We start from the raw sequence: 57,671 nt of genomic DNA, 5'->3' as shown, positions 1-57,671 counted from the left end.
TTACCATCATGTATGGCCTTTATGAAGTAAATCTATGGTATGCACTGACGATAGGAACATCGTTATTCCTGGGAGCATTGTTCATGCTGCGAATGTTTCAACGTGTGATGTTGGGAGAACCTTCTGAAACTAAGTTCAGGGATTTATCCAAAACTGAAATTTTCGTATTCAGCCTGATCGTCGCTGTATTATTATTCTTCGGAGTGTATGTAAAACCAGTGACAGACCTTGTATCTTCGAGCTTAGAAGAGATTGTAATGTATATTAACAGATAAAAATTTAGTCAGATATATAATGAGTACATTGATAGCCATCTCAGGATTAGGAATTATTTGCCTGTTATTAGAGATTCTCAATTTAAGAAAGATCCTTATACCTGTCACCCTTATCGGATTGATAGCGGCATTGGGATTGACTGTTACGGAATTTTATCTGGGAGAGTCATTCCTTGGCACGGATAAATACAACATGGTAGTAACAAGCGGGTTTTCGCAAGGGTTTTCCATCTTATTCATCGTCCTTGCCATTCTCATCATAACGATGAGTCCCAAATTCTATCAGGACAAGATGGTAAAAATTGCAGACTATGTAGCCCTGAAAGTATTTATGCTCGCGGGTGCCGTAGCAATGGTTTCGTTCGGCAATTTCGCCATGTTCTTCATCGGCCTCGAAGTGCTTTCCATTGCAGCCTATGTATTGGCGGCAAGCGAACCGAAAAACCTGAAAAGCAACGAAGCGGGTATGAAATATTTCATCATGGGAGCATTTGCCTCCAGTTTCATCCTTTTTGGTATCGCTTTGGTGTACGGTGCAACAGGCTCATTCGATATAAACGAAATAGCAGTGAACTCGATGCTATCGGGAATGCCTTTATGGTTCAATATCGGTTTTATTATGGTATCGGTGGGTATGCTCTTTAAGGCATCTATCGTTCCGTTTCATTTCTGGGCACCCGATGTATATGAAGGCTCCCCTACCCTTGTTACAGCGATGATGAGTACTCTGGTAAAGGTGGCTGCGATAGGTGCTCTATACAAAATAGTAAGCATCCTTGCCGCGGGTATAACCCCGGCCTATCAGATAGCCCTGATCGTACTTTCCATACTGACAATGACCGTAGGTAACATCACTGCAATGAAACAGTCCAATATCAAGCGTATGATGGCTTATTCGGGTATCTCGCATGCAGGATTTATGATGATGACATTACTGGCTATCGGTAGTTCCGCCAATACAGTATTATATTATGCTGCAGCTTACAGTCTTGCCGGAGTAGCGGCATTTGCTGTTATACTGGGTGTATGCAGAGGTAAGGACAACGAAGATGTTTCCAACTTCTTCGGACTGATAAAACGGCAACCTGCGATGACAGCAGTAATGATATGTGCTTTCCTTTCACTGAGCGGTATCCCTGTCTTTGCCGGATTCTTTGCCAAGTTTTTTGTATTCGGGCAAATGTTGCAAACAAACCATCTGATATTGGTTATATTCGGTATCATCAACTCCGTAATAGCTGTATCATATTATCTGGGTATTGCTAATGTAATGATTACAAAAGAGCCGGAAACCACCGAACGGCTGAGAGTACCTTTCGAATATAAGGTGGTTGCTGTCGCAGCTATTGCGCTGAACTTACTATTAGGCATCTTTCCCAATCTGATTATGGGGTTGACTTTGTAAAGAACAAATAAAAAATATAAGAAAAGAGCAGGCTTGGCAGTCTGCTCTTTTTTAATAAATATTCCTATCAACGCTTCAACTTTATTCCGAAACTTTATCTATATAAAGAAGTTACAGACCTGATACTCTTTGATATATTTTGATAAAAAGAATAAAAAAGTGACAATAGAAAAACAGTATTAAATGTGTTACTTTTGTTACCTTTTATACTTTAGGAAAACAGGTAGAAAATATTCAATTATTCTTAACAAATATGTGTCGGTTATTAATTGTTATAGCTGTTACTTTTGTTACTTTTTATTTTAACCGGTAAAAAGAGCCTTATAATAAATATCTTTAATAATGCATATATTATGAATATATTGAGGCTTATAGTCTGTAATTAGCTAAATAATAATTTGTAACTTTGAGAATCTTAATTAAACGAAAAATCTAAAAAAACAAATGAAAAAAGTAAGTGTGAGCTTATTGCTCTTCTTTGTATTTTCGATAACTGTCTTTGCCCAGCAGCAGTATCGGAGACCTGTAAAACCGACAAAGAATGTCATAGTTATGATACCGGATGGAACATCTATCGGAGTTGTTTCTGCTGCACGCTGGTATCAGATTTATAATAAGCTGGGCGGTGAAAATCTTGCTATTGACCCTTATATGTGCGGAACAGTGAAAACCTTCTCGTCAAATGCTCCGATTGGAGATTCCGCCCCGACCACATCGTGCTATATGACAGGAATGCCGCAACGTACAGGCAATGTTGCGATATATCCGGTTGCCGACCCGGAAAACGATCTGATACCTGTAGATCCGGCTATGGCCTACCAACCGTTGCCTACTGTATTAGAAGCGGCTAAATATCAACAAAATAAAGCTACAGGCCTGGTGGTGACAGTGGAATTTCCGCATGCTACACCTGCTGATTGCTCGGCACATTATTATGCACGTGGCAAATATGAATATATAGCGTCCCAAATGGCATATCAGAATCTGGATGTGATGTTTGGAGGAGGAAATTCTATACTAACAGACGATATCAAACAGCATTTCAAAAATACAGGTACCACGCTGATTCAGGATGATGTCAAAGCTTTCAGGTCTTTTAATGGAAAAGAGAAAGTCTGGGCATTATTTAACGAAAGAGAACTGCCGTACGATCTGGACCGGGACCCTGAAGTAATCCCATCGTTACAGGAGATGACTCAAAAAGCATTAGACAGGCTGTCTCAGAACGAAAACGGGTTCTTCCTGATGGTAGAGGGCAGTAAAGTAGACTGGTCGGCACATGGCAATGATGCCGTGGGATGCATTACAGAGTACCTGGCCTTTGACAAAGCAGTAGCTACAGTAATGGACTTTGCAAAGAAAAACGGTGAAACAACAGTTATAGTACTTCCTGACCATGGAAACAGCGGATTCACGATCGGGCGCAGGGATCTGAAAAGTTATGATAAAGCAACCCTTGATGACTTGTTTAAGAATGTATCGAAATTCAAGAAAACAGGCGAAGGACTGGAAAGAATCTTGTTGAAATCTAAGCCGGAAGAGTTTAAAGCGATATTTAAAGAATACACCGATATCGACCTGAACGACGAAGAATTAAATCTGCTGTTGAGTTCAAAGAATTATAAAGAAGCAGATTATATGAAGGTTAGCAACAGTGTAAATATGGGTTCCAGTATTATTAATATTATGGATTCACATACTTACTTTGGCTTTACCACCGGAGGCCATACCGGAGAGGAAGTATTCCTTGCAGCCTATCATCCCAATGGGGATATACCTGTAGGTATGAATACAAATGTGGAGATCAATCAGTATCTGTGTGCTGCACTTGGGCTGAAAACATCTTTACCTGAAATGAGACAGGAAATATTTGCAAAGCATACTGATGTGTTTAAGGGTATGGACTATACAATTGATAAGTCTACTGATTTTCCTGTGCTGAAAGTAAAGAAAGGGAATGTGACTCTATCTGTTCCCGCCTTCAAATCGGTAGTGTACCTAAATAATCAGCCTATTGCACTGCCTTCAGTTGTAGTCTATATAGATAAGAATGATACATTTTATCTGCCGAAGAGTCTGGCCGCTAAGTTATAATGATATGATGGAAAAGCAAAAGGACTGAGATATTCAGTCCTTTTATTTTATCTTCCCAAACTTGCTATGTTTACAGAATTTAAGACGGTTGCCATTTTACCTTTGTGAAGATAATACCAGACTGGATTTTTACTTACAGGTTTCACTGTAGCATCCGGTTTGTAGAATGTTCTTTCTATATCGTTATCGCAGGTAAAATATTCAGCCAGATCAATAGGCTCATTACCTTTGGATGTTACAATGAACATTCTCCCACCGATAACAAAATAGCCATACGGGTTTTCGTCAGCACGGAACATATTGCACCATGAATTGTCTATCGCTGTGACGTCGAAGTAGAGTTGCCCGTCTTTCCTGGAGAATGCTATTTTTGTAGCCGGCCATAAAAACCCTTTGTTCTTCCGGAGAATCATACTATGTATATCGGAAGCTGCAAATTCAATGGCTTCGTCTTTTACTTCTATATAGGTTAGGGTAACCTTGTCTTTCTCTATTTTTGTACGGGGTGGAGTAGCGAATGTTTGTAATGAACAAAATGTAATAAGGATGAATAGTAGTTTTATCTTAGTCATAAGTAATATAAGTATATAATTAGTTCAGGTGCAAAAGTATAAAACTTTATTAGTTTTATCTATACTAAAATCAAAATGCTATAAATAGTTAATGTTTTTTTTCAAGTCAAACTATTATTTTACATTTGCGACAAGGAAATCAAATAATCATAACTTATTAAAAGTATGCGTAATATAATACAAAATATAAAAAAAATAACGCTATTCCTTTTCGGTGTCATTCTCATTATATGGGGTTATAAGGTAAATGCGGCGAATAATACCGCCAAAGCTGAAGAAGAGAAAGATAAAGCTGCCAAGGAGGTAGAGGTTCTGCCTGTCGCTGCAACTGAAAAAGAAGACGAGAAGCCCCAAACGGAACAGCCGGCAGAAGCGCAACCTAAAGAGGTGAAGAAGGAACTCCTGTGAATACTCCGGCAAAACCGAAAGCTGTATCTACTGTACCCGCTGTAAAAAAAGAAGCGGAGAAGAAAGTAGAAGTAGAGCCGAAGAAAGTAGAAGAACCAAAACAAACAGTAATAGAAAAAGCGACTCCGGAAGAAGCTTCGGGAACCGAGTAATTAATAATGGAGTTATTATACAAGGCACAGACGCGTTTCCTGTTTCATGCTCATATAAAGATTAAAATATCAGCTTTTTATGAAGACGATATTTTCGATGAGTTATATGCTGTTTTGGAGGATATAGACAAGAAGTATAACTCCTATCAGCCGGATTCATATATTGACCGGATAAATAAACATGCAGGACACTTTGTTGAGGTTGACGATGAAACGGTTAAGATATTAGAGCGGATTATTGGCTTTTCCGCTTATTTCGATGGTACATACGATATTACTATCATGCCGCTGCTTCGTCTATGGGGTTTCTACAAGGATAGACAACAAGGAATACCCTCTTCTGAGGAACTCATGGCGGCAAAGAAACGAATTGACTACCGCAGAATTGAAATAGAAGGAAACCGGGTCAGGATAGGAAGAGGCCAGGAAATTATTACAGGTTCGTTTATCAAAGCTTTTGCAGTTGATAAACTTGTGGAAAAGATGGCCAATATTGGTATTACGGATGCTATTATCAATGCAGGAGGAAGTACTATCCGGGCAATCAATAACGAATCGCATCCGGCGTGGCAGGTAATAGCAAGAAACCCGGATGATGAGCAAGAGCTTTTTAACTTGGATATCAGTAACCAGTGTTACTCAACTTCGTCTCAAGCCAAGACTTTTGTGAATATAGAAGGAAAAAAGTACGGACACATATTGAATCCTAAAACAGGATTTCCATCTACCACTAAGCAGATTGGTATAGTAAGCGATAATTGTATGCTTGGAGATATACTCTCTACTGCATTGTTTAATGAAACGGCGGAAGGATTTCTGCAAAAAGCAGATATACTGGCTCCCGATTTTAAATTCGAAGGCTTCATGATAGATGAGGATAACAGAATAACCTGTACCAAGGGTTTCGATGCCTTAACTCATCATTTATAATTCATAACTTATAATCAATATTCTGCTTATGATGCATATTTTTTCAATGAAGAGTAAGACTAAGAAGCTGAAGATTCGACCTCTCGATGATGCCCCGGTTCTTTATATTCCTTTGCTCAAATCTTACGGTAGTATGCCTGAGCCTATTGTGAATGTAGGGGACAAGGTAAAGAAATACCAATTGATAGCACAGAGCATAAATAATATGCCCGCTAATATGCATTCCCCGGTTTCGGGAATAGTGACCGATATAAAAGAAGCTTTACAGGCAGACGGCTTCATGGCGACTACCATAGTTATAAATAATGATTTTCAGGAGACAGAAACCGAACTACCGAAAGATGATACTTATTCTTACACTTCCGAACAACTAATAGAACTGATAGAAGCAGCCGGAATAGTTGGAGAAGGGGGAGCTCAATTTCCTACATCACTAAAATATAGGCTTGGGGGCCAGAAGATAAATACCTTTATTATCAACGGAACAGAATGCGAACCATACCTTACTGCCGATTATGCTTTGATGGCGGAACATACAGAAGAACTATTCAAGGGAATTGGTATAGCAAACAGAATACTTCAGGCAGATGATATTGTCATCACTATCGAAGAACAGAATAAGGAACTTCAGAAGATATTCAATCCATTACTTCAAAAAGCCGAATATAAGAACTACCGTATTGTAGTTCTCCCGAATGAATACCCTCAAGGTGGCGAACTCCAGCTTATCAGGTCGGTAACGGGTATCGAAATGCCCCGCTCTCAACGTCCCCGTGATATAGGGGTTATCGTTAGTAATGTAGGAACTATTTGTGCCATATATGACGCAGTGGTAAACCGCCATCCGGTAATTAGCCGGACAATAACCATATCGGGAGAGGAATCACGCAACGAGGGTAATTTTGAAGTTAAGATAGGTACGCCTGTCGGTCATTTTATAAGACTGTTTGGCTTGTCTGTTACAAATAAGACAGTTGTATTGGGAGGCCCTATGATGGGACGGGGTATTACCGATTGGAATGTACCAGTATCGAAAGGTTCGTCCGGAGTACTGTTCTTCCGTAAAGAGAAAATCAAGCGCAGTAATTGCATATCCTGCGGCTATTGTGTAGATGTATGCCCGATGTATCTGATGCCGATGAAGTTCGAAGAAAATTTCCGTAGGGGAAAATACTTCAATCTCGAAAAATACAGTATCAGCAGCTGTATAGAATGCGCTGCTTGCGAATATATTTGCCCGAGCAATGTACCCCTGATAGAGAGTATTAAGGAAGGGAAGATCAAATTAAAACAACTGGCAGATGCAATACGATAAAATGATATATGCTCCTTTTGTAAGGAAAGATGTAAGTACCGGCAAAATAATGACCGATGTCATTATTTCTTTACTTCCCTGTATAGCCATATCATATCTGGCTTTCGGCTTTGTCCCTTTAATGGTGATACTTGTAGCAGTAGGTAGTGCTCTGGTAACCGAATTTATCTTTTCCGCTATCTTTTTCAAACAGACAGATTCTGTAGCCGATGGCTCGGCCATTATAACGGGCATTCTGTTATCGTTTACCATCGCGCCTTTTACGCCTCTGTATATCGTCGCGTTCGGCGGAGCCATGGCGGTACTGTTCGGAAAACTTCTCTGGGGCGGGATGGGGCGCAATATATTCAATCCGGCTTTGGTCGGACGCGAATTTATGGCAATATTCTTTCCGGTGGTAATGACTTCCCGTACCATATGGTATGATAAAACAGCCGTGAATATGCCCGAACTCAATCTTATCGGAGATAAATTCTTCGATCAGCTGATATATAAAGCTTCGGGAGCCATAGGAGAATATTCTGTTCTGTTGTTAATCGCAGGAGGAATATTTCTTTTGGTACGTCGCCGGATTTCGTGGCATATACCTACAGCCTTACTGGTAGCATTCACCGTTCTACTATTGATATTCTCAGCATTCACTCCATATAGCATACAGTTTTCGTTAGGAGGTTTGTTATTGGGGGCTATCTTTATGGCTACCGATATGCCCTCCAGTGCCTCTACTAAATGTGGGAAACTCTATTATGGCGCAATGATAGGCGTTGTAGCCATTATTTGTATTCTCAATGACGTAAAATACGAATACATGTCATACTCAATTCTTCTGCTCAATGCTTTTGTCCGTCCTGTCAACTGGGTATTCCGCCCGAAGGTATGGGGTGAGAAGCTGGATGTATATACCCGTCTGTGGCAGGCATTATCCGTCACGGCTGCTATTCTGATTGCTACATTTGCTGTAATATACTTACATCATTTAGGAGCCATTATGTATTTGGTATTTATTTTTATCCTGTATTGTATCGTGCGGTTTATAGCCAAGGATATGGGGCGAAATACGATTAATAGTTAACAGCCGCAACTCCAAAAAGGGTAGGTTCCGTATTATGTACAGAATACTTAAAATATATATCTGCATTCTACGCTCAGACCAGATAAAGCAAATGTACTGCAAGAGATTTAAAAAATATTGACGTATCTTTGTTTCTTAACAAAACACTGAAAAATATAAACTCAAAATAATGGATAATAAGAAGCCCCTGATACTGATAACAAACGACGACGGGCATCAGGCAAAAGGCATAAATGAATTGATAGAAAGCGTAAAAGGATTAGGTGAAATAGTCGTAGTGGCTCCGGACGGACCCCGTTCGGGAATGTCGAGCGCAATAACTTCGTTGCAACCATTGCGGGCACATTTAATAAAGGATGAGACGGATCTGAAAATATACAGTTGTACAGGAACCCCGGTCGATTGTGTAAAGTTGGGGATAACCGAACTGGCCAAACGTAAGCCCGATATTGTCCTTTCAGGGATTAATCATGGGTCGAATGCAGCTGTTGCAGTCCTATACTCCGGTACAATGGGTGCAGCTATGGAGGGAGCCGTATTCAAGATACCTTCTGTCGGTTTTTCACTACTCGATCACGATTACCAGGCAGACTTCTCTGCCTGCCATAAATATACACGCATGCTTACAAGCCAGGTATTAAAAGATGGATTACCTTCGGGAACCTGTCTTAATGTAAATATACCAAAAGGCCATGATATAAAAGGTCTGAAAATATGCCGTCAGACGTCCGGAAAATGGACAAATGAATTTGTACTGTCGAAAGATGGTGCCAACAAACAGATATATTGGCTCACCGGAGAATTTACCAATGATGAGCCTCACGATGAAAATACTGATGAGTGGGCATTAGCTCACAATTATGTTTCGGTTGTTCCCGTAAAAGTGGATATGACAAATCACGATTATCTGGAACCGATAAGGGCTTGGGAAAACTTAGTATAAATAAGCTTTTAGCTATTAGCTTATAGCCGTTAGCTTGTCTAACTTTATTCTATAAGCTAATAGCTAAAAGCTAAAAGCTAACTTATGAAATATTTTCTTGTAGCGGGAGAAGCCTCCGGCGACCTGCACGGGTCGAATCTGATGGCGGCATTGAAAGAGCAGGACGCAAATGCAGAGTTCTGCTTTCTGGGAGGTGATCTTATGCAAGCACAGGGAGGCCGGCTGGTAAAGCATTACAGAGAAATGGCCTTTATGGGTTTTATTCCTGTATTGCTTAACCTCAGGACTATTCTGCGCAACATGAAAATGTGCAATGAGGAAATTATCAGGTTTCAGCCCGATGTACTTATACTTATAGATTATCCGGGCTTTAACCTTAAAGTAGCCAAATATATAAAGACACATACAGAGATACCTGTCTATTATTACATCTCGCCGAAAGTATGGGCATGGAAAGAATACAGGGTAAAATCGTTCAAAAAGTATGTGGATGAAATGTTGTCGATCCTTCCATTCGAAGTAAACTTCTATAAAAAGCATAACTACCGAATCCACTATGTAGGTAACCCTGTAGTGGACGCGGTGGCAAATTTCAGAGAAGTGAATAAGGATGATACCCACGATAAATTCATATCAGAGAATAAGCTGGATAATAAACCTATTATTGCGCTGTTAGCCGGAAGCCGTCAGCAGGAAATAAAAGATAACCTGCCTGCGATGCTCGAATCGATAGAAAAATTTACCGGTTACCAGCCTGTCATAGCCGGAGCACCTGCTATAGAAGCCGGTTATTATAAAAAATACATAGGGGATAAGCCCTGTAAGATAGTTTTTGGGCAAACTTACCGCTTACTTGAATACGCTGAGGCCGCGCTGGTTACATCAGGTACAGCAACATTGGAAACGGCGCTGTTCCGCGTTCCGCAGGTTGTCTGTTACGAAACTCCGATACCTCATGTAGTATATTGGGTATTTAAGAACCTGCTTCATACAAAATATATTTCGCTTGTCAATCTGATTGCGGATAAGGCAGTAGTGCAGGAGTTATTCGCCAAATTCTTTTCCATCGGGGCCATAAGGAATGAAACAGACAGATTATTAAATGACAACTCCTACCGCAATAAGATGTTATCGGAATATGATGAAATAATAAACATACTGGGTAAACCGGGAGCATCCGGACACGCAGCGAAGATTATTATAGAGAAATTGAAAAAGGGGAAATAAATTCCCCTTCTTTTCTACTCCCTATCTATTTATATTCAAGGTAACGGCGTTAATGTCACGTTCCTGAACTCGACATCTTTACCTTCGCTCTGTAAACCGATATAACCTTCTTTGATTTTATTTGTACCCTTATTCTGGAAAACGCCGTTAATATATACCGAGATTACTCCGTAGTGACAATATACATCAGCACAATTCCATTCCCCTGCAACTTTTTCCGTTGATGCCTTAGTCTTCGCGATCACAGGAAATTTAGGGCGTCCGCTTTCAGGATTCTTATATTCAGCCAGATCGGAACCGTTGAGCAATACAAAATCACCTGCGCTTCCGGCCTTTAACTGACACTCTATACCGTTTGGGAAAGGTGTCTCCGGTCTTTCTATCAATAAGAAAATCCCGCTATTTGATTCTATCCCCTGAGGCCAACGCCATTCTGCATGCAAATGATAATTGCCGTACTTCTGTTTGGTATACATATATCCAAGCGGCTCACCTGCTATATGGATCAAGCCATCCTCTACATAAAACACTTTTTCTGCCGGCACGTTATTTTTATCCAGTACAAAATTCCAGTTAGATAAATCTGTTCCGTTAAACAGCTTTTCCACTTCCTGAGCTTTCGCCTGTCCGGAGAACGACGTTAGAAACAAAAGGATCAACACTGCTACATTAAAAATCTTATTCATCGGTATTTATTTTAAAAAATCACTTATTTTATCGAAAGTTAAACGGAATTGCTTATCCACCTCATCCGCAATCTTCGGAAGCGCAGGAAACGGGTCTTCATGGATATATTTATACGGATAATCCAATGTCTCTATTCTGATCGGAATATCCCTGTCCGAACCCTGTAATGTATTAATAACCTCATATGCAGGTACAACCTCATCTTTAGCCAATGTAATAGCATAGAATTGATGACTCATTTCCCTGAAGCGATCTTCTCTGGCTATCGTTTGTGACCGATAGTTAAGCATACTTCTGAAATTATTTCCCTCGGGATGGGTATGCATATAATGGCGGAGTACTTCGTCACGTTTCATATGGCTTTCCAAATGTTCCACCACATAAGAATATAAACTTACATTGGCTTCACTGTCGAGAATAAACTTTGACACGGGTGATAGCCTGTTGAATACTGCACCTCCGCAGAATGTAGCATATTTTGAATGCGTAAAATGCCCGTCCTTATTGCTCATCATCAGTATCTCGCCAAGGAATGTACCAATAGAGTAAGAGAAGAAATCGATTGAAGCGTCTTTTTCTATTGCCGGGTGTAAGCCTTCTTTAAAGGCTTCGACAAAATCAATTACATCATAATAAGTCTGTAGGCCTGACCAAAGAAACCGTTGCGGCTTGTTATGAAGACGGGTACTGATAGCAACATTAGACAAACTGGAACAGATAACATCAGGATGCCGCTGCTTTCGCTGTTCGCTCACATGATACATCTCCCGCGAGTTGCTCCAAGTCGCAGGCGCACGGTTCATATGGAAAGCTATAGGAAACATCACTATCGATTTGCCTGTTTTCTCCGCTATATATTTTGCCCAAGGCAGGTATTTATTCCAGTATTTTTCATTAAAGCCATGAAACATAAAAATAATCCCCTTGGCCTTCTGCTCCTTCTTTGGCATTATCATATGGTAGCGGAATTTTATATTTTCCATAATCTCCGCATCCTTCTTATTCAGCATTTGCTGAATGACGTCAGGTTCATAATCTTCAGGTATACTTGGAATATACTCATAGTCGTCATTATTACCAAGTCCTCCGGGAAGGATAAAACGATAATTAGACTCGAAAGTAAAATTACGCATAACAAGATGACTATCAATTTCAATCTCGCTATCAGTATAATTCTCTATTTTTTTGAGATGATTAAAAAGATCTATATATTTCATTTTAGTTATAGGTTAATTGATTTGCCAACTGTTGACGGATTACTGTTAACTGGTTAATAGTTGATGCCCTACTCTACAAAATAAACATTTCCTGAGTTCGCAATACTCACGCTTCAATTGAATCATTGCTTGCGAATCGGCAGCATTATTTAATGGCATTTTGAGTTTCTCGAAACGTTTCGTTATTAAATTTCTCTCCGGCTTTAATATCTCAAGAAAATGAAGTGCCCGCTCACGATGTATTTCACTATCAACAGTCCTCCCATAAATAAAAAGAATCGGAGCTACCGTATTTATAAGTATAATGTCGAGAGAAGCATCTCCCAGATATTTAGTCTTTCGTTCGGATGAAACTCCGAATGCATAATGCGTCTGCCAATATTCAGAAGTATTTACATGAAACATCAACCTGATGCGTCCCACATCATCGCAGGCTGTAATTTTAGAAAATAATCCATGAGAACTCTGTAATAAAGCAGCTAACTGAGCTATCCGAATCTGAGGGAAAGCAGTCGGCCGCGTTCTTAAACTTTTGAATACATATGATTCTAACGGGTTCAGTTCGTATTTATTTTTCAGGAAAGCATATTCTTTTTGTAGTAATGAATAATAATCGTCATTTACTTTAAGATTGTCCAGCATGCCTGACTGCCCGAACAACAAGGCTTCTATCTGAATAAGGTTATCACCCTGCTTCCGGATATATTTCAAAGGCAGACTCAGCGCTAATCTTTCGAAAGAATCGGAATTTAACCCAAATCCGAAATTACGCGACAGAATTATATAAAATACATCTTCCCAAGAGTTATTATATCGCTCAAGTAGCTCCTGTATATGCTTCGACTTTCGTTCCAAACGCTCTATCAGCAAGGTATTCATCCACGAATTGAGATGGAAAGAGGGTATAGATCCTATATAATTACAACAAGGAATATCAGTATTGGAATGAATGAGAAAATCATAATTCTCCATTATATGTTTCGGATAAGTAATTTCACATTGCATTACAAGTTGCCCGGATTCATTATATACCTCACAATTAGCTTTTTCTACAATGTGGAGTATAACAGAGTTATAATTCTTATCTACATCATGTTTATGCTTTATCCATTGATCCGATGATTTATGAATTTCCACATTACCAGCCCAAATCTTATCTCCTATCTTAATCTTCGCATTAAAGAAATCGGGGCCTTCATTTGTGTTAGGCAAACCAACGTCAATCACTTCTATAGGCTGGCCTGTAGTCGTTTTCAGTTCTTTCTGAAAAAGCCTGAATTTCCATATGTAATGTAGAATATCTTCCATAATATATTAGTTAAGCCCCCTAAATCCCCCTTAGGGTACTTTAGCAAAGCCATAAATTAATATTCAATCAACTCCTCCCCCTTTCGGGGACGATGGGAGGGGCATCAAAGCCCTGTTATTCCCATTTTTTTCATCAGAAAACTTGCATTCATATTCTGGGCCACACCTTCCCTTATTTTGTATGTAAAGGACAACTGCTCATCCTTTATATCAGCCTCAAATCTGTAATTCTTTATCGCATCCGGGAATTCTTGTTCCAGATTACCCAATACGAGATCATGCGTGGCAATTATCCCGTTTCCATCGAGCGAAACCAATTGTTTCATCAGAGCAATAGAACCTTTTTGTTTATCTTCCGAATTGGTTCCTTTCAGTATTTCATCCAGAATAATAAACAATTGCTCACCCGATTGCAGACGGTCGATAATCATCTTCAGCCGTTTGAGTTCGGCAAAGAAGTAAGATTCGTTATCTGTAAGCGAATCGGAAGTCCGCAAATTTGTAACCAATTTATAAGGATAAAACTTTAGCGATGTCGCACATACAGGCGCACCCGCACATGCCAGGATTAAATTTATACCGACTGTACGCAGATAAGTACTCTTGCCGGCCATATTCGCCCCCGTCACAACTAGAAAATAAGGATGCCGGCTTATCGTCACATCGTTGCGGACACAAACGCATCTGTTAAGCATCGGGTGGCCTATATCTTTTCCTTCCAGCATAAAAGTATCTGCAACTTGCGGATATGCGTAACCAGGGTTATTATAGGCAAAGATCCCAAGAGAAACAAGGCTGTCAAACTTTGCCAGAATTTTCAGCCAGGTGATAATATTATCCTTATGATGGGTAATCCATTTCTCTATTTTTATGGAATAGATAACATTCCAGAAAAAGAAGGGATTGAGGAAAAGGAGTCCCAGAACATTCGACGATTGGTCGAGATTATTACTATACGCCTTCAACTGGTGTATAGCCAGAGACGCCGATTCTCCACTGTTTATCTTGTCCTGTATCTTATTTAATAAGAAAGATTCAAATTTTTCATTCTCTATTATTCTGAATAGTTTCGAATATGTACCGAGCGTCTCTATTTTTTTTTCAAACAGGTTCTTCTTCGCATTAATATCCTTTAGGGGAGCAAGACTCAACAAGAAGAACATTGTCCAGACCAGACCTAATACAGCATATGGAAGCTGGCCGGCAATACATAGAATAAGAACCGTAACGGAAACAACAGGAGCAATATACATAAAATACCGCCAGAAACTCTTGGATAAAAGCTTTGTCTGCATAAACTGCTGTGAAAAGAAATGGATATTCAAATCTTCTGCACCTGTCATTTGCCCTACTGCCCTGAAATGGTCTAGTAATTCGGTCTTCCCTCTCAACTCTTTCAATGCTTCTTGCTGAGCCACGATTTCGTCTTTCTTCTCGAAGGGGTAAAGCAATGTATCCGCCAGCCTGTCTTTTCCGAAAGATGTCACAGTCCGATTGACTGATTGAAAAAGAGAATGATTACCAAACAAATCCAGATCTACACTGTAACTATGGTTTGCATCTGCTTTTTCGGGAGCGCCGTCGAATGCAGAAAAGTCATAATCAATCCCTTTCAGTTCGTTTTCTGCATTTTGAACAAGTAATTCGCAATACTTCTTTTGAAGAAACAGCCGGTTATGATATTTCATTAAAAAGAGATAGATCACTAAACATACTCCTATTACAGTCAGCACCACTGGTGTATCACTCCACAAAATATAACAGGTAACAATACAAACCAAGACTATGACCAACCGGAAAGTCCCTACCTGAAATATGACCCTCTTTAGTTGGGATAACGTCGCTTTCTCTTTATCGATACGATTTTTATACGAATTCTTTACTTCTTCCAATGTCATAAATGTTAGTTACATATTACAAGCTACGAATATATGAAATTCCATTTTGATATTTAGAAACCCTATCAAAACAATTCATGCAATACATCCAATGATTTCAAACCGGGAAAATCGTAAAGATGTAAGCGATAATACTCCAGCACCTTATTTATTATATTTATCCTGTCTTGGCGCGAAAAGACAAAATGGTGCATATTTTCATATGAGATACGGGCTAATAACGAAAGTGATTTACTATCCGTCCTGTTCAGAAAGTGTTTATGCAAAGGCTGATAGAGAACAAATTCGCCATTCATCATATCAAACAAGCCATTCTCTCTGTACTCTTCCAAATTAGGGTAAAAGCCTAAAAAGTGGGTGAGTTTAAGCATGAATACCAAATGAAAGTTAGAAATACTCTTATCTGTCATTTCCAAAATCTGTACCGATTGTTCCAGAAAACTAAAAAGCAGCCGGCTATCGTTCGTATCCTTCAATACCCGGGTAAGAAATTCGGAAAGGAAAAAAGCCATGGATGTCTTGCTCAAATCACCGGATATATCATACAAATACATATCGGCGCGGGCTTCACGTATCCGTTGTATATCGCGGGAAGCCTGATGCTCTACTTCCATATCGAGGATAGCAAGCGGCGAAAATAGAGATTTGGGTACTTTCGAACTCTTACCTCTGGCTTTCGACACCATATAAGTTACCCGCCCGAATGATTCTGTAAAAACCTGGGCAAGAACATATTTATCGTTATAATTGATGGTATTGAGTACCAAACCCCTTGTTTTATAAAGCACTCTGAAACAATTTTAAGGTCTCTGACATATTTATTATCTTATTCAGATTACAACAAGTAGTCAGACTCCAATAAATATAATATATCATTAAATACTTTCTTCTACTTAATGTTAACAAAAATACAAATACAAAATTGAAAATAACGGCTCTTAAAGAATAAATAACTAACTTCGTGCTATTATAGAGCAAAATCTAATTTTACAATTTTATGAGCAAAAACATTAAGAACATCCTCTTCGACTTTGGTGGTGTGATAGTAAGCCTGCACAAACAAACCGCATTAGATCGTTTTACAGCACTGGGATTCCCTAATATCAACGAATATTTGGGAGAATTCCGTCAGAAAGGGATTTTCCTCGAATACGAAGAAGGCAAAATAAACCGTGAAGATTTTGTTACTGAATTCCGCAAATTGTCGAATAATCCGAATGTCACAGCAGAACAAATAGACCATGCATGGTTAGGTTTTTTAGTCGATATACCTGATTATAAATATCAGTTGCTGAAAGACCTCCGTAAAAAATATAAAGTTTATTTACTTAGTAATACCAATCCCTCAGTAATGGGATGGGCCATGACACATGAGTTTTCGCCTGAAGGATTACCCATTAATGCTTATTTCGATAAATGTTATTTATCATATGAAATAGGATGCGCTAAACCAGACCGGGAAATTTTCGATTTCATTATAGCCGACTCCAAAATGGACCCTGCCGAAACGCTTTTCTTCGATGACGGAAAAGCAAATGTAGAGATCGGAGAAAAACTGGGATTCCAAACTTATCTGACCGATCAGGATGAAGACCTGCGAAAAGTATTTACAGATAGGGGATTATTATAAACAATAGCCACATATGTTGCTTATAGACAGAGAACATAAACTACAACACGCGCCGTTAGTAGCTACAATAGGCTTTTTCGACGGTGTACATACCGGTCACCGCTTCCTGATAAACCAGGTGAAAGAGGAGGCGGCCAAACGTGAATTACCCTCTGCCGTTATTACTTTTCCGGTACATCCACGAAAGGTTTTACAAAAAGATTATCAACCGGCATTGCTTTGCGGATTTGATGAAAAAACAGAGCGTCTGGCTTCCACCGGAATCGATTATTGTGTCTGTCTTGATTTTACAACGGAGATTTCCCAACTCTCAGCCGGAGAGTTTATGAAAGATATACTAAAAGATAAACTTTCAGTAAACACTTTAGTTATCGGATACGATCACCGCTTCGGGCATAACAGGGAAGATGGTTTTGCCGACTATAAACGCTACGGCGGTGAAATAGGGATCAACGTTATCGAAGCCCGGGAACTTCCCGGAGAAGAACATGTGAGTTCATCCCGTATCCGCAAATTACTCGCCGAAGGATATATCCGTAAGGCCGCTAAATTGCTCTCGTATAACTATACTATCTCGGGAAAGATAGTGGAAGGTTTCAAAGTGGGACGGACAATAGGCTTTCCTACGGCAAACATCCAGGTATGGGAAACATATAAAGTAATCCCGGCGTTTGGAGTATATGCAGTATATGTGCATGTAGAGGGACAAAGATATGATGGTATGCTATATATAGGCAAGCGCCCCACCCTCCACAATGGAGATAATATAAGCATAGAGGTAAATCTGTTCAACTTCGACGGAGATCTATATAATAAGGAATTAACGGCCGAATTCATTGATTTTGTACGTCCTGACGAGAAATTTATCGACATCGATACGTTAAAGAAACAAATCGGAAATGATAAGGACACGGTGATCAGTGTCATTGAAAATTATAAAAGGTTCAATTCCTGACATTTTCAGTCATAATCATACAATAAAATATAAAAAAGCAAGGCGTAACAAAAAAATAATTGGTTAAAATGCTAAATAACTGATTTTTATTTTTACATTTGCTATCGCATAAGAGTTCTTAAGTGTAGTTTAAATTTTTCTTTTCAAGTCATTTCCCTTCTTTGGTAACCTTTCTTGTCTAGTTTCTTTTAGCTTTCCTATTTATTTACATCTTCTGCATAGAGTATTTATTATTTAATTTTATTTTTTTACAATGAACATTTTTATCGCAGGGTTGAGCTACAGCATCAACGACAATGATTTGAAGGATCTATTCAGTGAATACGGAGAAATCACTTCAGCAAAAGTTATTATGGACAAAGCTACTGGCCGTTCTAAAGGTTACGGTTTTGTTGAATTAGCTGACAATGCAGCTGGCCAAAAAGCTATTGAAGAACTGAATGGTGCTGAATATGACGGAAGAACTATTTCCGTTTCTGAAGCTCGTCCTCGCACAGAAGGTGATCGTCCTCGCAGAAGTTATGACAATAACAGAGGTGGAGGCAATAATGGTGGATACAGAAGACGTGAATATTAATAGTCTCTGACAAAATACATGAGGAGCCATACTGGATAGTATGGCTCTCTTGTTTTTTACAAGAGATTCTTTTCCAGCATTACCATATCCACACAACGCTCGCCATCGTCGAATACAGGTTCCGGATAGTTGTCAACGAAGAAATTCTTTTTAACACCTGAGATCTTAAATCCATTTTTCTGATACAGGCTAAGAGGAGACAAGCTAACATCTGCGGTACCAATAATAAGTTTACTATATCCTGAATCTCTGGATATACCGGCAGCATGAACCAATAAGGCAGTACCGACACCCTGATTCCGACAGTCTTCAGCTACTGCTATATTCTTTATTTCGATTATATCAGCTTCAACCGGATATAATATATATACAGCTACTATCCTGCCCTCCTTTTCCGCAACATAGGTATAATTCCGATCCAGATATTTCCCGATGACCTCTATCGAAGGATCAGCCGAAAGAAGTAAATCGTACGGAATTTGCTCTCCGGGGTTCAGCAATCTGATTTTCATATTAATTTTTTTAGTATAAATATATGGAAATATCCTTTTAAATTTATCTATACATACAAAAAACCATCAGCCTACAATTGATGATTCACAATTATTGAAAAGAATGAAAAGAAAAAAAAGCATCTATGAGAAATTCAATGCATAAGTGTCACTTTTGTAAAGTTTTTATATAAAAAACAGTTAACAGTTTTATATAATAAAGAACAATAGGGAGAAATTCCCTTATTCCGGCCCCAAAGGCGTATAAAATACCAGAAATATGCTTTACGACATACTTTCGGCAAATTAATATTCATAAACATTTTTATACATTTACTCTAATTTAATTAACCTAATATTATGAAAAAGATTGCCCTCTTTATTCTGTTTATTTTCGTATTTCTGAATGGTTATAATTGCTATTCACAATCAAAGTACGGTAACGCCACAGTTGATGAATTGTCGATGACCTCATATCCTCAGGATACGACTGCCGCCGCCGTTATGTTATTGAAAAAAGGTGATACACGCTTCGTCTACAACAACCTATATGGCTTTCAGTTTGAATACACACTTCAGGTGAAGATAAAAATACTTAAAACCGAAGGCCTTGAGTGGTGTGACCAGGAAATCCCATATTATCAGGCGAGCAGTTCATCAAAAGAAGATATCAGAGGGTTATCCGGAACAACTTACAATCTGGAAGGAGGTAAAGTAGTGAAGACAAAATTATCCAAAGATTTCATTTTTGAAGAAGATACCGACAATAAATGGAAAGTAAGGAAATTTACAATGCCTGCTGCAAAAGTAGGATCTGTTATAGAATACAAATACACAATCGTATCTGATTTCTTTTACGATCTCCGCGATTTCAATTTTCAGTCATCTATACCGATTCTCTACACCTCATTTGACGTCATATTACCTGAGTACTTCCGGTACAACTTAAATACTCAGGGATACATCGCATTAAGGCCTAAGAAAGAGCCTGTAAATGAGACGTTCCATATCCAGTATAAAGATGACAACGGACGATCGCAAGCAACTCAGGTACGATGTTCTGCCGATCGTTATACATTTGAGGCAACCGATGTTCCCGCTATTAAGAATGAATCGTATCTATGGACAATAAACGATTATATATCGAAAGTTTCTTTTGAACTTAAAAGCATACAAATGCCATATTCCACAGTGAAAAACTATTCTTCATCGTGGAGCAATATCGATAAAGAAATTATGGAATCCAGTCTGTTCGGAGGTAATCTGAAGAAAGCGGATTTATTCAAAGACGAAATAACCAAAGGGAATGTAACCTTTGACAGAGCAAAAGAAATACAGGATATGGTCAAATACAAAGTGAAATGGAATGACCACAACGCTTTCTATCCAAAAAATCTGAAAGATGCCTTAAAGAACGGAATTGGTACAAGCGCGGACGTAAACTTCCTGTTAATAAACGCACTCCAGGCCGGAGGATTCAATGCATTCCCCGTAATATTGAGTACCAGAAGTAATGGACGCATGCCTATATCGCATCCTAGTATATCAGCATTTAACTATGTAATTACAGGCGTCAAAATAGATACTACAATGTACTTTACCGATGCCGCAGCCAAATACGGAGACTGGAACTTGCTTCCCGAAAAATGCATGGTACCACAAGCACGTATCCTGAGAACAGACTATTCCGACTGGGTGGACCTTACTGGAGTTTCGACCGGTTCAATATTAAAAACAATAAATATAACTATTAACGATTCTAAACTTGTCGGCAAATCAACCGACACACGCAAAGGTGCTGCCGCATACAATACCAAGGTCAGCTACTACAACCATAAAGATCAAAATGACTATATAGAATCGATAAGTAAGAGACTTTCCTGTGAAATAGACAGTTTCTCTATATCTAATCTGGATAACACCAGTGAGGCCTTGAAAATGAATTATATACAATCCTCGGATATTGACACGGCTGATGAATTTTTATATATCACTCCACTTACAGATAAACCATATTCCGAGAATCCATTTAAGAAAGAAACACGTGAGTATCCAATCGAATTCGACTATCTCCTCAATTTTGTACAAATAATAGATTTTATTGTACCAGAAGGATATACAGTAGAAGAGTTACCCAAAGGTGAGAGAATGCTCCTCAACGATAATGATATGAGCCTCATCTACCGGGTTGTTCAATCAGGCAGTCAAGTCCGGCTTCATTATCAGTACCAATTGAAGAAGCTACAATTCTTACCTACTGAATATGAGAGTCTACGTGATTTCTTTTCAAAATTAATAGCCAAGAATTCAGAACAGATTGTACTCAAAAAGGTATCAAGTGCAGAATAAATAAGAACCACAACCATTATGTACAGACATTTCATTCTAACTCTCTATATATTATCATCTGTAATAGCATATGCAAATGGTAATTCGACAAACCAGGCTTCCGACAGCCTCCGTGAAAATGCGGTTGCGATTGTCCAGAATTCCGATATAGTAATAATCCAGACGGATAGGAATAATGCCACATGTAAGGTGACGAAAACAATGACAATCCTCAGCAAACAAGGAGAAGGTTTTGCCCATTTTTATGCTTATAATGACAAATTTAAGGAAATGAAAGATTTTTCTGCTGTCATAAAAAATGCATCAGGTAGCATTATACGGAAAATCGGAAAGAAAGATTTGACGATATCTTCCATGTCCGACCAGATGGCAACAGATGCCTACTCTATTGTCTATGAATATAAGGTTCCCACATATCCATACACGATAGAATATACATATGAAGAAAAATGGAAGAACGGTATAATCTCATACCCCGCTTTCACACCTATTCAAAGTTATATGCAATCGCTGGTCAATGCCAGTTACAGGATAGAACTGCCTGCGGATATGAATCTGAGATATGATGCAAATTTCGATTGTAATGTTAAAGATGAAATTGTAGGTAATAAACACATATATTCATTTACCGCAAACAACCTCAAAGCGATCAACAGTGAACCTTTGGCTCCTGCGCTAAGGGATATATATCCGAGAGTATTGATTGCTCCGGCTGATTTTTGCTATGATTCCTCTTGTGGGAATATGTCGGATTGGAAGAACTATGGCATGTGGGTGTCCGGTTTACTCAAAGGACGTGATGCTTTACCAAATGATATTGTTGACAAGCTTAAATCACTTGTAAAAGATGCCAAAACGGATAGAGAAAAGGTAGAGATATTATTTAAATACCTGCAAGAGAATTCCCGGTATGTTAGTATTCAATTAGGTATCGGAGGATTTCAGCCAATAGAAGCATCAACCACAATGAAAACAGGGTTCGGAGATTGCAAAGGCTTATCAAACGAAATGAAAGCTATGCTAAATGCAATTGGTATCCCTTCAAACTATTGTGAGATATATTCCGGAAATAGGAAGTCCTTTACTAAAGGCTTTTCGAATATAAGTGAAACTAATCATGCTATTTTACTTGTACCCCTTCAGAATGACAGCTTATGGCTCGAATGTACCTCTCAAACAATACCTTTTGGCTATATCCACGATAATATAGCCGGGCATGACGCCCTTGTTGTAACTGAAAACGGAGGTAAAGTTTGTCAAGTTGCCAGGTATCAGGATAAAGACAATAAACAGGAATCAATAATAACTATTAATGTCTCCGAAGATGGGACAGCAAATGGCACCCTGGCCTTTGTTGAACATCTGCATGGATATCTTTACAATGTATTTGCCATGACATCAAAGGACAGAGAAAAAGTAATCGGATACATCAACCGAAATGTCAGATTTCCTAAAGTACAAATAGATAATATAAGGACAAACGAGGATAAGTCATCACTACCGTCCTGCGCTTTATCCGCTGACTTTATAGCTACTGATTTTGTAAATAAAACAGGTACCCGTTTATTTATCCCGGCATGCCCTCTGGAAAAAGGAAGCTATAATATGTTTTCATCCAATACGCGCATTCAGGACATTGTGATTAACAATGGGTTTTCAGAATCCGACTCCATCATTATCAATATTCCAGAATCATACACAACTGAATCTTTACCCAAGAATATATCCCTGACAACTCCCTTTGGTAAATTCGAAACAGAAGTAAAACAAGATGGGAATAAGATTATATATATTCAAAATATTGATATCTTTACAGGACGGTATGATAAATCGCAGTATAAAGAGATCAAGGCTTTCTTCTCTGAAATTACTGCTGCGACAAAAAGGAAGTTAGTATTAAGGAAATCATGATCAATAATTATAGTAAACACAAAGTATCTTAACAGGGCATCAAGACGAAGCTAAAAAGCTGAGAACTAACGCCCTCAGCTTTTTATTTTTTTCTCTATTTCTGCTATTTCGTCCCGGAATACTTTGTCTACTTCCATTTGCTCTTTCACTGTCTTACAAGCATGAAGTACTGTCGCATGATTCTTCTTGCCTATGAGAGACCCGATCTGAGCCAGAGACATTTCGGTATAACTCTTCGACAGATACATAGTCACCTGTCTGGCTTGGACTATCTGCCGCTTGCGGGAAGCAGTATGAATCAACTCACTCTTTATATTATAGAAGTCACAAACAACAGATTCTATTGCGTTGATTGTTATTTTCTTTGCTTCAATTTTCTTTATTGCCTGTCCGATGACACGTCTGGCCAAAGATAAATCTATTTCTTTATTATATACTAGGGAATGTGCCATAATAGATACGATAATACCTTCGAGATCGCGCGCATTATCTGTTACATTCTCTGCTATATAGTCCACCACATCTTCAGGTATGGACAACCCATCGTGAAGAATCTTATTTTGAAGGATCTTTGACCTCAAACCCTTATCGGGATGATCTATTTTCGTGGTCAAACCCCATCTGAAACGTGTGAGCAAACGCTCCTCTACTCCCTGAAGCTCAGCCGGAGCTTTGTCTGAAGTAAGGATAAGCTGCTTGTTATTCTGATGCAGATGATTGAATATATGGAATAGTGTATTCTGAGTACGCTCTATTCCAGCCAATTCATGTATATCATCTATGATAAGTACGTCGATACCCTGATAGAAGTTGATAAAGTCATTGGTCGTATTATAACGTCCGGCATCAGCATACTGAATTTTAAATAAGTGAGCCGACACATATAATACACGTTTCTCCGGAAACAGCTCTTTTATACGTGTCCCTATGGCATGACAGAGATGGGTTTTACCCACACCGGATGTACCATGAAGAAACAACGGATTAAAAGCCGTCTTGCCAGGATTTTTTGTTATAGTCTCACCTGCAGTCCGGGCCAGTTTATTACTTTCTCCTTCAAAAAAGTTATCAAATGTATATTTCAGATTCAACTGAGAGTCAAAATCATCCGCAACAACTTTCTGAAAAGGATTAGGTACTTTATTGGAGCTTTTAATATGTCCCTTATCAACAGGTAATGTCTTAGCGTCACCTCTATAATCTACAACTGTATTAGTTGTATTCTCCATCAATATGCGATACTGTAATATTGTATCTTTACCGATTTCGCGATGCAGAGTGGTTTTCAGTAAATCGACAAACTTATCTTCCAGATACTCATAAAAGAATTGGCTTGGTACCTGTATTGTAAATACCTTATTTTCATAGGATAAGGGTACAATAGGTAAGAACCATGTTTTGAAAGCCGCTTCAGGTATATTATCCTGAATGACCGTTAAACAATTAGCCCATAAATTTTGAGTTGAAGAAGGATTCATTTATTAGTTTAGTTATTTTTGTCTATATTACTCTCTCGATTTCGTAATGTAAATTTCATCATTTATTTCATAAAAAAAAAGTGCCCCCAAATTTGGATTTCTAGTTTTAGAAACATCTGTTTTAATTTCAATGACTTATGACGTAATTACAAAATCACCCCTATCTACATAAATAACTAACTAATAATCAATCAATTGCGTTTTTAATAGCATTTTAATTACGTTTTAACAATTTCGTAATACTGCCCGAAAAGTATAAGGGTGACACTATTAAGCAAAAAAAATATTTTTACTTATTTAGATCAATTCTAAATAGAATGGTTTAAAAGACCTTTACATTAATATAACGGGATGGATTTTGCCTTACGTCTTTAAGTAACAACGAAGCATTACTAATTGTTCCGTTAATACTATCATATAATTGACGATCATTCAATAATAATCCCAAAGAATTATCTTTAGATGTGATTTTCGTAGAAAGATATTCTATATTTTTCATCGTAGAATCTACAGACCTGAATGTGGAAGCCAAATCCATTTGATTTATCTTGCCCGACACACTGCTTAGGTCATTAGACATTTTACCCAGATTTCCGGTTATGGCAGGAACATCCTTATTTAAGGTGGTCATCATAGAATTCAGTTGTTTGGTCGATTTGGCCAGGTCGCCTGTAATCTGATTGATATCTGTCAGTGACTGGTTCAATGCAGGATTGTTCACCAGCGTCTGAAGGCCGATAAGTATCGAATCAATCTTCGGTATAAGCTGTTCTACCTGAGGCAGCATAGTACCTGCCGCATCTAGCATCCCTTTCACCCGGATACCTTTTATAGTATCTGTGGAAGAAAGGTTCTCCTTTGTATAAGGATTAGTCTCAAGCATGATTGTTGCCGAGCCCAGAACAGAAACATCCAGCGACATTTTGCTACCTTTGGGTATCTCCATGCCTTTGTCCATATTCAGGTATACAATCACACGTTTTTGATTTTTAGGATCAAGCTCCATGGAAGATACCAGACCTACCTGAAAACCATTCAGCGTAACAGGTGTAGACTGGGTTAGCCCTGACACATCGTCAAAGACGACAATATATGAATTTGATGGTTTAAAAAGATTTACCCCTTTCAGAAAACTGATGCCGTAATACAAAAGGAAAATTGCGATTACAAAGGCTATACCTATTTTTACTTCTTTCGACATTTTACTCATAACTGTTAAATATATGTAATTCTAAGGTCGCAGACCTATTTATTATTTTGCTAAGTTTAAATACAACAAATAGTTATTATTAAAAACCGTCTCCCACCCACATAGTGTTTTGCCATTACTTATTTAATACGTTCCCCGTTTTTAAATTTTACTACAAACGCATCTTTAAATTTAGCCCTGACTTGACGCTGTATTTTAATTATCTCATTATAATCTGTTGTTGAGCCATAAGTATATTTATAGCTGCTGCCATCTCTATAAAATGAAACCGGTGAAAGATCTTTAAATTCTTTTGAGTTGTCTGAGAGTTTCTTTGGCGACACCAAGAACTGTACCCGGTACTCTGTCTGATTGCTAATATTCCTTGTTGCTGCTTTCTCCGTCTTTGCTGAAGGCTCAGTCTCCTTTTTTGGGGTTTCTCCGATCTTCTTTGGAGATTGCTCTCTTTTCTTTGGTACTTCTACCATATTTTTTACTCTGGCCGATTCTTTCGCAACCGGAGTATCGACTTTCTCTACGGCATAAGTATCTTGAATGACCGCTTTGTCTTTTATGATAGCTTCGTCAACTGCAATATCATCGATTTCCTCATTTTTATCCGGAGCTGCAACATAGCGGCCTTGCTTTTTATCAAATTCCCGTTTATATTTTTTAAATCCCGAGTATATAGCGGTCGCCATCGCCCTCTGGCCCAATCGGGAAGATAAATATTTAGCTTCTGCCTGATTATTGATAAACCCGAGTTCGATAAGCACACTTGGCATACTGGTTTTTCTTAACACAAGAAATCCGGCTTGCCGCACGCCTCTATCGGTACGTTTTGCGATATTTTTAAAATCCTTTTGTACATAATCCGCAAATTGCAGGCTTTGCTCCATATATTTATTCGATATGAACTCAAATATAATGTACGACTCCGTCGAATTGGGGTCGAAGCCTTCATACTTCGATGTATAATTGTCCTCTAACAGGATAACGGAGTTTTCCCGTTTTGCTACTTCCAGGTTTTCAGCGCTACGCGCTAACCCTAATATATAAGTATCGGCACCGGAAGCATTAGTCGTCTTTGAAGCCGTTGAATTTGTATGAATGGATATAAACAAATTGGCTTTAGCTTTATTGGCTATCTGCGTCCGCTTATCCAAGTCTACAAAAACATCCGTCTTACGGGTATAAACAACTTTCACATCATTAAAGTTTGCTTCTATCAGTTCCCCCAAAGTTTTAGCTACTCCCAGATTTATATCTTTCTCCTTATATATACCCCTCACTGCTCCACCGTCCTTACCTCCATGCCCGGCATCGATAACAACGACAAACTTAGGCTCAGCAGCAATTGTGATTCCCAAGAACATGAATATATAAACAAAAAGAATAAAGAACCGTTTCATACTTACAATTTAACTGTATGAAATTTACACTAAGCTTTATTATATACAACCTCGTTTTTCAACTCTTTACCATCGAAGAAATCAAGGATATTATTCATAGTTGTGTGTGCAATATTCGACATGGCCTCCTGTGTAAAGAAAGCCTGATGAGATGTCACGATCACATTATTGAAAGACAGTAACCGGGCAAGCACATCATCAGTCATCACACTATCCGAATGGTCTTCATAGAAATAAGCCCCTTCTTCTTCATACACATCCAGACCTGCATAACCGACCTTACCACCAAGCAGCCCTTCTATCAAATGTCTGGTATGGATCAACTTTCCACGCCCGGTGTTGATAATCATTACCCCTTCTTTCATTTTAGCGATGGATTCGTCACAGATAAGATATTCAGTCTCTTTTGTTAACGGACAATGTAATGTAATAATATTGGCACTAGCATACAATTCATCCAGTGACACATACTTAACGCCTGTAGCATCAGCCCATTTTGTATCCGGATATAAGTCATAAGCCAGCACATTCATACCCAGCCCCTGAAAGAGACCTGTAGCGACTTTCCCTATCTTGCCCGTACCGATCACACCGATAGTCTTGCCATACATATCGAATCCCTGAAATCCTATCAATGAAAAGTTTCCGTCGCGTGTACGCAAAAATGCACGATGAACCTTTCTATTGAGACAAAGCATCAAAGCCAATGTATGTTCGGCAATAGCATGAGGTGAATAATCAGGAACGCGCACTACCTTTATGCCCTTTCTGGCGGCTGCTGCTATGTCTACATTATTAAACCCGGCACAACGCAATGCAATCAGTTTTACACCATAGGAATGAAGTTTAGTCACCACCTCTTCATCTACCTTTGCATTTACAAAAATACAAACAGCATCAGTCCCACTTGCCAAAAGCACATTATTCTTATCAAGATGTTCTTTATGATAGACCAGTTCGAAACCATATGCTTCGTTTGCCTTATTAAAAGTAGCCATATCATAAGGCTTTGCGTCAAAAACCGCTATTTTATATGCCATTGCTTTACCTACTATATATATTATTAATCCTTTATACCTGATTGCAAAAGTAATTAAAATAACCTTTATCCTCAAAAACTACATTGATTAGTTCTTTTTCGGCCTGTTTTTTTCATTTTATTTACATACCGTTTACCCAAAAAGGTAACAAAGGTAACAGTTTTTTCAGTAAACAGTTAGCAGTCATCAGTTCACAACTTGTATCTCGTGCCTTGCCTACTGGTATCTCATATAACTTTCAACTTACGACTTGTTAAAAAGTAACAAAGGTAACAGTATTTTCAGTTATCAGCCATCAGTCAACAACGGGTAAGATGTAAAAACTTTGCGCCTTAGTGTCTTTGCGTGAAACAAAATTGATAGGCTGCTTCCCATAGCTGGTAATTGCCCGCAGGACGAAGTAACCGGTAACTAAAAAAAGTAACAAAGGTTACAACTTTTCATTCATTTGCTAATATGCGAATTTACAAATCCGCTAATCAATACTTCAAAGAGCCAAAAGCTGACAGCTTTGTATATAGATAAACTTACCACCAACTCTTGCATTTCTCTACCCGGCCTCAAAAAAAAATACATTCAGATTGTGACCTTTCCGGGATAATAGCGACCTATATAAGACACCTCTGAGAAATCAGATTTGGTCACACACTGCTTTTCTTAAAACAAAAAAACGGAGACAAAGTTTGCCTCCGTTTTTTATTATATAAAATCTGTTTTTCCTACTTGGCGTAACTTACGGCACGGGTTTCACGGATAACTGTGATTTTTACCTGTCCCGGATAAGTCATTTCGTCCTGTATCTTTTTAGCGATATCAGCAGACAGTTTTTCTGTTTCTACATCATCTATCTTATCTGCACCTACTATTACACGCAATTCGCGTCCGGCCTGGATAGCATATGTCTTTAATACACCCGGATACGAAAGAGCTAATTGCTCCAAATCATTCAATCGTTTGATATATGCTTCTACAATTTCACGGCGTGCTCCCGGACGTGCTCCCGATATAGCATCACAAACCTGTACAATAGGCGCCAGAAGACTTGTCATCTCCACCTCATCGTGGTGAGCCCCGATAGCATTGCAAATATCCGGTTTTTCCTTATATTTCTCTGCAAGCTTCATACCTAGTAATGCATGTGGCAATTCCGGCTCATCATCAGGCACCTTGCCTATATCGTGTAACAATCCGGCTCTTTTTGCTTTCTTTACATTAAGCCCAAGCTCTGATGCCATAATAGCACACAGGTTAGCTGTCTCACGAGCGTGTTGCAACAAGTTTTGTCCGTATGATGAACGGTACTTCATTTTACCTACAAGGCGTATCAACTCAGGATGCAAACCGTGAATACCCAAATCAATAGTAGTACGCTTACCCGTTTCGATAATTTCTTCTTCGATTTGCTTCTTCACTTTAGCCACCACTTCCTCGATACGGGCAGGGTGTATACGACCGTCTGCTACCAACTGGTGTAATGCCAGACGGGCTACTTCACGTCTTACAGGGTCAAAACCTGAAAGCACTATCGCTTCCGGTGTATCGTCTACTACGATTTCAATACCTGTAGCAGCTTCCAATGCACGTATATTACGTCCTTCACGGCCAATAATACGTCCTTTTATTTCGTCAGACTCTATATGGAAAACTGTAATTGCATTTTCTATAGCTGTTTCCGTAGCAACGCGCTGTATAGACTGTATTACGATCTTCTTCGCTTCCTTATTGGCTGTCATCTTAGCCTCTTCCATTATCTCATTGATATAAGACTGGGCATGCGATTGCGCCTCATCTTTCAAAGCCTCTACAAGTTTTTCTTTTACTTCTTCGGCCGACAATCCGGAAAGAGCCTCCAGTCTTTCCACTTCTTGTTTGTGAAGTTTATCAAGATCCTGCTTTTTCTTTTCTACTATCTCCAGCTGACTTTCCAGATTAGCTTTAACGGTGTCAGCTTCGTTTTTCTTACGTTGGAGTTCTTCCTGTTTTTGGTTCAGGCTCAATTCACGTTGCTTGATTTTACTCTCTGCTGCCTGTATTTTAGAGTTCCGGGCATTGGCCTGTTTCTCAAACTCAGATTTCATTTGCAATGCCTGCTCTTTTACTTCCAGCAATTTATTTTTCTTGATTACTTCAGCTTCCTGCTCCGCTTCTTTCACCTGACGTTTAAACTTTGAATTCGCCATGAAATTCAAAGCCACCCACGCCACGACTGCTCCGGCTAGGAAAGCTATTACATAAAATAATATATCCATAATTTATTTTTCATTATTTAAAAACTCAATTTATATAAACTAAAAAACACTAATTTAAGTATGAATAATATTCTCATACTTAAAATTAGTGCTCTAGATTCTTCTCAGTACTATAATTTTATTTTACATGACCTCTCAGATAATTTTCCAATTCCTGCGTCAGTTCTTTCATCCTGGACTCAAATTCATTTGCCCGTAATTGATACTCAACCTTCTCTGCTACAGCCTGTATTGCTGTCATTGCCATATAATCGCTATTCTGCAATGAATGGGATGAATCTCCTGTAAAATAATTTTTATATTGAACTATTTTATAATCTATTTCCTCCGCAGCCTTCCTGAATACTTCTTCCTCCTGCCTTTTTATCCGGAGAGGATACCTCATATCAGCTACGCGTAGATTAATTATTAAATGCTCGTCCATAACTTTGCCTTTATTCGTTAATTTTTCAGCATGGCGATACACTTATCTACATCTCGCACTAATTTCGACAATCGCTTCTTTGCTTGTAATGTATCATCTTTATTCTCTGAGGAGAAAGATTTTACAAATTTCAGATTGTCATATTTTGTTTTCAGCTCTTCCACTTCTGATGTCAAACCTTCAATTGTCATACTTCTCTGTATCAACTCCTGTCTCAATAAGGCGTTCTCTTCTTTTAACGTATCACAGAGGTACATTAATTGCCGCATCCTTATTTCAAATTCGGCCAGAAGTTTTTCGTCATTTTCAGTCATAAAGTAGCCAAAATGCTAGACAAAAATAAATAATACCAACGAATTAACAAAATTATTACTCTTCTAAATTCATTAAAAAGAAACCGGACGTATACAAATAAAAAAAAGAGCCGCTTATGCGAAAGATAAGCGGCTCTTTTATCTGAAATTATTGTTCTGCGTTTTTACAACAAAACGACCTGCAAGTCGTCTTTTAGTTCATTGAAAGCTATTTTGCCTTCTCTTGCTAACCAGCCTAAAGCCGCATACATATCTTTTTCTGTCAATTTGCATGCTTTTTTAATGTCTTTAAGCGGTTTGCTTCCCTCTGCATCTAGGTAAGTCCAAATAATACCTGCGTTTGATCCAATTTTTTCTTTCATAATGGGTGCTTGTTAAAAAATTAAACTCGTTATTATTTCGATGACAAAAGTACATAAAATGAACCATCTATACAATTTTATATTACAAATTTTAACAGAAACACGGGATTATGACATTTTCGTTAAGCTTTCAAACTGTTTGATTATTAATTAAAATCTTGTAGATTTGTGTAAAAATGATTCCTCTTGCAATTCTTTAGCTTACATAAGAAAAAAGAATCGGACAGCGACGAGACTCTCTTGTCAAAATTTAAAGAAACGCGTAAAGCTGAATATTTCCAACAGCTTTACGAACGCTACATTCCCCTCATTTACGGTCTTTGCCTCAAGTATCTGCAAAACCCGGGGCAGTCACAGGATGCCGTAATAGATATTTACGAAAACCTGTCTCAAAAGATTCAGGACTACGAAATCAAGGTATTCAAAAACTGGCTTTATAGTGTAGTAAAGAATCATTGCTTTCATATACTGAAAGAAAATAAGAGGGAAATTATTGTTAATTTCGATTCCCAGCTTATGGAATCGGACAGTTCTTTTACTCTATTTGATGACAGCAGGGATGAAGAAAAGGAAAGCGCTCTGAATGAGTGCCTGGAGAAACTGCCGGAACCTCAACGGATAGCAGTAGAAAAGTTTTTTTACGAAGATAAATCGTATGCGGACATCGTGGATGAAACAGGCTTTCATCTCAAAAGTGTAAAGAGTTATATACAAAACGGAAAACGGAATTTAAAAATTTGTATCGAAAAAAATCTGAAAGAATGAAGTTTTTAGATTACATAAAAGGACAAAGAAAAGGTAAAGATGCCCATCGGATAGAAAAAGATTCGATGAAAGATCCGTTTTTGTACGAGGCTATAGACGGATTCGACAGCATCGACGACAACCATATCGAACGTATCAATAATATACAAAACCGGTTAAAGGCCAAATCGAAAACAAAAAACAAGGCAAACGGCAGGCAAATGTGGCAATCGGCCGCCGCCGCTATTATCATCATAATCGGCATCGGCGGATATTTTCTGACCGACTATCATAAATCGGGACTATATGCCCAACAGGCAAACGAAAATTCCATTATCGAGATCTATGTACCTGAAGCATATTATGCTGAAAATATAGTGGTGATCGCACAAAAGAATGCTGAACTGGCAAAGGCTTATAAGCCGGATATCTCCCGCTTCAAAATAGAAAGTGAAGAAAGTGCTTCGATGAGTAAAGCCGAGCAGGAAATCTTGTCGGAAGATGCCAAACGCATGAGCGAAGTGCCGATAGAAATATATGTACCTGATGATTTCGAAAGCAGAACATCCTCTCCGGAAGAAGCGAATAGCGGTAAACCCGAACCTATAGGCGGCTACGAGAAATACAATGAATACCTGAAAAAATCGCTCCGTCGACCGACCGATGACATATGCAAAGACCGTAAGGGCAAAGTAGCCATAGAATTCTCGGTCAATTCCCTGGGGCGGCCATTCTTGTTTGATGTAAAATACAGTTTGTGCGGCACGTCCGATAATGAAGCTATACGACTGATTCAATCAGGTCCGCGCTGGACTACAGGAAGTAAAGAACGGGTTACTGTAAAGGTCGAATTCTAAACATCAACTTTTCAAGATTTACTCTTCACTTTTTAATAAGTCGGGACGCAACCTTTCGGTGCGCTCTATTGCCTGATGCAACTTCCACTCATCTATCTTAGCCTGATGACCTGACAATAATATATCAGGGACTTTCCATCCTTTATATTCTGCCGGACGGGTATAGACAGGCGGAGCCAGCAGATTGTCCTGAAAAGAATCCGACAAAGCCGATTGCTCATCACCTATTGCTCCCGGAATAAGCCGTACTATGGCATCTGCCATTACAGCAGCAGCAAGTTCTCCCCCGGTAAGCACATAATCCCCTATCGATATTTCACGGGTTATCAGATGCTCACGAACACGATAATCTATACCTTTATAGTGCCCGCATAGAATGATGATATTTTCATATACCGACATCTGATTTGCGATCTTCTGATTGAAAACTTCGCCATCCGGAGATGTATATATTATTTCATCATAATTACGTTGTTGTTTCAATGCAGTTATCGCATTATCAATCGGCTCTATCTGCATTACCATACCTGCTTCGCCACCAAAGGGATAATCATCCACATTCCGGTGTTTATTGGTAGCATAATCCCGAAGATTATGAACGACTATTTTTACAAGACTCTTATCCTGTGCCCGTTTCAGTATAGAGCAGTCAACAAGCCCCATGAACATCTGAGGCAAAACACTTATGATATCTATCCGCATAAATAATGTGATAATGAGAAAATATGCCGGTGTGCCAAGGCGCGAAGCGACAAAAAGTTCTTGTTTTTTTAATTATTTTATTGGCTAATTGGCACATTAGCATATTGTCTAATTATTTTTATGGAACATACTACCATTGGCCTGTGCAGTCGGCATCACCAGTATATCCTGTATATCGACATGGGGTGGCTGGGATACTGCATAAAAAACAGCATCGGCAATATTTTCGGCTGTCAGGGCATCGTACCCGTCATATACCAAATCGGCTCTATCCTGATTTCCTTTGAAGCGAACGAGCGAGAATTCTGTATTCACTGCACCCGGACAAACTTGAGTTACCCGTATATTGTATGGCAGCATATCCATACGCATACCCTGGCTCAATGCATCTACAGCATGTTTGGTAGCACAATATACCGCTCCGTTAGGATAAACACCTTTTCCAGCAATGGAACCAAGATTAACGATATGCCCCGATTTTCGTGATACCATCCCCGGAGACACTACACGGGTCACATATAACAGCCCCTTGATGTTGGTATCTATCATCCGCTCCCAATCATCAATTACTCCCTGCTGGATAGGATCTAGTCCCACGGCAAGCCCGGCATTATTGACAAGGATATCGATTGCCTTCCATTCTTCGGGCAGACTAGTAATAGCTTTCTCTACTTCATTGTATACCCGCACATCGAAGCAAAGCGAATATACCTTCGATTCGTATTTTATTTCAATCTCCCGTTCCAGTTCTTCCAATCTATCCTTGCGGCGTCCGGTTATGATTACATCATAGCCTTCCTTTGCCAATCGCAAAGCTATTGCTCTTCCTAGTCCGGAGGTAGCTCCGGTGATTAAAGCTATTTTTCTCATGAGCTTTTATTCTGTGGTTATTTTATCCAAACGTTCAATATTTCACCCAAATATGTTTTATCCGACGCGGCTTTTGGATCGGAAGACGGCATTACTCCAGCCTTTTTACATTCGATAACCATCCATGCTTCTGTAAATACAGGCGCACCCGAAGGTGCAATAACCGGCGTAAGTCCGGAAGCCTTTATTTTATCATTAATATTTCCTTTCGTATTTTCAAATTCCTTCAATGCGTCGGCATACACCTCAGTATAAAACGATATTGTATAAGTTCCGGCATTATCTATTGCTCCTGTTGCATATTGCGCAGTATTGACATTACTCAATGCCACGGGCCGTTCCATCAATGAAGTAACACCGCCCCATGACGCAGGAACAACGGAAGGACTACTTAACGACCCTGAAAGGATTAAAGCTTTGCTGCCTTGCAGGCTCGCGGGGATCTTCCCTGTATCTACCTTTTTAAATCCGGGAATGGAAACTTCAGCAAGCGCATTAGTCGCTGTAGCCAATGCCGGAGAGATATTCTCCTGTCTGTCTGGAACACCTACCGATGCAGGAACTGCTGAAGAGACAACCCCTGTTGTAACGGTACCATTCAAATATTTATCGATAGAATTGAATATACTATTGATGCTATCAACTGTCTGTCTGCGAAATTTATCATAATACCTGTTCAGCTTATCACCTTTCTTATTCAGCGCAATTTTATCCGTTATCATTTCTTCGGCAGATAGCGGTGTTTTACTATCCGAATATTCATATTTGATATAACGCGCAGTGGCATTGCATTTACCTCCGTCTATATCCAGTATCAGCTGATAGACCATTTTAGCCTGATCCAATACAAACGCGCTCTTCTTGAACACAAGGAATTTCTCACCCTGACATGCTATATCTTTCTCTTCCGGATTAGACAACAGGACCCTGTTATCCAAATCCTTATTAAGATTAGAACCATAATTGTCATTCGCCCATTTATCCATGATATTGAATAAATCGTCATCAGATATAGGATTCTTTACCGGTATGGATTTGAAAAAAATGACTTTACCGTCAACCTCAGGTACAGCACCTGCTAAATATTTTGCATCCTCCTGGGCATAAGCCAGAACTGAGGTAATTGCACATAACGAGATTAAAAGGAATTTATTCATATTTGCCGGGTTAAATTTGTTTATTGTATAAAATTAGCATAAAATCAGAAACCGACAAACAAAGTTCCGGCCTTTTATTATTTATTAAAACCGGATTCCATTCAAAAAAGCGGGATCAACAAAATGCTGATCCCGCTTATATTGTGAACTTTACTTATATATTAAAAGTTATAGGCAATCCCCACTCCTATCATTTCTTTGAACTGAACTTTCGGACCGCCGGTAGTACCGTCTTCATTTACGATTTTTACATCATCGTCATACTTCAATGTCGTATTCACGCTTGCCGACAATACTTTATTTATTTTCATGCTAATCAGTAAATCCCAATTTACATCAACATTACCAAAAGACTTGTCATATGCCGTGAAAAAATCCAGTGTCGATATGGCTTTTACATTTTCCATCAGTGTTTTTTCGGCACGTGCTTTGAAGTAAGCTCCTAATTCCGCTTTGAACTTATCTCCGGGATCTACTCCGAATGCGCCGATACTGGAAAGGTAGTCATCTTCTACAAACGTCAGTTTTCCGGCAAGCGGTGATAAGTAAAGCGAATAGCTTGTATTGGGTCTGTACTCGAAACCTATTGATATATTGGAATAAGCCGGCGCGAAAAACTTCGATATATAATTCGTTTTATCCGGGTAATTATATCCCTTATAAAACTGGGACTTAAAATCGCCCATTATGGTATAATACCATTTATTGTTAGTAGAATACCCTAACTGAGTGGTAAAATCTATTTTATCGCTTGTTTTCTGCGTTCCCAGCGACTTGGTATTTGTCAGTCCATATTCCAAAGCGAGCGCATTCGAGAAAAGCCAGTTCCCGCTTTTGCGAACGAGAGATCCATTCAGGTAGGCTGTTCCCGCCATTGCATTCTCACCACCGGCCGACCAATTACTTACTGCGGTTTGTGAAGCATTAAGGCCTGTAACTCCTTTCAGATACCATTTCCCGTCTTCGAGTTTATCCTTATCATTCTGCGCATAAACGCCCATTGCCAATATAAAAAAGGCGACTGTAAAAAATAATTGTTTCATTCTTAATAAAAATTCAAGTTTTGTGTTTCAATTCTCATCTTAACTTTAAAACATCTCCTTCTTCAGGAACGTATTCAAAATCCTTTTTGTTCATTTTGTAAAGATTCTTGACTTTTATACCATATAATTGAGAGATACTATGCATCGACTCCCCAACCTGTACCACATGGTCGTAATAGGGTTTATCTGCTTTCGATTTCTTCTTCTCAAAATAGACTAAATCTCCCTGCTTGAGAGGAAAACCTTCCGGCACTTCATTATATTTGTACAGATCTTTGGGCTTAAATCCAAATTCAGCAGCTATGGCCTCGTATGTATCTCCATCTTCAGCCCTCACATAGATCAGATTGTGAGTTTTGTAAGGAGTATGCTTATATTCTCTTATTACTATTTGCTCTTCCTTGTCCTTGTCTTTTTCTTTTCCTCCGCCTTTTTTGTCATGCTGGTAAAGTTCATAGTCTTCGATAATCTTTATCAACTTGTTTGCATATGCTTTGTCCGTGGCATATCCGCATTGTTGCAACCCTTTAGCCCAACCCCGGTAATCAGTTATCTTCAGAGAAAAAAGCGATTTATAGCGCGGCTTCTCTGCTAAAAAACGGGAATGATCTTCATACGATTCTTCCGCTTTTTTATACTTCCTGAAACAATCATTCGGAGTATCATCTGCCTTGTATACCCGACCGCCTGTCCAATCATTATGGCATTTTATACCAAAATGGTTGTTCGAACTCTGAGTCAAAGAACTTTTACCCGCACCCGACTCCAGTAAGCCCTGAGCAAGCGTAATACTTGCCGGGATTTTATATTTTTTCATATGATCTATCGCAATACCTTTGTAGGTATCAATATAGTCGTCGTAAATTTTATATCGTTTAGCCTGGGAAAAAGCAGACACAGAAGGGAATAAGATAAGCAGAGTTAATATAATAAATTGGGATAAAGTCTTCAGACAATAAGCTTTTTTCATATATTTATGATGTTTAATTAAGGTCTCAGACCTTTTTATTACATTTGTAAGTAAAACAACGATAGAAAGTTACAATCTGTAACCGGATCGTTAAACGCTTACTTCTACTAATTAACAACATTCACTATGGAAAGTTTAAACTTAACTACAAAGATACTCGTTTATACCTTTGAAGAAGGTACTGAAAATATAAAAAAGCTTATAAATGAAGCTAAATTAGCGACAAAAAATGCATATGCCCCCTATTCAGACTTTCATGTTGGTGCAGCGGTACTCCTAGCTGATGGTGAAATCATAACAGGGAACAATCAGGAAAACGCCGCGTATCCATCGGGCTTATGTGCTGAACGGGTAGCAATATTCGCTTCCAATTCCCAAAAACCGGATACGCCTGTAGAAGCTATTGCCATAGCAGCATTTCATGATGGAGATTTCACCGATTTACCCTGTTGCCCTTGTGGTGGCTGCAGGCAGGTTATGGTAGAAGTGGAGAACCGGTTTAAAACATCCGTCAGGGTAATTATGTACGGGAAGGATAAAATTTATGAAGTAGAATCGGCAAAAGACCTGTTGCCGCTTAGCTTTGGAAAGGAATCGCTGTCTGAATAGATTGTTATTTAATTAATAATGGTGCAGGCAACTCATAATTCGGTTACTTGTATCTCGTTCATTTGTTTACTCGTTACTAAACTATTTACCAACCTGTTTTGAACGTTTTCAGCTCTTTCGTCAGTTCTTTTGCTTTTCCATCAGACACCTTATCCAACAATAACCAGAAACGCTCTCCATGATTCATTTCTTTGGTATGACAAAGTTCGTGAAGGATAACAAAATCAACGAGGTATTCCGGCAGCAACATACAATGATAAGACAGGTTTATATCTTTCTTCGAAGAACAGCTTCCCCAACGGGTACGACTCTGATTGATTTTCACATTCGAGAATGTAAAGCCATGCCGATGCGCTAATGCTTCGACCTTCTGAGGAAAAAGACGTTTGGCCTCATAGCGTAATACCTTTTCTATTAAGCCTCTTATTGAGGCCTGTACGGCAGGACTGTCATATTCCGTATCCGGCGGGCATGATATAGACAGTATTCCATCTTTCAGTTTTAAGTAGTAATTGCTTGTCGAGGTACTTTCTGATATTTTTAGTGCGAAACTAAACGTTTTAAATTCTGTCTGCGGGGTAAAGAGATATTGCTGTTTCTTATTTTCCAAAAGCTTGAACAAGCGCGGTTTCATCTCCTCTATTGTTTTCTCTATGTAAGACATGCTTACGCCCGGAGGGTACGTCAGTTGCAGGTAATCATCTTTACGACGGACAATAATCCTCCGGGCCTGTGCATTTTTCACAAGCTTTATATTGCCCAGATCTTTATCTTTAATCACCATACTTTGTACAAAAAAAGCTTAACTGTCCGGTTAAGCTTTTCTTTTTATATATCTCAATAACTTATTTTGCTTTATGATTCTCTTTTATGAAACTTTCCAAGGCGGCAGTCATTGATGGCACACCCGGAAGCGGAGCTTCGCAGTCGAGCCTCAAACCTGCATCACGGACAGCCTTTGCTGTAGATGCTCCAAAACAGCCTATGGCTATTTCCTCCTGCTTGAAATGAGGTGCATTTTTGAACAGGGATACGATTCCCGACGGACTAAAAAACACAAGCATATCATATGACAGGATTTCCTGTTCGGTAATATCATTGCTTACTGTCCTGTACATGACAGCTTTGGTATAGCTTACCTTCTTTTCGTCCAGGACTGCTGTCAGATCCTCGGTATGTACATCAGACACAGGTACGATAAATTTCTCTTTATTATGCTTGGTCAAAGCTGCTGACAAGCCATCCATTTTACCTGTGGCACTGAAAAATATTTTACGTTTTCTATAAACAATATATTTTTGCAGATACAAAGCAACTGCTTCCGAAATACAAAAATACTTCATCGTCTCAGGCATTACAATCCTAAACTCTTCGCACAAGGCAAAGAAATGGTCAATAGCGGTTTTTGCAGTGAATACAACAGCCGTGTAATCCTGTATATTTATCCGTTGTTGTCTAAATTCTTTAGCGTCTAATCCCTCTACTCTTATGAACGGTCGAAAGTCCAGCTGTATATGATATTTTTCAGCAATATCATAGTATGGAGATTTCTCGGTTACAGGCGCAGGCTGCGAGATCAAGACTTTCTTTACTTTTAAAGCCATAGTGTGTTAAATACGTCAATTCTATATAAATAAACCAAGCCGATCATTAGAAATATATATGGTAATATTTCAAAGGTGCAAAGGTACGCAATCAGATACAAAAAGTTAAATTTTTCCCTAATAAAAAAGATTATTATTTGGTAAAAAAGTATTAATTGAACGATTAGAAATAAAATCAACATGAAAATAATAATCTGCAAATGATAGTAATTCGAATAGATAAGCAATAATGTAGGTATAAAATAAAGCATACCCAGAATTTCTATGCCGATAATATACGTCCGCCTCCACACTCCCATCCGTTTCTTCTCATCAAAGATATATCCCAGCATAAGATACAGGACATCCTTTATCCCTAAGAATAAACCGATGAGTACTATATATGATAAAATGGAAATGAATGGTCTTTGAACAGCCTCCGACCGTGAATCGAACTCAATAAAAATATTGTAGATACAGATAGAAATCAGGACTATTGTCTGAAAAATAAGAAAATAACTATACAGATATTCCCTTACTGTTGTCTGGCGGTGTATCCTCTGACCTTTCTTTGAAGAGAACAACAGAGATACATTTTCCTTAAGAAAAGCAATTCCTCCATTGTATATATGTGCAAAGAAAATAAAACAGATCAACAGCAACCCGAATACTCCATCAGCCTGTTCTATATGAAATGGTATATGTACACCATCATGTCCGGCTCTCTCTTTCCTTACGCTTTTTTCTGTATACAGACTATAATCGGTACCGCCATCTGCCATATCGAACACTTCTCCCTGAACTGACCGGAGTCCAAAGAAGTCCTGACGGGCTGAATCGTTTAAAGCGATGCTATCCCCTACAACATCGATACGAGGTATGGAATCTTTTACCAAAATAATCCGTTAGTTATATATTGCCAAAAAGGCACAGACCCTGTATTCAGTAAATCTGCACCCTCTGATTATTCTTACTATAAGCCAAATTCTTTCTTTACAGCACCTACATAATCCAGTTTTTCCCAAGTAAACAGTTCTACTTCACGAGATACTCCTTCCGGATTGTAGCGCGATCTGAATAACTTGGTTACCACTTGCGGCTCACGTCCCATATGACCATAAGCTGCTGTTTCGGCATATATAGGATTACGCAATTTCAATCTCTGCTCGATCGCTTTCGGACGCATATCAAAGAGTTTTTCCACTTTCCGGGCTATCTCTCCATCCGTAAGATTTAAATTGCTCTTACCATACGTATTTACGTAAATATTCATCGGTTTGGCTACACCTATGGCATATGATACCTGAACCAATATTTCGGAAGATACACCTGCCGCCACCAGATTTTTCGCAATATGACGGGATGCATAAGCTGCCGATCGGTCTACTTTCGACGGGTCTTTCCCTGAAAAGGCTCCTCCACCGTGGGCTCCTTTTCCTCCATATGTATCAACTATAATTTTACGTCCCGTAAGTCCTGTATCTCCATGAGGTCCTCCGATAACAAAGCGTCCGGTAGGATTTACATGATAGGTAATATTATCATTGAATAATTTCGAAATATCCTCTCTGAACTCATACTTTTCTTTTACACGAGGTATCAGGATATTGATAACATCACTTTTTATTCTGGCCTGCATCGTAGCATCGTCACCAAATTCATCGTGCTGGGTAGAAATAACAATGGTATCTATGCGCAACGGCGTTCCATTATCATCATACTCTATCGTTACCTGAGATTTTGCATCAGGACGAAGGTAAGGCATTAACTGTAGTTCGTTCTTACGGATTGCGGCCAATTCCAATAAAAGAGCATGAGACAGGTCTAGCGCGAGAGGCATATAGTTATCCGTTTCTGATGTCGCATAACCAAACATCATACCCTGATCTCCTGCTCCCTGATCCATCGGATCAGATTTGCCATCAACACCTCTGTTTATATCGTCGGATTGTTCGTGTATGGCTGATAAAACACCACAAGATTGCGCCTCAAACTGATATTCACTTTTTGTATAACCAATACGTTCGATTACTTTACGGGCAGTCTCCGGTATATCTATATATGCCTTTGATTTAACTTCTCCGGCCAATACAACTTGTCCGGTAGTAACCAGCGTTTCACAAGCTACTTTAGAGTTTGCATCATATGCAAGAAACTCATCCAACAGAGAGTCTGAAATCTGGTCTGCAACTTTATCCGGATGCCCTTCTGAAACAGATTCAGATGTAAATAAATAACTCATTTCTATATAAGAATTTTACTGTTAAAAAAACAGGAAGGATATGTATAATGCAGTGCAGAAAATGGTTTAGCATTTTTTCATGTGGTTGCAATCAATACAAATCTATCCACTTAATTGGCTACAAAGATACAGTTTTTTCTCTACTTAATCATTTTTTTTACAAAAAATAACCCGGACTTAATCAAGCCCGGGTTACCTCAACTATATTCGGATGAATTATTTACCGTTTGCAAATTCGAATAAAGCCTTACCATTTGCATTTTCAGGGTCCAGTTCCAGAACCTTCTCTGCATATAATTTTACATTAGCTTTATCTTCTGCTTTTTTAGTTTTATCAAACTGCAGATAGTAGTAGTAGCTTAGGTAGCTGTATGCTTCTATCAATATTCTGGCGTTCTCTCCATCGTTTTTAGCCAGGATAACTTCAATTGTCTTCTCATAGTGAGGTTTAGCCAGACCTAGTTCGCTATCAGGGTCAAGTTCGAAATTTGTACGTGCTCTCTGATAAAAACCAAGATAACTATCAGGCATTCTTTCACTAACTGTAGCAAAGGCTCCGTCTGCTAACTTATAGAATTCGACAGACTTAGCTTTAGCTTCTTCTGCGCTCACATTGATAGTATCAGCTTTTGCCGCTCTACCTGCATTGGTATAATATAAACCTAGCTGATAGAAATCCTGAGCATCAATTTTTTCTCCGCCAAGTTCAGTATATTTCTTATAGAACTCTGCTGCTTCCGGATACATTTTCTCGTTTGCGCAGATAGTTGCTATCTCTTTATATATATCTACATTAGAAGGATCCAGTTCTATCAGTTTCTTATATTGTTCGATTGCTTTAGCTTTATTTCCGGTTTCACTCAAAGAACTTGCATAAGCCAGATAATCCTGCTTCAGATATTTGATCGTATCATTCGCTTTAGGCAAACTAAAGAATTTGTCTCCGGCTGATACCGCTGCTGCATAATCCTTCAAATCGCTGCTGGTATACATTGACAAACGATTCAATACAAAGTTGTTTGGTTCTTTGCTTAATCCTTCGCTAATAAGCGTTTTTGCTTCATTATACTGTTGAGTAAAATATTCTGATGCTGCATAACGGGTAATATCTTCGATTGTATAATCACCACCTTTGAAATATTCCTTATAGGCTGCAATAGCATCCGGATAGAAACCATCGCGATAAGATACGTCTGCCAGAGCTTTGTAAGCTATACTATAATTCGGATTTATTTCAATCACTTTCTTCAACATATCTGTTGCTGTTTTACGGTTGATAAACTCGTAAACTCTCGCACCTTTCATGTAGGCAAGGACACAGTTAGCATCGAAATTGATAGCCTGGTCGTATTGCATAGCTGCATCACCCGGTTTATTTTCTTTAGCTAACATATCACCTTCAAATATGTATATATATGGAGATTTTTTATCTGCCTTACGGGCATCCTGCAATTTCTCCAGAGCTTTTTCTTTCATGCCGTTATCAAGATATGCCTGAGCAATAGCAAGAATGACTGCTACGTCTTTCTTATTTTTCTTCTGAATTTCTTTCAGTTGGTCTTCAGCTGCTTTAGGATCTGATTTTAATTGCAGTTTAGCTAAGCCAACAGCACCGAGGGCAGCCTCAGGATTAGCAGCCAGGGCTTTTTCATAAAATGATTTAGCTTCGGCTGTTTTACCTTCCTGAAATGCAATTTCACCAAGATAGTAATTTGCTTCTGCCGGAGATTGGCTCAACGTTTTTTGAAAATATTCTTTCGCTAGCTTCAATTCTCCGAGGCTCAAGTAATCCGCCCCCGGGCTATTTTGCGCTAGGGCCGAAATGCTGATCATAAGGCTCAGAAAAGAGCCTAAAAAATACTTCATTTTCATCTTTCTAAGTAATATTTTTGTGATTAATGATTCTATTTTATATAGTTGCTACAGTATATCTATAAAGAAGGCCTTACACTTACTACCCGTGTTAAACCATATGCAGGGTAAAGTCCGGCCTTATACACAATACGTTGCCCTCTTTCACCCGCAGCAAAGTTAACAAAACCTGATGGCAATCCACCTCTCACATCTGAAATTATTATATACAGACTCCGGCTTAAAGGATATTTTTCTAATCCTATATAAGCCGCAAAAGGCTGATAACTGTTTCTGTCAGTGGCTTCTTCAGCCCTACTGACAGCCATCACATTGATTTTATTAATAAAACTTAAATTGGTTGTATCGGACGGATTACTGATCCAGTTCACCCCTATAATGCCTAAAGCATTCGGTGTGGACGCAACATAATCTATCACTTGCTGATTAGGTGTACGTTCAGACAAATCAATAGTTTTGGTGCTATCCGAAGCTCTGGCTTTCAAATTATTACCCAACTTACCACCACAGACAGAGTCTCTCAGGTATCTGACAGTGCTTGAATTGGGGCTATCGAATGTCACGGCGATCTCGCCTAGCGATGACTTGGGATTAAGCTCTTTCCATGTACGAACCTCCCCTGTCATTATCCGTTTTATATCTGCTACTGTTATCAGTGTATCTGTATTCGCTTTATTCACGATCAAAGCAATGGCATCCGTACCATACTTCTGCGAACGTACAACCCGGTTTCTTTCTTTTATTATCAGTCTTTCATTTGCAGTTAGTTCGCGAGCTGCTATAATAACACGCACACTGTCTTTCATGAATAAGTCGAAAGCTTGATTTTCACCGGTATAGATAGGGATAATAGTAGCATCTCTGTTCAATGCTTCGAACACATCGACTTGTTCCTGGACGATAGGTGCGAAACATTCATCAGCAACTATTGCTGCCAAGCCACTGGTCGGGGTATCGGTACGTGTAACCTTAGGTCCACTGCACGAATACAGAACCAATGATAAGATGAATAAAATAAAGCTCAACTTTTTCATAAACCTTTTTTTTAACTGTCAAAATTTATTCTTTCCAAGCTCTGTAAGCCCTGAATAAACCATATACAATAAGTAAAACTCCCCCTATGATACGAGGTACTCCAATCGGAATAATATTCTCTAATACTGTTGTAAACGACAATGCACAACCTATTCCAAAATAGAATAGAGACATAAAAAATCCATATATTTTTTTTACCGGAGTCTTGTTTTCTTCTTTCATATCTTCTATTATTGGAAAAGAAGAGAAGATGATTTTTAATTTCAAACTTCTCTTCTTTACTCAGTTTTATGTTTGTTATTTAAACATGCATTATTGTTTCAAGCGGAATACAATCGGAAGGGTAAAGTAAACCGGTACGTTCAAACCGTTTTGCTTACCAGGAATCCATTTAGGCATCGCTTTTACAACCCTTACTGCTTCTTTATCACAAGACGGGTCGATACCACGGATTACCGTTACATCTGAGATTGCTCCTGTTTTGGTAACAACGAAACGTATAGTAACACGACCTTGTATCCCTGACTCCTGAGCTACAACCGGATATTTCAGATTATCATTGATAAACCGGTGCATTTCTGTTTCACCTCCGGGGAAGCTAGGCATCTGCTCTACTGTAACGAATGGTTTTTCCTCTACAGGTTTTTCTTCCACAATTTGCTTGTGCTCTCTCAACTCTGCGATATCGATACCATGTTTGTCGTCAGTACCTTTTACGTCAGCCACCGAAATCTGGATTTTAGTTTCCTGAATTTCTTCCTGGCCTACCATTTTTTCTTCAGCTACTTCTTCATCCCTTGCAATTGTCGGCGGAACGAATTTCACTGTCGTTTTCAACGGTGGTGGCGGTGGAGCCGTTTCTTGTTTAATAATGTTCTCTTCCGGAATTTCCTGTTCTACCGGGATATTAGACATTTCATAAGCTTCGTCCATTGGTCCGCTCTGGTTCTGCGTAAGTTTTTTGATTTCACTTACCAATCCTGGTAAAGCTGAAACAAAAGCCGCGAATACACAAACGACAAGGAATGCTACGATATGTCTCTTCGAAGATGATTGACGTAGTCTGTAGGCACCATACTGTTTATTTTTCCCTTCAAAAACTACATCACACCATTCTGCGGAATTTAATCTGATATCTTTTGACATAATTTACTCCTTTTTATAATGTGATTACTTTTTTGGTGGTGCTGCCTGTGCCCCATAAGCTCCCTTAGTCTTGAGATTCTCCAGAAGAAATTGGTCTCCTTCGGTCATATCCACGATAGCATATTTGTCAATACTGCAAATCTGCATTTCATCCAGAGCATCGACAAGATTTGCATAATTGGCGTCAGCTGTAGGTTTGATAACGACAACCTGCCCGTCCTTATCGCCTTTTATCTCTTTAGATCTTGCTTGAAACTCTTCATCAGACATTCTCCTGTTAGTCACAAATTTCTCTTGTTTCAGTTCCTTCATTTTTGCCACAATGGTTTTGTTTCTGTCCAAAAGCAGCGCACGAAGTCCTTCCGGTGAAAAATCTGTTTCTTTCAAAGTTGTATAGTCTTCATAATTCGGTATACCTGTATAATAGTACACCTTATCATTTTCTCCTAGTATAAGGGTGATTGCTTTTGATTCTTTTACCTTTACTTCTTCATCTTCGTTCAGTTTCTCATTGGTAGGCATCGCGATATCCATCACCTGCGGCTTACTCAATGTGGTACAGAACATAAAGAATGTTATCAAAAGCATATTCATATCTACCATGGGGGTAAAGTCCACCCTCAGCGTCTGTTTTTTCGGTTTACCTTTTTTTTCTTCTCCCCCACCGGTCTCTATTGAAGCCATAATCTTTTCTTTTTAAAATTTTAAATTTGATTATTACAAGCCTTCCGGCATTTTCTTGAGAGTTGTAACGAGGCTATACCTGTTTTCTTTCATCGCCACCAGAATTTTCATCACTTTATCCACATCGGGATATGGTGTTGTCTGGTCTGATTTAATAGCAATCTGCATATTGTCACCACCTATTTCACGCGCATGTTTCACCCAACGTGTCAACTGATTGTTAGTACTGTCGGTTGGAACACCCATTTTTTTGATTTCTTCATCCTGCGCACTCAATGGCATGTCTAAGAAAGCAGACATTCTACTCATAGGCACACCAATGTGTGATTGTTCTATGAATGATCTTACCTGTTTATCGTTAAACGTAATACCATAGTCTTGCCCCATCAACTGTAATACCGATTTTTTGGCATTATCATCGTCCAAATTCAGAAATACCCGTCCTTGTGTGTCTATCAATATAGTTAATACATTATATTCAGAGATCTTACGTTCGGATACTGACGCCGGTGTCAAAACCTGTACCGGCTCTTTTGGCAAGAATGTTGCTGTAAGCATGAAGAATGTGAGCAAGAGTACAGTAACATCACTCATCGCGGTCATGTCGATGAACGTGCTCTGTTTTTTTACCTTAATCTTTCCCATCTTCTTGTTTTTACTTATTAGAGTAGAATTTCACAGAAATTCCACAAATTATTCCGAAAATTTTTAATTATTTAGCTAAACCTCCGTGTAGGTTAGTGTAAGTCTGGCCAATAGCAAAACCTACTTCGTCTACAGCGTTAGTCATATCTTCAACTTTTCCGGAGAAGTAAGAATAAGAAATGATCGCACAAGCACCTGTACCGATACCCATCGCAGTATTCATAAGCGCCTCAGAGATACCGATTGCTAATGCTGTTGAGTCCGGAGCTCCTTCTTGTCCCATCGCACCGAACGACTTGATCATACCAAGCACCGTTCCGAATAGCCCCATCAGCGTACCTAATGTAGAGATGGTAGCGATAACCGATAAGTTTTGTTGCAAATATGGAAGTTCCAATGTTGTAGCTTCTTCAATTTCTTTCTGAATGATCGCAGCTTTTTCGTCATTGTGCAGGTCTGTCAATTTCTCAACATCTGCATATCTGATTAAACCTGCTTTAAGAATATTGGCAACCGAACCTTTCTGCTCGTCGCAAAGCTTAGATGCCCCAGCGATATCACCGGCTTCCAGTTTAGCTTTTGCATTCATCACAAATTTAGCTGTACTTCCTTTACCACTAGCTCTGTTCAACGCGAAAAATCTTTCAACAGAAAGAGTAAGTACTGTAAGCAACAATGTGATTACGATAGGAATTACGAAACCTCCTTGAAATAGAGTCCCGAGTATGTTTCCGTTGATCGGATGTCCTTTTTCGTCGAAGTTACTGTCTGCACCGGCTACCAGATAGAAGAATAGGTGAGCTACGATAGCACATCCAATAACTACTACAAAAGCTGAAACACCTTTTGATCTAGGCTTTTTGTTCGATTGTTGTTTTTTAGTTTCCATAATGATAATAAATAATTTAAGTTTAGTGAATCAATTTTTTGTTTTATGATTGTTATACATTCAATATTTCAAACTCAAAAAAAGCTATTCAGGGCGTCAATTTTAGGTTACAAATATACTATTCCGTTTTATCTTTCAATGTATTTTGTTCCAAAATTGCACTCCGACTAACGCTTTCAGTTAAATATAACGTAAAAAATAGGTTTTTATTCTTTGAAAAAAACAACTTTATAAAAATTATTACTAATAAATTCAAAGGTCTATATATCTGTATATGTGGAGTTTCTACATCTAGATGTGTCCACTAGGTATTAAATCTGCAAAATATTCCATTATTACAGCTAACAAAAATAGAATTAAAAATGATTCTACACAATTAAAAAATATAAAAAAAGTCTTATTAAATCTATTTATCTATGCACAATTCATCATTAAGCGCTATTACAGCATCATTGTAAAATTCTCTTTTGATTACAAACTGCATATTTACCTGACGCAACGACTGCCCGAAACTTTCTACATTAATACCCCTGTCAAACAACGCTTTTGCCGCCCTATAAAGGAATCCCGGCAATGCTATATTAGTACCCATAGCACAAACCAGTGCAACCCGCTCTACAACTACCTGATAGAAATTCTGTTCTAGCTCGGCAATCAGTTCACGTGATTTATAATTATCCCAGACAATGTTAGTTATGGAGTTAGCGTTAGTCGATTTTAGTATATAACTTACTCCATACTTAGCAAATATCTGCATTATTTTAAGGTCGAAGCCTACCTCTCCTACCATCATAGGGTCATGTACTTCGATAGCCAACACTTTATTTGTACCTGAAACAATCTCCACTTTAGGTACTTCCGACACATAATCCCTTGTTATCAACGTACCGGGATGCTCCGGTTCGAATGTATTTTTTATACGTATATCTATATTCGCCAGCTCCAGCGGCTTAGCAGCCTTGGGATGAATTGCCTCCATACCGATATCAGCCAGCTGGTCAGCTATAATGTAATTCGTACGCCCTACCGGAACCGTTTTTTCGACCCCGACAATGTTAGGGTCGGCGCTCGAAAGATGGTATTCCTTATGTATAATAGCCTCATTGGCATGCACCTCTACAGCTACTTTACTGAAAGTAACTTCGGTATAGCCACGGTCGAAAGCACGCATAATACCTTCTGTTCCTTTGGTATACCCGGTGGTTATACATAAATCTTTACTAAAGTCGACTCCTTTGAATGCTCTGTGTATCCGTTCATCGATAGTAAGGGGCAGAGAGTCGTTAAACCCGCACAAATCTATAAACCGCGCCGATATACCATTATTATTGAGAATGTTAACTGAGTTCCATGCAGAATGAGCTTCTCCCAATGAAGCCAGAATCTCACGTGCAGCCAGACAAATATCATCCGCATTTACATAGCCGGATGCCATCACCTTACTTAGACTGTGCAACATGGTCTTAGCCTGCTTGATACGATATGTGATAAACTCACGGGCTTCGAGCTGGTCCAGACCTATTTCTTCAAAACCTTTATTTATCAGCAACAGGCGCTGACACAGGCTATCGAGTCCTATACTATAATCACTGTTTTCGAGAAATTGTACATAAACCCCCGGCTCACCCGTTTTTTTGTGTTCCAACAGCCAGTTAGTCACATTATTATACGCCGACACCACAAATATACGGTTATACATTTCATCGGGTGTCCTTTTCCCTACAATCACGTTTTCCAGCACATCTTTAAACTGGGACATGGAGGTTCCGCCAATTTTCTCTACTGTAAGCATTTTATTATTTAAGACTTCAACTTTTTTAAACTGCGCAAAAATAATAAAATTATCCTATTTTCTACTCATTTATAGAATATTGTCACCCCTTTGTAACAAAAATTTAATCTTTAGTGAAAATGATACACTTCACATAATATAATAAATCTGATATATTTGTAGTTATTTTAACTAAGTTAATTAACGAATATCCAGATGAAACACCTTTACATTCTTATTCTCTTAATCCTATCTTTCACCCACACGTCTGTATCTGCACAAAATTTCAAAGGCAAAATTACCGACAAATCGGGAGAACCGCTCTATGGAAGTTCCATATATATTAAGGAAGTAAATCAGGGACTGGTATGTAACGACGATGGATTTTATCAGACAAATCTCCCTGCCGGCAGCTACAATGTAGAATATAAGTGTCTCGGATTAAAAAAAGAGGAACGGAAAATACAAATAAGAGGCAACGAAACGCTAATCTTGGACATCACGCTGGAAGAAAACCCATATACACTGAAAGAAGTCACTGTCTCCAACAATGAAGACCCGGCCTATCCCATCATGCGGAAAGCCATAGAAAAGGCCCCTCTCTATGCAGGATCAATAAAAGAATATACGGCCGATGTATATATAAAAGGGAACGGAGAGATACTAAAAGTTGGCTCCCTGGTAGACAGGCTGTCGAAAAATGCGGAAGGAATTAAATTATCCGAACTGCAAAACCAGATATTTGTACAGGAATCCTTTAATGAAGTACAATTCACCTCTCCGGATAAGTACCGGCAAACCGTAAAAGCCTTTTCGAGCAGCATTCCCGACAATCTCGATGCAAAAGATGCGATGGGTGTCATACAATCGTCCCTATATATGCCCAAGGCCGGTATGTTTATATCCCCGCTAAATCCTAAAGCCTTTACTTATTACAGGTTCAGATATGAAGGGTTCTTCGACGACGGTGATGTAACAGTAAATAAAATAAAAGTGGAGCCGAAAATGAAAGACCCCGTATTATACAGCGGATATATCTATATTGCCGACAATACATGGCATATTTATTCCGCCGAGCTGACCAGTAATGTATATGGCGTAAAAGAAGAGCATACTATCGCATATCAGGAATTAGCAGAGGATGCCTTCCTTCCCGTTTCTTATCTTATAAATTCGAATATAGATATATTGGGGAATAAATTCACATTCAATTACTACGCTTCACTTAAATATAAGAATATAGAGATTAACAAAGAAATAGCAAAGGAACTTGCCGAAAAGAAAAAAACGAAGAAAAGAGATTTCGAGATAAAAAGAGACTCACTTTATAAAACAGAATCGGACAGCCTTGCCACCAAACGAGATTCGGTATATTGGGCAAGTATACGCGTGATACCGTTGGAAGAGAGGGAAATAGTAAGCTATGTAAAAAAAGATTCCATACAGCAGCATATCGATTCGGTACGCAAAGGTCATTATAATTCCAAATTCTCTTTCACGGATATTTTCAGCGGAGGAAAAATAGGGGGTGATTCTACCCGTTTCACTTTCAAATTTGATGGATTACTGCTCGGTGTGCCGGAATATAACTTCGTCGACGGATTATGGCTTGGGCAAAAATTCGATCTGACCACCAGAATCGGAAAAAATAACAGACTAAGTATATCGCCTTATATATATTACACAACTTCTCGAAAAAGAATAGTCGGAGGCGGTGATATCAATCTGCTCTACTCCCGCACGAAGATGGGCGAACTGATAATTTCCGGTGGTTCTGTCAGTGAAGACTTCAATCCTACGGGCATACACAGGTTCAATAATGCAACTAACTCCCTGATAAGGGGGAGAAACTACAACCATTTTTATCAGAATGATTACATATCTGTGTCCAATAATATCGAACTGACTCACGGACTGACGCTTATTACAGGGATTGAAACTGCAAAACGCTCGGGCTTATCAAATCATACGGATTATACATGGGGCAAGAAAAGCAGGATAACTCCCAATATGTTTTCGGGTGACCGCTTCGACAGAACAGCCTATAATATAGGAGTAGATTATATACCATATGTATATTACACACTGAACGGCGGCGTGAAAAAATACCAAAGAATTGCTTCTCCCGTATTCTTCATCAGGTATAGCGAAGCTTTCGCTTCGTGGCAGACAAACAATTCGAAATACAGGAAATTAAGGCTCGGAATATATCAGCAACTCAGGTTAAACGAATTCTCCCGTTTCGGTTATCACATCGAAGGGGGAGGATTTCTGGGCAATAAGGATAAAATGCATTTTGCCGACTTCCAGCAGTTCAATACATCGGACATAACCATCAGTCTGAGATCACCGTTCACTTCGTTTATGTTACTCGACAACTATACAGCATCGACCAACAAGCACTGGTTGAAAGGCGAATTCAATTATGACAGTAATTATTTACTACTAAAACGCCTGCCTTTTCTGCAAGGCAAAATGTTTACAGAAAGCCTTCACCTTAAAAATTTATATACCCCGGACATGAAGTTATATTCGGAAATAGGCTATTCCATTAATATAACCCGCCTCTTAAATTTCGGTACATTTGTTTCTTTCAGAAAAGCCGAATATCAGGACTTCGCAATCCGTATCATGTTCGATTTGGAAAAATCGAAGAAATTATTCAAGTAAGAACCGGAAGATATAAAAGAATTAAAAATCCCAGATTTGGACTTACCTGTATTTTATTTCTTGTAAATTTGCACTTCATAAAATTCAGCAATAAATAATGGCTTCGTTCAAATCGTGGATATCGGCACTTCGCCCCCGCACCCTGTTTCTGGCTGTTGCAACCGCTTTGTGTGGCAGTGGAATAGCATACAGCACCGGAAATTTCAGCTTTTCCGTTTGTGTACTTACTATACTGATAGCAACCATCCTCCAGTTATTATCCAATATGGCAAATGATTTGGGAGATTACCAGCATGGCACCGATACCACCGGCGAACGTGTAGGCCCCCAGCGCACAGTGCAAAGCGGAGCTATCACCCCTGGGCAGATGAAAAACGCCATTATGACAGCAATCGCCGTAGCTGCAATTGTTGGCATACTCCTTATATATATAGCACTCCAATTTATGGACTGGAGATATATCGCTCTATTCTTGATTCTGGGTGCCGCCAGCATTGTAGCAGCAATAAAATATACAGCAGGTAAAAATCCGTATGGGTATAAAGGGCTGGGCGATATATTCTCTTTTACTTTTTTTGGATTGGTATCGGTAGTAGGTACTTATTTTCTGCATACACATGTCGTGGATTTTATGCCATGGCTCCCTGCAACCGGACTGGGATTGCTAACTATCGCCGTACTCAACCTGAACAATATGCGGGATATGGAGAATGATAAGAATTCGGATAAAATAACAATTCCTGTGCGTATCGGCTTCAGGAATGCGAAGTACTATCATGCTTTCCTTACATTCGGTGCGCTAGCCTGTTTTACTGTATATTCTATTTTGTATGCAAACCATTGGTACCAATATTTGTACCTGCTGTGCTTCCTTATCTTCATCAAGTTGCTGAGGGATATATTTCGTATAAAGGAAAACCGCCTGCTCGACCCCTACCTCAAATATACATCTATGGGCACATTCGTTTTGTCCGTTTGTTTCATCATATGTATCAATCTGCAATGAAAAAGATAGGCCTCTTATCCGACACCCATAGCTGGTGGGACGACAAATACGAAAAATATTTTGCCGAATGTGACGAGATATGGCATGCAGGCGACATCGGCTCTATGGACCTTGCCCTGCGCTTCGAAGCCTTTAAACCATTCCGGGCTGTGTATGGAAATATCGACGACAGCAAGATACGGGCGGCATATCCCGAATTCCTGCGTTTTACACTCGAAGGGGTGGATGTACTGATGACACACATAGGCGGTTATCCGGGCAAGTACGACCCGCGAGCCCGTTCCGTCCTATTCGCCAACCCGCCCAAGCTGTTTATTTGCGGGCATTCGCATATATTAAAGGTGATGTTCGACAAAAGGCTGAATTGCCTGCATATAAATCCCGGGGCTGCCGGAAAATATGGATTCCATAAGGTAAGGACACTGATACGCTTTGTTCTGGATGAGGGTAATATTTCGGATCTGGAAGTAATAGAACTGAATGATTGATTGTCCTTTTCAGGAAATCTTAAAAATCAATATTCAAATGATTCGTATCATTTTACTCAATCGCTAGGCTATGTAAATTAGTATATTTGCGTACAGAACCTTAAATATTGATTTCCATGTTTCAACGATTTTATTTATTCTTGGCTATACTGGCTTTTGGATGCACGGTGTATGCACAAGAAATCAACCCCGAATTATTAAAACACCACTGGACAGCAAGCTGGATCACTTGTCCTGATACACCTCAAAAGGATTATGGTGTATTTCATTTCCGCAAACAAATTAACCTGGAGCAAATTCCCGAAAAGTTTATCATACACATTTCGGCCGATAACCGTTACAGATTGTTCGTAAACGGGCAGTCCGTATGCTTCGGCCCCGCCCGTGGCGATTTGGTAAACTGGTATTTCGAAACTGTCGATATAGCCCCTTTTTTACAAAAAGGAAATAACACAATAGCATCTATAGTCTGGAATATGGGAACATTGGCTCCTGTAGCACAAATATCCAATCAGACGGGATTCGTCATTCAGGGCAACAGTGACAAAGAACAGGCCATAAATACCGACAATACATGGAAAGTAATACAAAATGAATCTTATTCACCATGCTCAACTGATAATGGTGAACGCCTGCAAGCCTATATGGTCATCGGGCCGGGCGACCGCATAGATGCATCCAAGTATCCATGGGGATGGCAACAGGCCGGATATAACGACAAAGACTGGAACAATGCTATTGCAATAACATCACCATCTCCTTATAGTATCGGTACTGATAACCTGTGGCAACTTACCCCCCGCAACATTCCCCTGATGGAAGAAAGCATGCAGCGCATGCAGAAAATAAGAAAGACGGACGGAGTGTCTGTGACTGATAAATTCCTGCAAGGTACAAATCCGCTTAAAGTACCTGCAAATTCGAAAGTATCCATCCTCATCGATCAGGAAGTGAATACTACAGCATATCCTATACTCTCCGTTACCGGAGGTAAGGGCTCGTCCATACAGTTAACTTATACGGAAGCATTATTGGACAAGAATTTACAGAAAGGAGACCGCAATAAAATAGAAGGACTATCCGTGATTGGCAATTATGACATCTTTCTGCCTGACGGGGGAACCGACAGACAGTTCAGCACATTATGGCTGCGCACCTACCGTTATATACAGGTAGACATCACTACAGCGGACGAAGCTTTAACTATCAATGACCTGTATGCTTACTTTACAGGTTACCCATTTGCACAAAAAGCCCAATTCGCATCTGACGACAAATCGCTGCAGGATATATGGGATGTAGGTTGGCGCACGGCACGTCTTTGCGCCGGGGAAACTTATTACGACTGCCCGTATTACGAACAATTGCAATATCCGGGAGACACCCGTATCCAGGCTTTGATTTCACTTTATGTTGCAGGTGATGATCGCCTGATGCGTAAAGCGATACTCGACTTCTACAATTCCAGAGTTCCTAACGGACTGACACAGGGACGTTATCCGAGCAGCCGACTACAAGTAATACCTCCATACTCACTCTATTGGGTATCCATGATTTATGATTACTGGATGTACAGGCAGGACGATGCCTTTGTTGCACAGTTCCTCCCGGCGATAGATGCGGTTTTCGGTTGGTATGAAAGTAATATGGATAAAGAGAAAGGAATGCTGGGCCCGATGGCATGGTGGAACTTTACCGATTACACCGACAGATTCCCCAATGGAGTACCTCCGGGTGCCGACGACGGCAATTCCTCGGTTATTACATTACATCTGGCCTATACTCTCAATCAGGCAGCACAACTTTACAAGCATTTTGGAAAAGAATGCGAAGCTGACCAATATACTAATCTGGCTACAAAATTAACTAAGGCAACATATAACCTCTGCTTCGATAAAACCCGGAACGAGATGGCCGACACTCCGGAGAAAAAATCATTCAGCCAGCATGCAGGAATAATGGCAGTCCTTAGCAATACTATTCCAGATAGCGAGAAAGAAGGGATAATGAGAAAAGTTGTAGGCGACACAAGCCTGATACCTGTTACTTTTTACTACAGGTTTTATCTGACCCAGGCATTGAAAGTATCAGGACTTGGCGACCTGTATTATCCGTCTCTCGACTATTGGCGCGATATGATAAAGATAGGACTGACTACCTTTGCTGAAAAACCGGAACCGGCACGATCCGACTGTCATGCATGGAGTGCAAGCCCGCTTTATGACTATTTCGCTATCATCTGCGGTATATCTTCTGCATCTCCTAACTATAAAATGGTGAAGATAGAACCATCTCTGGGCGGACTCAAAGAAGTTTCAAGCTCTACTCCTCACCCGCAAGGAGAAATAAAAGTAGCTCTGAAAAGACAGGGGACAAAAGGTATCATCGGAACAGTGGAGATCCCTTCCGGTATTGGGGGTACATTTGTTTGGAATGGACAGACCATTCAGTTAAATGGGGGGATGCAAAAGATTGATTTAAAATAGACTCTTTCTATGGTAAGTATTATTCAGCGTAATGCCTTTAGTCAAAGCAACTATTTTTGACTAAAGGCATTTTTCATTTATAACTTTATCTATATTATTAGAGCCGGAAGCCTTTAGTTGTCAGCTTAGAGTTCTTTGAAGTCTTGAAATGGCTCTCTCCCTCAATCCCCCAATGGGGACTTACAGAGAGAGTAAAAAGTAATAAGTAAAAAAGTGTAACCTTTGTTACCTTTTGCGCCTTAGCGTCTCTGCGTGAAATATTGTTGACTGCTAACTGTTGACTGTTTACTGATATATCTGTTACCTTTGTTACCTTTT

The 57,671-nt window shown here is 39.2% G+C and carries 55 protein-coding genes (1 of these 55 cut by a window edge); 22 read left to right on the top strand and 33 right to left on the bottom strand.

Features of this window, described 5'->3' with window-relative positions:
- The 3 genes from B3317_RS01795 to B3317_RS01785 form a co-directional block, all read left to right on the top strand.
- On the top strand, positions 1-275 hold the 3' portion of the coding sequence (locus B3317_RS01795) for a complex I subunit 4 family protein (RefSeq protein ID WP_291107978.1). The gene continues 1,159 nt to the left of window position 1, outside the view; 275 of the gene's 1,434 nt are visible here — the last part of the coding sequence; the start codon falls outside the window, past its left edge; the stop codon is at positions 273-275.
- 19 nt (positions 276-294) lie between these two features.
- Positions 295-1,680, top strand: coding sequence for an NADH-quinone oxidoreductase subunit N (locus B3317_RS01790; protein WP_291107974.1), 1,386 nt, complete (start codon positions 295-297; stop codon positions 1,678-1,680).
- A gap of 444 nt (positions 1,681-2,124) precedes the next feature.
- Positions 2,125-3,774, top strand: a complete 1,650-nt coding sequence (locus tag B3317_RS01785) for an alkaline phosphatase (protein ID WP_291107971.1) — start codon at positions 2,125-2,127, stop codon at positions 3,772-3,774.
- 47 nt (positions 3,775-3,821) lie between these two features.
- Here B3317_RS01785 and B3317_RS01780 read toward each other — a convergent pair whose 3' ends face one another.
- On the bottom strand, positions 3,822-4,346 hold the full coding sequence (locus B3317_RS01780; protein WP_291107968.1) for a hypothetical protein: 525 nt from the start codon (positions 4,344-4,346) through the stop codon (positions 3,822-3,824).
- A 165-nt stretch (positions 4,347-4,511) separates the two neighbouring features.
- On the opposite strand from B3317_RS01780, the gene B3317_RS01775 reads away from it, so the two are divergent.
- The 7 genes from B3317_RS01775 to lpxB all read left to right on the top strand — a co-directional run bounded on the left by B3317_RS01775 (position 4,512) and on the right by lpxB (position 10,393).
- On the top strand, positions 4,512-4,754 hold the full coding sequence (locus B3317_RS01775) for a hypothetical protein (RefSeq protein WP_291107965.1): 243 nt from the start codon (positions 4,512-4,514) through the stop codon (positions 4,752-4,754).
- Positions 4,751-4,906 (top strand): hypothetical protein, encoded by a 156-nt coding sequence (locus tag B3317_RS01770; RefSeq protein WP_291107962.1) that lies wholly within the window; start codon positions 4,751-4,753, stop codon positions 4,904-4,906. Before B3317_RS01775 ends, B3317_RS01770 begins: the two co-directional genes overlap by 4 nt.
- Positions 4,907-4,912: 6 nt before the next feature.
- On the top strand, positions 4,913-5,836 hold the full coding sequence (locus B3317_RS01765) for an FAD:protein FMN transferase (protein ID WP_291107959.1): 924 nt from the start codon (positions 4,913-4,915) through the stop codon (positions 5,834-5,836).
- Between the two features lie 28 nt (positions 5,837-5,864).
- On the top strand, positions 5,865-7,151 hold the full coding sequence (gene rsxC, locus B3317_RS01760; protein WP_291107956.1) for an electron transport complex subunit RsxC: 1,287 nt from the start codon (positions 5,865-5,867) through the stop codon (positions 7,149-7,151).
- Complete coding sequence (locus B3317_RS01755; protein WP_291107953.1) at positions 7,138-8,223, top strand: RnfABCDGE type electron transport complex subunit D; 1,086 nt, start codon at positions 7,138-7,140, stop codon at positions 8,221-8,223. The genes rsxC and B3317_RS01755 overlap by 14 nt, the downstream gene beginning before the upstream one ends.
- A 169-nt stretch (positions 8,224-8,392) precedes the next feature.
- Positions 8,393-9,166 (top strand): 5'/3'-nucleotidase SurE, encoded by a 774-nt coding sequence (surE, locus tag B3317_RS01750; RefSeq protein WP_291107951.1) that lies wholly within the window; start codon positions 8,393-8,395, stop codon positions 9,164-9,166.
- Positions 9,167-9,250: 84 nt separating this feature from the next.
- On the top strand, positions 9,251-10,393 hold the full coding sequence (gene lpxB / locus B3317_RS01745; RefSeq protein WP_291107948.1) for a lipid-A-disaccharide synthase: 1,143 nt from the start codon (positions 9,251-9,253) through the stop codon (positions 10,391-10,393).
- Between the two features lie 35 nt (positions 10,394-10,428).
- Here lpxB and B3317_RS01740 read toward each other — a convergent pair whose 3' ends face one another.
- The 5 genes from B3317_RS01740 to recO all read right to left on the bottom strand — a co-directional run bounded on the left by B3317_RS01740 (position 10,429) and on the right by recO (position 16,291).
- Positions 10,429-11,079 (bottom strand): 3-keto-disaccharide hydrolase, encoded by a 651-nt coding sequence (locus tag B3317_RS01740; protein ID WP_291107945.1) that lies wholly within the window; start codon positions 11,077-11,079, stop codon positions 10,429-10,431.
- A 6-nt stretch (positions 11,080-11,085) separates the two neighbouring features.
- A complete protein-coding gene (locus B3317_RS01735) occupies positions 11,086-12,297 on the bottom strand; it encodes a DUF6051 family protein (protein WP_291107942.1) in 1,212 nt (403 codons plus the stop codon).
- 45 nt (positions 12,298-12,342) lie between these two features.
- Positions 12,343-13,605, bottom strand: a complete 1,263-nt coding sequence (locus tag B3317_RS01730; protein ID WP_291107940.1) for a DUF2851 family protein — start codon at positions 13,603-13,605, stop codon at positions 12,343-12,345.
- Between the two features lie 104 nt (positions 13,606-13,709).
- Positions 13,710-15,503 (bottom strand): MutS-related protein, encoded by a 1,794-nt coding sequence (locus B3317_RS01725; RefSeq protein ID WP_291107938.1) that lies wholly within the window; start codon positions 15,501-15,503, stop codon positions 13,710-13,712.
- Between the two features lie 65 nt (positions 15,504-15,568).
- A complete protein-coding gene (gene recO / locus B3317_RS01720) occupies positions 15,569-16,291 on the bottom strand; it encodes a DNA repair protein RecO (RefSeq protein ID WP_291107935.1) in 723 nt (240 codons plus the stop codon).
- Positions 16,292-16,500: 209 nt separating this feature from the next.
- Between recO and B3317_RS01715 the strand changes: the two genes are divergently transcribed.
- The 3 genes from B3317_RS01715 to B3317_RS01705 all read left to right on the top strand — a co-directional run bounded on the left by B3317_RS01715 (position 16,501) and on the right by B3317_RS01705 (position 18,665).
- Positions 16,501-17,133: an HAD family hydrolase gene (locus tag B3317_RS01715; protein WP_291107933.1), complete on the top strand. Its 633-nt coding sequence runs from the start codon at positions 16,501-16,503 to the stop codon at positions 17,131-17,133.
- A 13-nt stretch (positions 17,134-17,146) separates the two neighbouring features.
- On the top strand, positions 17,147-18,088 hold the full coding sequence (gene ribF, locus B3317_RS01710) for a riboflavin biosynthesis protein RibF (protein ID WP_291107930.1): 942 nt from the start codon (positions 17,147-17,149) through the stop codon (positions 18,086-18,088).
- Between the two features lie 253 nt (positions 18,089-18,341).
- Entirely contained in the window at positions 18,342-18,665 is a 324-nt protein-coding gene (locus tag B3317_RS01705; protein WP_006798612.1) for an RNA recognition motif domain-containing protein, read from the top strand.
- 56 nt (positions 18,666-18,721) lie between these two features.
- Here the strand turns inward: B3317_RS01705 and B3317_RS01700 are convergent, their stop codons facing one another.
- Entirely contained in the window at positions 18,722-19,177 is a 456-nt protein-coding gene (locus tag B3317_RS01700; protein WP_291107926.1) for a GNAT family N-acetyltransferase, read from the bottom strand.
- Positions 19,178-19,516: 339 nt separating this feature from the next.
- Here B3317_RS01700 and B3317_RS01695 point away from each other — a divergent pair, with 339 nt between their 5' ends.
- Positions 19,517-21,505: a DUF3857 domain-containing protein gene (locus tag B3317_RS01695; RefSeq protein WP_291107924.1), complete on the top strand. Its 1,989-nt coding sequence runs from the start codon at positions 19,517-19,519 to the stop codon at positions 21,503-21,505.
- An 18-nt stretch (positions 21,506-21,523) separates the two neighbouring features.
- A complete protein-coding gene (locus B3317_RS01690; protein WP_291107921.1) occupies positions 21,524-23,416 on the top strand; it encodes a DUF3857 domain-containing protein in 1,893 nt (630 codons plus the stop codon).
- Positions 23,417-23,490: 74 nt separating this feature from the next.
- Here B3317_RS01690 and dnaA read toward each other — a convergent pair whose 3' ends face one another.
- The 8 genes from dnaA to B3317_RS01650 all read right to left on the bottom strand — a co-directional run bounded on the left by dnaA (position 23,491) and on the right by B3317_RS01650 (position 31,884).
- Positions 23,491-24,894 (bottom strand): chromosomal replication initiator protein DnaA, encoded by a 1,404-nt coding sequence (gene dnaA, locus B3317_RS01685; protein ID WP_291107919.1) that lies wholly within the window; start codon positions 24,892-24,894, stop codon positions 23,491-23,493.
- Positions 24,895-25,216: 322 nt separating this feature from the next.
- Positions 25,217-26,104, bottom strand: a complete 888-nt coding sequence (locus tag B3317_RS01680) for an MlaD family protein (RefSeq protein WP_291107916.1) — start codon at positions 26,102-26,104, stop codon at positions 25,217-25,219.
- Between the two features lie 119 nt (positions 26,105-26,223).
- Positions 26,224-27,495, bottom strand: a complete 1,272-nt coding sequence (locus B3317_RS01675) for an N-acetylmuramoyl-L-alanine amidase family protein (protein ID WP_291107913.1) — start codon at positions 27,493-27,495, stop codon at positions 26,224-26,226.
- Between the two features lie 29 nt (positions 27,496-27,524).
- A complete protein-coding gene (locus B3317_RS01670) occupies positions 27,525-28,535 on the bottom strand; it encodes a 2-hydroxyacid dehydrogenase (protein WP_291107910.1) in 1,011 nt (336 codons plus the stop codon).
- Positions 28,536-29,254: 719 nt separating this feature from the next.
- The gene (rny, locus tag B3317_RS01665; RefSeq protein WP_291107907.1) at positions 29,255-30,784 is read right to left on the bottom strand and encodes a ribonuclease Y; all 1,530 of its coding nucleotides are present in this window, start codon (positions 30,782-30,784) and stop codon (positions 29,255-29,257) included.
- Positions 30,785-30,902: 118 nt separating this feature from the next.
- Positions 30,903-31,208, bottom strand: a complete 306-nt coding sequence (locus B3317_RS01660; protein ID WP_291107904.1) for a cell division protein ZapA — start codon at positions 31,206-31,208, stop codon at positions 30,903-30,905.
- A gap of 17 nt (positions 31,209-31,225) precedes the next feature.
- Positions 31,226-31,522 carry a hypothetical protein gene (locus B3317_RS01655; RefSeq protein WP_291107901.1) on the bottom strand — a complete coding sequence of 99 codons (297 nt, stop codon included), beginning with the start codon at positions 31,520-31,522 and terminating at the stop codon, positions 31,226-31,228.
- 164 nt (positions 31,523-31,686) lie between these two features.
- Positions 31,687-31,884 (bottom strand): winged helix-turn-helix domain-containing protein, encoded by a 198-nt coding sequence (locus B3317_RS01650; protein ID WP_006798623.1) that lies wholly within the window; start codon positions 31,882-31,884, stop codon positions 31,687-31,689.
- A gap of 186 nt (positions 31,885-32,070) precedes the next feature.
- On the opposite strand from B3317_RS01650, the gene B3317_RS01645 reads away from it, so the two are divergent.
- Both B3317_RS01645 and B3317_RS01640 read left to right on the top strand, forming a co-directional pair.
- Positions 32,071-32,649 (top strand): RNA polymerase sigma factor, encoded by a 579-nt coding sequence (locus B3317_RS01645; protein ID WP_291107894.1) that lies wholly within the window; start codon positions 32,071-32,073, stop codon positions 32,647-32,649.
- Positions 32,646-33,485 (top strand): hypothetical protein, encoded by an 840-nt coding sequence (locus B3317_RS01640; protein WP_291107891.1) that lies wholly within the window; start codon positions 32,646-32,648, stop codon positions 33,483-33,485. Before B3317_RS01645 ends, B3317_RS01640 begins: the two co-directional genes overlap by 4 nt.
- 18 nt (positions 33,486-33,503) lie before the next feature.
- Here B3317_RS01640 and trmD read toward each other — a convergent pair whose 3' ends face one another.
- The 5 genes from trmD to B3317_RS01615 all read right to left on the bottom strand — a co-directional run bounded on the left by trmD (position 33,504) and on the right by B3317_RS01615 (position 38,227).
- Positions 33,504-34,187: a tRNA (guanosine(37)-N1)-methyltransferase TrmD gene (trmD, locus tag B3317_RS01635; RefSeq protein WP_291107888.1), complete on the bottom strand. Its 684-nt coding sequence runs from the start codon at positions 34,185-34,187 to the stop codon at positions 33,504-33,506.
- A gap of 108 nt (positions 34,188-34,295) precedes the next feature.
- A complete protein-coding gene (locus B3317_RS01630) occupies positions 34,296-35,057 on the bottom strand; it encodes an SDR family NAD(P)-dependent oxidoreductase (protein ID WP_291107885.1) in 762 nt (253 codons plus the stop codon).
- A gap of 17 nt (positions 35,058-35,074) precedes the next feature.
- On the bottom strand, positions 35,075-36,214 hold the full coding sequence (locus tag B3317_RS01625) for a DUF4468 domain-containing protein (RefSeq protein WP_291107882.1): 1,140 nt from the start codon (positions 36,212-36,214) through the stop codon (positions 35,075-35,077).
- A 161-nt stretch (positions 36,215-36,375) separates the two neighbouring features.
- Positions 36,376-37,257: a DUF3078 domain-containing protein gene (locus tag B3317_RS01620; protein ID WP_291107879.1), complete on the bottom strand. Its 882-nt coding sequence runs from the start codon at positions 37,255-37,257 to the stop codon at positions 36,376-36,378.
- A gap of 34 nt (positions 37,258-37,291) precedes the next feature.
- Complete coding sequence (locus B3317_RS01615) at positions 37,292-38,227, bottom strand: glucosaminidase domain-containing protein (RefSeq protein ID WP_291107877.1); 936 nt, start codon at positions 38,225-38,227, stop codon at positions 37,292-37,294.
- Between the two features lie 126 nt (positions 38,228-38,353).
- Here B3317_RS01615 and cdd point away from each other — a divergent pair, with 126 nt between their 5' ends.
- Positions 38,354-38,836: a cytidine deaminase gene (gene cdd / locus B3317_RS01610; protein WP_291107875.1), complete on the top strand. Its 483-nt coding sequence runs from the start codon at positions 38,354-38,356 to the stop codon at positions 38,834-38,836.
- An 85-nt stretch (positions 38,837-38,921) separates the two neighbouring features.
- Here cdd and B3317_RS01605 read toward each other — a convergent pair whose 3' ends face one another.
- The 12 genes from B3317_RS01605 to B3317_RS01550 form a co-directional block, all read right to left on the bottom strand.
- A complete protein-coding gene (locus tag B3317_RS01605) occupies positions 38,922-39,620 on the bottom strand; it encodes a M48 family metallopeptidase (RefSeq protein WP_291107873.1) in 699 nt (232 codons plus the stop codon).
- A 61-nt stretch (positions 39,621-39,681) separates the two neighbouring features.
- Entirely contained in the window at positions 39,682-40,440 is a 759-nt protein-coding gene (locus B3317_RS01600) for a uroporphyrinogen-III synthase (protein ID WP_291107871.1), read from the bottom strand.
- Positions 40,431-41,315 carry a DUF4271 domain-containing protein gene (locus B3317_RS01595; RefSeq protein WP_291107869.1) on the bottom strand — a complete coding sequence of 295 codons (885 nt, stop codon included), beginning with the start codon at positions 41,313-41,315 and terminating at the stop codon, positions 40,431-40,433. The genes B3317_RS01600 and B3317_RS01595 overlap by 10 nt, the downstream gene beginning before the upstream one ends.
- A 77-nt stretch (positions 41,316-41,392) precedes the next feature.
- Positions 41,393-42,661, bottom strand: coding sequence for a methionine adenosyltransferase (metK, locus tag B3317_RS01590; protein WP_291107866.1), 1,269 nt, complete (start codon positions 42,659-42,661; stop codon positions 41,393-41,395).
- 216 nt (positions 42,662-42,877) lie between these two features.
- Entirely contained in the window at positions 42,878-44,527 is a 1,650-nt protein-coding gene (locus B3317_RS01585; RefSeq protein ID WP_291107863.1) for a tetratricopeptide repeat protein, read from the bottom strand.
- Between the two features lie 65 nt (positions 44,528-44,592).
- Positions 44,593-45,567 carry a PstS family phosphate ABC transporter substrate-binding protein gene (locus B3317_RS01580; protein WP_291107860.1) on the bottom strand — a complete coding sequence of 325 codons (975 nt, stop codon included), beginning with the start codon at positions 45,565-45,567 and terminating at the stop codon, positions 44,593-44,595.
- A 25-nt stretch (positions 45,568-45,592) separates the two neighbouring features.
- Positions 45,593-45,790, bottom strand: a complete 198-nt coding sequence (locus tag B3317_RS01575) for a hypothetical protein (protein ID WP_291107857.1) — start codon at positions 45,788-45,790, stop codon at positions 45,593-45,595.
- 90 nt (positions 45,791-45,880) lie between these two features.
- Positions 45,881-46,714 carry an energy transducer TonB gene (locus B3317_RS01570; RefSeq protein WP_291107855.1) on the bottom strand — a complete coding sequence of 278 codons (834 nt, stop codon included), beginning with the start codon at positions 46,712-46,714 and terminating at the stop codon, positions 45,881-45,883.
- A gap of 24 nt (positions 46,715-46,738) precedes the next feature.
- Positions 46,739-47,398 carry an ExbD/TolR family protein gene (locus B3317_RS01565; protein WP_291107853.1) on the bottom strand — a complete coding sequence of 220 codons (660 nt, stop codon included), beginning with the start codon at positions 47,396-47,398 and terminating at the stop codon, positions 46,739-46,741.
- 33 nt (positions 47,399-47,431) lie between these two features.
- Complete coding sequence (locus B3317_RS01560) at positions 47,432-48,043, bottom strand: ExbD/TolR family protein (RefSeq protein ID WP_291107850.1); 612 nt, start codon at positions 48,041-48,043, stop codon at positions 47,432-47,434.
- A gap of 67 nt (positions 48,044-48,110) precedes the next feature.
- Positions 48,111-48,932, bottom strand: coding sequence for a MotA/TolQ/ExbB proton channel family protein (locus tag B3317_RS01555; protein ID WP_291107847.1), 822 nt, complete (start codon positions 48,930-48,932; stop codon positions 48,111-48,113).
- Positions 48,933-49,338: 406 nt separating this feature from the next.
- Positions 49,339-50,724 (bottom strand): aspartate kinase, encoded by a 1,386-nt coding sequence (locus tag B3317_RS01550; RefSeq protein ID WP_291107844.1) that lies wholly within the window; start codon positions 50,722-50,724, stop codon positions 49,339-49,341.
- A gap of 195 nt (positions 50,725-50,919) precedes the next feature.
- Here B3317_RS01550 and B3317_RS01545 point away from each other — a divergent pair, with 195 nt between their 5' ends.
- The 4 genes from B3317_RS01545 (at position 50,920) to B3317_RS01530 (ending at position 57,353) form a co-directional block, all read left to right on the top strand.
- Positions 50,920-53,373: a DUF5686 and carboxypeptidase regulatory-like domain-containing protein gene (locus B3317_RS01545; protein WP_291107841.1), complete on the top strand. Its 2,454-nt coding sequence runs from the start codon at positions 50,920-50,922 to the stop codon at positions 53,371-53,373.
- A 97-nt stretch (positions 53,374-53,470) separates the two neighbouring features.
- Positions 53,471-54,379 carry a 1,4-dihydroxy-2-naphthoate octaprenyltransferase gene (gene menA / locus B3317_RS01540; protein WP_291107839.1) on the top strand — a complete coding sequence of 303 codons (909 nt, stop codon included), beginning with the start codon at positions 53,471-53,473 and terminating at the stop codon, positions 54,377-54,379.
- On the top strand, positions 54,376-54,867 hold the full coding sequence (locus B3317_RS01535; RefSeq protein WP_291107836.1) for a metallophosphoesterase family protein: 492 nt from the start codon (positions 54,376-54,378) through the stop codon (positions 54,865-54,867). Before menA ends, B3317_RS01535 begins: the two co-directional genes overlap by 4 nt.
- A 116-nt stretch (positions 54,868-54,983) precedes the next feature.
- On the top strand, positions 54,984-57,353 hold the full coding sequence (locus B3317_RS01530) for an alpha-L-rhamnosidase N-terminal domain-containing protein (protein WP_291107833.1): 2,370 nt from the start codon (positions 54,984-54,986) through the stop codon (positions 57,351-57,353).
- A gap of 97 nt (positions 57,354-57,450) precedes the next feature.
- Here B3317_RS01530 and B3317_RS01525 read toward each other — a convergent pair.
- On the bottom strand, positions 57,451-57,671 hold a 221-nt coding region (locus tag B3317_RS01525), incomplete at its 5' end, for a hypothetical protein (RefSeq protein WP_291107830.1).

The organism is Dysgonomonas sp. UBA7710 (assembly GCF_002482385.1).
In the GTDB taxonomy this organism is placed as follows: Bacteria; Bacteroidota; Bacteroidia; order Bacteroidales; family Dysgonomonadaceae; genus Dysgonomonas.
This window is presented reverse-complemented; position numbering and strand designations above follow the sequence as displayed.

Bases quoted from the DNA above. Each gene is read 5' to 3' on its own strand.
- B3317_RS01625 (WP_291107882.1), bottom strand. From the start codon at position 36,214: ATGAATAAATTCCTTTTAATCTCGTTATGTGCAATTACCTCAGTTCTG.
- B3317_RS01655 (WP_291107901.1), bottom strand. From the start codon at position 31,522: ATGACTGAAAATGACGAAAAACTTCTGGCCGAATTTGAAATAAGGATG.
- lpxB (WP_291107948.1), top strand. From the start codon at position 9,251: ATGAAATATTTTCTTGTAGCGGGAGAAGCCTCCGGCGACCTGCACGGG.
- B3317_RS01755 (WP_291107953.1), top strand. From the start codon at position 7,138: ATGCAATACGATAAAATGATATATGCTCCTTTTGTAAGGAAAGATGTA.
- B3317_RS01600 (WP_291107871.1), bottom strand. From the start codon at position 40,440: ATGGCTTTAAAAGTAAAGAAAGTCTTGATCTCGCAGCCTGCGCCTGTA.
- B3317_RS01580 (WP_291107860.1), bottom strand. From the start codon at position 45,567: ATGAAAAAGTTGAGCTTTATTTTATTCATCTTATCATTGGTTCTGTAT.
- B3317_RS01765 (WP_291107959.1), top strand. From the start codon at position 4,913: ATGGAGTTATTATACAAGGCACAGACGCGTTTCCTGTTTCATGCTCAT.
- B3317_RS01530 (WP_291107833.1), top strand. From the start codon at position 54,984: ATGTTTCAACGATTTTATTTATTCTTGGCTATACTGGCTTTTGGATGC.
- B3317_RS01780 (WP_291107968.1), bottom strand. From the start codon at position 4,346: ATGACTAAGATAAAACTACTATTCATCCTTATTACATTTTGTTCATTA.
- B3317_RS01730 (WP_291107940.1), bottom strand. From the start codon at position 13,605: ATGGAAGATATTCTACATTACATATGGAAATTCAGGCTTTTTCAGAAA.
- B3317_RS01790 (WP_291107974.1), top strand. From the start codon at position 295: ATGAGTACATTGATAGCCATCTCAGGATTAGGAATTATTTGCCTGTTA.
- B3317_RS01570 (WP_291107855.1), bottom strand. From the start codon at position 46,714: ATGTCAAAAGATATCAGATTAAATTCCGCAGAATGGTGTGATGTAGTT.
- B3317_RS01630 (WP_291107885.1), bottom strand. From the start codon at position 35,057: ATGAGAAAAATAGCTTTAATCACCGGAGCTACCTCCGGACTAGGAAGA.
- B3317_RS01775 (WP_291107965.1), top strand. From the start codon at position 4,512: ATGCGTAATATAATACAAAATATAAAAAAAATAACGCTATTCCTTTTC.
- trmD (WP_291107888.1), bottom strand. From the start codon at position 34,187: ATGCGGATAGATATCATAAGTGTTTTGCCTCAGATGTTCATGGGGCTT.
- B3317_RS01620 (WP_291107879.1), bottom strand. From the start codon at position 37,257: ATGAAACAATTATTTTTTACAGTCGCCTTTTTTATATTGGCAATGGGC.
- rsxC (WP_291107956.1), top strand. From the start codon at position 5,865: ATGATGCATATTTTTTCAATGAAGAGTAAGACTAAGAAGCTGAAGATT.
- B3317_RS01670 (WP_291107910.1), bottom strand. From the start codon at position 28,535: ATGGCATATAAAATAGCGGTTTTTGACGCAAAGCCTTATGATATGGCT.
- B3317_RS01725 (WP_291107938.1), bottom strand. From the start codon at position 15,503: ATGACATTGGAAGAAGTAAAGAATTCGTATAAAAATCGTATCGATAAA.
- B3317_RS01650 (WP_006798623.1), bottom strand. From the start codon at position 31,884: ATGAAAGAAAAAATTGGATCAAACGCAGGTATTATTTGGACTTACCTA.
- B3317_RS01740 (WP_291107945.1), bottom strand. From the start codon at position 11,079: ATGAATAAGATTTTTAATGTAGCAGTGTTGATCCTTTTGTTTCTAACG.
- B3317_RS01640 (WP_291107891.1), top strand. From the start codon at position 32,646: ATGAAGTTTTTAGATTACATAAAAGGACAAAGAAAAGGTAAAGATGCC.
- surE (WP_291107951.1), top strand. From the start codon at position 8,393: ATGGATAATAAGAAGCCCCTGATACTGATAACAAACGACGACGGGCAT.
- B3317_RS01785 (WP_291107971.1), top strand. From the start codon at position 2,125: ATGAAAAAAGTAAGTGTGAGCTTATTGCTCTTCTTTGTATTTTCGATA.
- B3317_RS01560 (WP_291107850.1), bottom strand. From the start codon at position 48,043: ATGGGAAAGATTAAGGTAAAAAAACAGAGCACGTTCATCGACATGACC.
- rny (WP_291107907.1), bottom strand. From the start codon at position 30,784: ATGGATATATTATTTTATGTAATAGCTTTCCTAGCCGGAGCAGTCGTG.
- B3317_RS01690 (WP_291107921.1), top strand. From the start codon at position 21,524: ATGTACAGACATTTCATTCTAACTCTCTATATATTATCATCTGTAATA.
- metK (WP_291107866.1), bottom strand. From the start codon at position 42,661: ATGAGTTATTTATTTACATCTGAATCTGTTTCAGAAGGGCATCCGGAT.
- B3317_RS01695 (WP_291107924.1), top strand. From the start codon at position 19,517: ATGAAAAAGATTGCCCTCTTTATTCTGTTTATTTTCGTATTTCTGAAT.
- B3317_RS01550 (WP_291107844.1), bottom strand. From the start codon at position 50,724: ATGCTTACAGTAGAGAAAATTGGCGGAACCTCCATGTCCCAGTTTAAA.
- B3317_RS01680 (WP_291107916.1), bottom strand. From the start codon at position 26,104: ATGAGTAAAATGTCGAAAGAAGTAAAAATAGGTATAGCCTTTGTAATC.
- B3317_RS01715 (WP_291107933.1), top strand. From the start codon at position 16,501: ATGAGCAAAAACATTAAGAACATCCTCTTCGACTTTGGTGGTGTGATA.
- B3317_RS01675 (WP_291107913.1), bottom strand. From the start codon at position 27,495: ATGAAACGGTTCTTTATTCTTTTTGTTTATATATTCATGTTCTTGGGA.
- B3317_RS01545 (WP_291107841.1), top strand. From the start codon at position 50,920: ATGAAACACCTTTACATTCTTATTCTCTTAATCCTATCTTTCACCCAC.
- B3317_RS01705 (WP_006798612.1), top strand. From the start codon at position 18,342: ATGAACATTTTTATCGCAGGGTTGAGCTACAGCATCAACGACAATGAT.
- B3317_RS01565 (WP_291107853.1), bottom strand. From the start codon at position 47,398: ATGGCTTCAATAGAGACCGGTGGGGGAGAAGAAAAAAAAGGTAAACCG.
- B3317_RS01700 (WP_291107926.1), bottom strand. From the start codon at position 19,177: ATGAAAATCAGATTGCTGAACCCCGGAGAGCAAATTCCGTACGATTTA.
- cdd (WP_291107875.1), top strand. From the start codon at position 38,354: ATGGAAAGTTTAAACTTAACTACAAAGATACTCGTTTATACCTTTGAA.
- B3317_RS01615 (WP_291107877.1), bottom strand. From the start codon at position 38,227: ATGAAAAAAGCTTATTGTCTGAAGACTTTATCCCAATTTATTATATTA.
- B3317_RS01585 (WP_291107863.1), bottom strand. From the start codon at position 44,527: ATGAAGTATTTTTTAGGCTCTTTTCTGAGCCTTATGATCAGCATTTCG.
- B3317_RS01660 (WP_291107904.1), bottom strand. From the start codon at position 31,208: ATGGACGAGCATTTAATAATTAATCTACGCGTAGCTGATATGAGGTAT.
- B3317_RS01535 (WP_291107836.1), top strand. From the start codon at position 54,376: ATGAAAAAGATAGGCCTCTTATCCGACACCCATAGCTGGTGGGACGAC.
- B3317_RS01605 (WP_291107873.1), bottom strand. From the start codon at position 39,620: ATGGTGATTAAAGATAAAGATCTGGGCAATATAAAGCTTGTGAAAAAT.
- B3317_RS01575 (WP_291107857.1), bottom strand. From the start codon at position 45,790: ATGAAAGAAGAAAACAAGACTCCGGTAAAAAAAATATATGGATTTTTT.
- B3317_RS01735 (WP_291107942.1), bottom strand. From the start codon at position 12,297: ATGAAATATATAGATCTTTTTAATCATCTCAAAAAAATAGAGAATTAT.
- ribF (WP_291107930.1), top strand. From the start codon at position 17,147: ATGTTGCTTATAGACAGAGAACATAAACTACAACACGCGCCGTTAGTA.
- B3317_RS01555 (WP_291107847.1), bottom strand. From the start codon at position 48,932: ATGGAAACTAAAAAACAACAATCGAACAAAAAGCCTAGATCAAAAGGT.
- menA (WP_291107839.1), top strand. From the start codon at position 53,471: ATGGCTTCGTTCAAATCGTGGATATCGGCACTTCGCCCCCGCACCCTG.
- dnaA (WP_291107919.1), bottom strand. From the start codon at position 24,894: ATGAATCCTTCTTCAACTCAAAATTTATGGGCTAATTGTTTAACGGTC.